The 56,124-nt window shown below is 65.7% G+C and carries 52 protein-coding genes (1 of these 52 only partly in view); 16 read left to right on the plus strand and 36 right to left on the minus strand.

The window, feature by feature from the left end; genetic code table 11:
- Positions 1–122 precede the first annotated feature (122 nt).
- From ACIQ1T_RS15895 to ACIQ1T_RS15915, 5 genes are all read right to left on the minus strand, one after another.
- A complete protein-coding gene (locus tag ACIQ1T_RS15895; RefSeq protein WP_395945527.1) occupies positions 123–737 on the minus strand; it encodes a type IV toxin-antitoxin system AbiEi family antitoxin domain-containing protein in 615 nt (204 codons plus the stop codon).
- 121 nt (positions 738–858) lie between these two features.
- Positions 859–1,140, minus strand: coding sequence for a helix-turn-helix domain-containing protein (locus tag ACIQ1T_RS15900; RefSeq protein ID WP_395945528.1), 282 nt, complete (start codon positions 1,138–1,140; stop codon positions 859–861).
- Positions 1,141–1,295: 155 nt separating this feature from the next.
- Positions 1,296–3,404 carry a TonB-dependent receptor gene (locus ACIQ1T_RS15905; RefSeq protein WP_395945529.1) on the minus strand — a complete coding sequence of 703 codons (2,109 nt, stop codon included), beginning with the start codon at positions 3,402–3,404 and terminating at the stop codon, positions 1,296–1,298.
- 97 nt (positions 3,405–3,501) lie between these two features.
- On the minus strand, positions 3,502–3,981 hold the full coding sequence (locus ACIQ1T_RS15910; RefSeq protein WP_395945530.1) for a hypothetical protein: 480 nt from the start codon (positions 3,979–3,981) through the stop codon (positions 3,502–3,504).
- Between the two features lie 219 nt (positions 3,982–4,200).
- Positions 4,201–7,176, minus strand: coding sequence for a TonB-dependent receptor (locus ACIQ1T_RS15915; protein ID WP_395945531.1), 2,976 nt, complete (start codon positions 7,174–7,176; stop codon positions 4,201–4,203).
- A 217-nt stretch (positions 7,177–7,393) separates the two neighbouring features.
- Between ACIQ1T_RS15915 and ACIQ1T_RS15920 the strand changes: the two genes are divergently transcribed.
- On the plus strand, positions 7,394–9,076 hold the full coding sequence (locus ACIQ1T_RS15920; protein WP_395945532.1) for an FAD-binding dehydrogenase: 1,683 nt from the start codon (positions 7,394–7,396) through the stop codon (positions 9,074–9,076).
- A 13-nt stretch (positions 9,077–9,089) separates the two neighbouring features.
- Here ACIQ1T_RS15920 and ACIQ1T_RS15925 read toward each other — a convergent pair whose 3' ends face one another.
- The gene (locus tag ACIQ1T_RS15925; RefSeq protein ID WP_395945533.1) at positions 9,090–9,788 is read right to left on the minus strand and encodes a Coq4 family protein; all 699 of its coding nucleotides are present in this window, start codon (positions 9,786–9,788) and stop codon (positions 9,090–9,092) included.
- A 231-nt stretch (positions 9,789–10,019) separates the two neighbouring features.
- Between ACIQ1T_RS15925 and ACIQ1T_RS15930 the strand changes: the two genes are divergently transcribed.
- A complete protein-coding gene (locus ACIQ1T_RS15930) occupies positions 10,020–10,544 on the plus strand; it encodes a TetR/AcrR family transcriptional regulator (protein WP_395945591.1) in 525 nt (174 codons plus the stop codon).
- A gap of 384 nt (positions 10,545–10,928) precedes the next feature.
- Here ACIQ1T_RS15930 and ACIQ1T_RS15935 read toward each other — a convergent pair whose 3' ends face one another.
- From ACIQ1T_RS15935 to ACIQ1T_RS15990, 12 genes are all read right to left on the minus strand, one after another.
- On the minus strand, positions 10,929–11,321 hold the full coding sequence (locus ACIQ1T_RS15935) for a helix-turn-helix transcriptional regulator (protein WP_395945534.1): 393 nt from the start codon (positions 11,319–11,321) through the stop codon (positions 10,929–10,931).
- On the minus strand, positions 11,314–11,589 hold the full coding sequence (locus ACIQ1T_RS15940) for a hypothetical protein (RefSeq protein WP_395945535.1): 276 nt from the start codon (positions 11,587–11,589) through the stop codon (positions 11,314–11,316). Before ACIQ1T_RS15940 ends, ACIQ1T_RS15935 begins: the two co-directional genes overlap by 8 nt.
- Positions 11,586–12,176: a lytic transglycosylase domain-containing protein gene (locus ACIQ1T_RS15945; protein ID WP_395945536.1), complete on the minus strand. Its 591-nt coding sequence runs from the start codon at positions 12,174–12,176 to the stop codon at positions 11,586–11,588. Before ACIQ1T_RS15945 ends, ACIQ1T_RS15940 begins: the two co-directional genes overlap by 4 nt.
- Positions 12,170–13,357: a TrbI/VirB10 family protein gene (locus tag ACIQ1T_RS15950; protein WP_395945537.1), complete on the minus strand. Its 1,188-nt coding sequence runs from the start codon at positions 13,355–13,357 to the stop codon at positions 12,170–12,172. Before ACIQ1T_RS15950 ends, ACIQ1T_RS15945 begins: the two co-directional genes overlap by 7 nt.
- The gene (gene trbG, locus ACIQ1T_RS15955; protein ID WP_395945538.1) at positions 13,354–14,277 is read right to left on the minus strand and encodes a P-type conjugative transfer protein TrbG; all 924 of its coding nucleotides are present in this window, start codon (positions 14,275–14,277) and stop codon (positions 13,354–13,356) included. The genes ACIQ1T_RS15950 and trbG overlap by 4 nt, the downstream gene beginning before the upstream one ends.
- Positions 14,256–14,939, minus strand: a complete 684-nt coding sequence (trbF, locus tag ACIQ1T_RS15960; RefSeq protein ID WP_395945539.1) for a conjugal transfer protein TrbF — start codon at positions 14,937–14,939, stop codon at positions 14,256–14,258. The genes trbG and trbF overlap by 22 nt, the downstream gene beginning before the upstream one ends.
- A gap of 2 nt (positions 14,940–14,941) precedes the next feature.
- A complete protein-coding gene (locus ACIQ1T_RS15965; RefSeq protein WP_395945540.1) occupies positions 14,942–16,321 on the minus strand; it encodes a type IV secretion system protein in 1,380 nt (459 codons plus the stop codon).
- 5 nt (positions 16,322–16,326) lie between these two features.
- Positions 16,327–17,064: a conjugal transfer protein TrbJ gene (locus tag ACIQ1T_RS15970; protein WP_395945541.1), complete on the minus strand. Its 738-nt coding sequence runs from the start codon at positions 17,062–17,064 to the stop codon at positions 16,327–16,329.
- Complete coding sequence (gene trbE / locus ACIQ1T_RS15975) at positions 17,015–19,438, minus strand: conjugal transfer protein TrbE (protein ID WP_395945542.1); 2,424 nt, start codon at positions 19,436–19,438, stop codon at positions 17,015–17,017. Before trbE ends, ACIQ1T_RS15970 begins: the two co-directional genes overlap by 50 nt.
- A gap of 7 nt (positions 19,439–19,445) precedes the next feature.
- Positions 19,446–19,718, minus strand: a complete 273-nt coding sequence (locus ACIQ1T_RS15980) for a VirB3 family type IV secretion system protein (RefSeq protein WP_395945543.1) — start codon at positions 19,716–19,718, stop codon at positions 19,446–19,448.
- The gene (locus tag ACIQ1T_RS15985; protein ID WP_395945544.1) at positions 19,718–20,038 is read right to left on the minus strand and encodes a TrbC/VirB2 family protein; all 321 of its coding nucleotides are present in this window, start codon (positions 20,036–20,038) and stop codon (positions 19,718–19,720) included. The genes ACIQ1T_RS15980 and ACIQ1T_RS15985 overlap by 1 nt, the downstream gene beginning before the upstream one ends.
- A gap of 425 nt (positions 20,039–20,463) precedes the next feature.
- A complete protein-coding gene (locus tag ACIQ1T_RS15990; protein WP_395945545.1) occupies positions 20,464–21,675 on the minus strand; it encodes a hypothetical protein in 1,212 nt (403 codons plus the stop codon).
- 574 nt (positions 21,676–22,249) lie between these two features.
- On the opposite strand from ACIQ1T_RS15990, the gene ACIQ1T_RS15995 reads away from it, so the two are divergent.
- Both ACIQ1T_RS15995 and ACIQ1T_RS16000 read left to right on the plus strand, forming a co-directional pair.
- Positions 22,250–22,858 carry a helix-turn-helix domain-containing protein gene (locus ACIQ1T_RS15995; RefSeq protein ID WP_395945592.1) on the plus strand — a complete coding sequence of 203 codons (609 nt, stop codon included), beginning with the start codon at positions 22,250–22,252 and terminating at the stop codon, positions 22,856–22,858.
- Entirely contained in the window at positions 22,858–24,093 is a 1,236-nt protein-coding gene (locus ACIQ1T_RS16000; RefSeq protein WP_395945546.1) for a type II toxin-antitoxin system HipA family toxin, read from the plus strand. Before ACIQ1T_RS15995 ends, ACIQ1T_RS16000 begins: the two co-directional genes overlap by 1 nt.
- Before the next feature lie 67 nt (positions 24,094–24,160).
- On the opposite strand, the gene trbB is transcribed toward ACIQ1T_RS16000, so the two are convergent.
- The 5 genes from trbB to ACIQ1T_RS16025 are packed head-to-tail and all read right to left on the minus strand — an operon-like array spanning position 24,161 to position 28,360.
- Positions 24,161–25,117, minus strand: a complete 957-nt coding sequence (gene trbB, locus ACIQ1T_RS16005) for a P-type conjugative transfer ATPase TrbB (protein WP_395945547.1) — start codon at positions 25,115–25,117, stop codon at positions 24,161–24,163.
- Positions 25,110–25,559 carry a hypothetical protein gene (locus ACIQ1T_RS16010; RefSeq protein ID WP_395945548.1) on the minus strand — a complete coding sequence of 150 codons (450 nt, stop codon included), beginning with the start codon at positions 25,557–25,559 and terminating at the stop codon, positions 25,110–25,112. The genes trbB and ACIQ1T_RS16010 overlap by 8 nt, the downstream gene beginning before the upstream one ends.
- Complete coding sequence (locus tag ACIQ1T_RS16015; RefSeq protein ID WP_395945549.1) at positions 25,546–26,829, minus strand: TonB-dependent receptor plug domain-containing protein; 1,284 nt, start codon at positions 26,827–26,829, stop codon at positions 25,546–25,548. Before ACIQ1T_RS16015 ends, ACIQ1T_RS16010 begins: the two co-directional genes overlap by 14 nt.
- Before the next feature lie 57 nt (positions 26,830–26,886).
- A complete protein-coding gene (locus tag ACIQ1T_RS16020) occupies positions 26,887–27,882 on the minus strand; it encodes a FecR family protein (RefSeq protein ID WP_395945550.1) in 996 nt (331 codons plus the stop codon).
- A gap of 1 nt (position 27,883) precedes the next feature.
- On the minus strand, positions 27,884–28,360 hold the full coding sequence (locus ACIQ1T_RS16025) for an RNA polymerase sigma factor (RefSeq protein WP_395945551.1): 477 nt from the start codon (positions 28,358–28,360) through the stop codon (positions 27,884–27,886).
- 78 nt (positions 28,361–28,438) lie between these two features.
- Here ACIQ1T_RS16025 and ACIQ1T_RS16030 point away from each other — a divergent pair, with 78 nt between their 5' ends.
- Positions 28,439–28,663 (plus strand): helix-turn-helix domain-containing protein, encoded by a 225-nt coding sequence (locus tag ACIQ1T_RS16030; RefSeq protein WP_395945552.1) that lies wholly within the window; start codon positions 28,439–28,441, stop codon positions 28,661–28,663.
- Between the two features lie 55 nt (positions 28,664–28,718).
- The gene (locus ACIQ1T_RS16035; RefSeq protein ID WP_395945553.1) at positions 28,719–28,943 is read left to right on the plus strand and encodes a helix-turn-helix domain-containing protein; all 225 of its coding nucleotides are present in this window, start codon (positions 28,719–28,721) and stop codon (positions 28,941–28,943) included.
- Between the two features lie 627 nt (positions 28,944–29,570).
- On the opposite strand, the gene ACIQ1T_RS16040 is transcribed toward ACIQ1T_RS16035, so the two are convergent.
- The 4 genes from ACIQ1T_RS16040 to ACIQ1T_RS16055 all read right to left on the minus strand — a co-directional run bounded on the left by ACIQ1T_RS16040 (position 29,571) and on the right by ACIQ1T_RS16055 (position 36,052).
- A complete protein-coding gene (locus ACIQ1T_RS16040) occupies positions 29,571–31,058 on the minus strand; it encodes a serine hydrolase (protein WP_395945554.1) in 1,488 nt (495 codons plus the stop codon).
- Between the two features lie 428 nt (positions 31,059–31,486).
- Complete coding sequence (locus tag ACIQ1T_RS16045; protein WP_395945555.1) at positions 31,487–34,486, minus strand: TonB-dependent receptor; 3,000 nt, start codon at positions 34,484–34,486, stop codon at positions 31,487–31,489.
- 115 nt (positions 34,487–34,601) lie between these two features.
- A complete protein-coding gene (locus ACIQ1T_RS16050; protein WP_395945556.1) occupies positions 34,602–35,504 on the minus strand; it encodes a FecR family protein in 903 nt (300 codons plus the stop codon).
- Between the two features lie 20 nt (positions 35,505–35,524).
- Complete coding sequence (locus ACIQ1T_RS16055; protein WP_395945557.1) at positions 35,525–36,052, minus strand: RNA polymerase sigma factor; 528 nt, start codon at positions 36,050–36,052, stop codon at positions 35,525–35,527.
- 387 nt (positions 36,053–36,439) lie between these two features.
- On the opposite strand from ACIQ1T_RS16055, the gene ACIQ1T_RS16060 reads away from it, so the two are divergent.
- The 4 genes from ACIQ1T_RS16060 to ACIQ1T_RS16075 are packed head-to-tail and all read left to right on the plus strand — an operon-like array spanning position 36,440 to position 37,811.
- Complete coding sequence (locus tag ACIQ1T_RS16060; RefSeq protein ID WP_395945558.1) at positions 36,440–36,760, plus strand: ArsR/SmtB family transcription factor; 321 nt, start codon at positions 36,440–36,442, stop codon at positions 36,758–36,760.
- Positions 36,757–37,185: an SRPBCC domain-containing protein gene (locus ACIQ1T_RS16065; RefSeq protein ID WP_395945559.1), complete on the plus strand. Its 429-nt coding sequence runs from the start codon at positions 36,757–36,759 to the stop codon at positions 37,183–37,185. The genes ACIQ1T_RS16060 and ACIQ1T_RS16065 overlap by 4 nt, the downstream gene beginning before the upstream one ends.
- A 20-nt stretch (positions 37,186–37,205) precedes the next feature.
- Positions 37,206–37,400: a hypothetical protein gene (locus tag ACIQ1T_RS16070; protein WP_395945560.1), complete on the plus strand. Its 195-nt coding sequence runs from the start codon at positions 37,206–37,208 to the stop codon at positions 37,398–37,400.
- 3 nt (positions 37,401–37,403) lie between these two features.
- Positions 37,404–37,811, plus strand: a complete 408-nt coding sequence (locus tag ACIQ1T_RS16075) for a DUF1801 domain-containing protein (protein ID WP_395945561.1) — start codon at positions 37,404–37,406, stop codon at positions 37,809–37,811.
- Between the two features lie 200 nt (positions 37,812–38,011).
- Here ACIQ1T_RS16075 and ACIQ1T_RS16080 read toward each other — a convergent pair whose 3' ends face one another.
- From ACIQ1T_RS16080 to ACIQ1T_RS16110, 7 genes are all read right to left on the minus strand, one after another.
- Positions 38,012–39,031: an MBL fold metallo-hydrolase gene (locus ACIQ1T_RS16080; protein ID WP_395945562.1), complete on the minus strand. Its 1,020-nt coding sequence runs from the start codon at positions 39,029–39,031 to the stop codon at positions 38,012–38,014.
- A gap of 609 nt (positions 39,032–39,640) precedes the next feature.
- Positions 39,641–39,841, minus strand: a complete 201-nt coding sequence (locus ACIQ1T_RS16085; RefSeq protein ID WP_395945563.1) for a hypothetical protein — start codon at positions 39,839–39,841, stop codon at positions 39,641–39,643.
- Positions 39,819–40,766 (minus strand): hypothetical protein, encoded by a 948-nt coding sequence (locus ACIQ1T_RS16090; RefSeq protein WP_395945564.1) that lies wholly within the window; start codon positions 40,764–40,766, stop codon positions 39,819–39,821. The genes ACIQ1T_RS16085 and ACIQ1T_RS16090 overlap by 23 nt, the downstream gene beginning before the upstream one ends.
- A gap of 1 nt (position 40,767) precedes the next feature.
- Complete coding sequence (locus tag ACIQ1T_RS16095) at positions 40,768–41,400, minus strand: hypothetical protein (protein WP_395945565.1); 633 nt, start codon at positions 41,398–41,400, stop codon at positions 40,768–40,770.
- 579 nt (positions 41,401–41,979) lie between these two features.
- Positions 41,980–45,201, minus strand: a complete 3,222-nt coding sequence (locus ACIQ1T_RS16100) for a hypothetical protein (RefSeq protein WP_395945566.1) — start codon at positions 45,199–45,201, stop codon at positions 41,980–41,982.
- Positions 45,202–45,637: 436 nt separating this feature from the next.
- Positions 45,638–48,937 carry a DEAD/DEAH box helicase gene (locus ACIQ1T_RS16105; RefSeq protein ID WP_395945567.1) on the minus strand — a complete coding sequence of 1,100 codons (3,300 nt, stop codon included), beginning with the start codon at positions 48,935–48,937 and terminating at the stop codon, positions 45,638–45,640.
- 197 nt (positions 48,938–49,134) lie between these two features.
- Positions 49,135–49,668, minus strand: a complete 534-nt coding sequence (locus tag ACIQ1T_RS16110; protein WP_395945568.1) for a TetR/AcrR family transcriptional regulator — start codon at positions 49,666–49,668, stop codon at positions 49,135–49,137.
- A gap of 163 nt (positions 49,669–49,831) precedes the next feature.
- Between ACIQ1T_RS16110 and ACIQ1T_RS16115 the strand changes: the two genes are divergently transcribed.
- Positions 49,832–50,476 carry a hypothetical protein gene (locus tag ACIQ1T_RS16115; RefSeq protein WP_395945569.1) on the plus strand — a complete coding sequence of 215 codons (645 nt, stop codon included), beginning with the start codon at positions 49,832–49,834 and terminating at the stop codon, positions 50,474–50,476.
- Complete coding sequence (locus ACIQ1T_RS16120) at positions 50,473–50,826, plus strand: VOC family protein (RefSeq protein ID WP_395945570.1); 354 nt, start codon at positions 50,473–50,475, stop codon at positions 50,824–50,826. The genes ACIQ1T_RS16115 and ACIQ1T_RS16120 overlap by 4 nt, the downstream gene beginning before the upstream one ends.
- A gap of 348 nt (positions 50,827–51,174) precedes the next feature.
- On the opposite strand, the gene ACIQ1T_RS16125 is transcribed toward ACIQ1T_RS16120, so the two are convergent.
- Both ACIQ1T_RS16125 and ACIQ1T_RS16130 read right to left on the minus strand, forming a co-directional pair.
- Positions 51,175–51,675 carry a hypothetical protein gene (locus ACIQ1T_RS16125; protein WP_395945571.1) on the minus strand — a complete coding sequence of 167 codons (501 nt, stop codon included), beginning with the start codon at positions 51,673–51,675 and terminating at the stop codon, positions 51,175–51,177.
- A gap of 504 nt (positions 51,676–52,179) precedes the next feature.
- Positions 52,180–52,539, minus strand: coding sequence for a nuclear transport factor 2 family protein (locus ACIQ1T_RS16130; RefSeq protein ID WP_395945572.1), 360 nt, complete (start codon positions 52,537–52,539; stop codon positions 52,180–52,182).
- A 477-nt stretch (positions 52,540–53,016) separates the two neighbouring features.
- Between ACIQ1T_RS16130 and ACIQ1T_RS16135 the strand changes: the two genes are divergently transcribed.
- From ACIQ1T_RS16135 to ACIQ1T_RS16150, 4 genes are all read left to right on the plus strand, one after another.
- Positions 53,017–53,592: a hypothetical protein gene (locus ACIQ1T_RS16135; RefSeq protein ID WP_395945573.1), complete on the plus strand. Its 576-nt coding sequence runs from the start codon at positions 53,017–53,019 to the stop codon at positions 53,590–53,592.
- Positions 53,585–53,977: a hypothetical protein gene (locus ACIQ1T_RS16140; protein ID WP_395945574.1), complete on the plus strand. Its 393-nt coding sequence runs from the start codon at positions 53,585–53,587 to the stop codon at positions 53,975–53,977. Before ACIQ1T_RS16135 ends, ACIQ1T_RS16140 begins: the two co-directional genes overlap by 8 nt.
- Positions 53,974–54,936 (plus strand): hypothetical protein, encoded by a 963-nt coding sequence (locus tag ACIQ1T_RS16145; protein WP_395945575.1) that lies wholly within the window; start codon positions 53,974–53,976, stop codon positions 54,934–54,936. Before ACIQ1T_RS16140 ends, ACIQ1T_RS16145 begins: the two co-directional genes overlap by 4 nt.
- A gap of 106 nt (positions 54,937–55,042) precedes the next feature.
- Positions 55,043–56,124, plus strand: partial view of a hypothetical protein gene (locus tag ACIQ1T_RS16150; RefSeq protein ID WP_395945576.1) — the 5' portion only. Its footprint extends 517 nt past the window's final position; only the first 1,082 of its 1,599 coding nucleotides appear in the window; it begins with the start codon at positions 55,043–55,045; its stop codon lies off the right edge, out of view.

The raw sequence follows: 56,124 nt of genomic DNA on the forward strand, positions 1-56,124 counted from the left end.
TTGGGGAAATAGGGCTCCAGCCGAGCCATCTGCTCGTCCGTCAGCCAATACAGGTCGCTCATAATCCAGACTCCTCAGGAGCCTGAATCAGATCGCGCGCCTCCCATCAATGGGTCCTGAGCCTAGCCATGGGCGGACAGCGCCTCGAGATAGGGACGAGCCACGGTTGCGACCCGGCCCTCGGCAAAAGCTTTGGCGAGCTTTGCAGGCGTCGTCTTGCGATCCCGCAGTGCTGTTTCCATGCCCTCCAGGGCTAGGTTCAGGCCGACCGCACTACGATGACGGAAGCAGTCTGCGATCGTCTTGGCGACGTCGAAGACACGCACGCGCACGCCCTCGATCGTATGGCTTTCGACGCCCTGCATCAGGAGACGCTCGTTGAACCGAACGATCTTCAGCCTGTATTGAGGCGGGGGCGCATGGTCCTTTGCACCAATGGCGATCCAAACCTTGGAGGGCAGTCGGTCCGTGAGCCCATGGAAGGCTAGGGCGGAAACCAGACAAATCACCCCCGTTGGCGCCCTTAGCGCCGCCTCCGCCAGATCGTGTTCGGCCGTGATCTGTGCGCCGCTCGCTTGATAAAGCCCCCGGCCAAGACGAAGGATTTCACCATCCGCCTCCATACGCGCCAGCGTAGCGGGATGAACGCCGGCCTCACGGAGTTCAAACGTTCGTTTGATAGCGCCGCGGCTGAGGAGCCTACGCGCCAGGATGCGATTGGTCGCCGGTCTAGCCACTAAAGTAACAAATCCTCTGACGTTAGACCCTAATGTCCGAGGATTTGTATCATATCGCTTGGCTGCGCGAAACTGGGGCTATGGCTCGGGCTGGATGCATTGCGGGTGAGCACACGGCCGGTCATCGACGGCGCGCCGCATCGATGAGCGCGTTAAGGTCAGTGCGTGACGCCGACGAGGCGGTGCGGCTCGATTGACCAGGCGAGATGGATAGAGGCATGTCCAGAGCCCTTAGCGTCTGTAGGACGAGACCAAGCTCCAGGGTGGACTTGCCGTTCTCCAGAGCGCTGATCCAGCTGCCGCGACACACCGAACGAGACGCCAGAGCAGCCTGATCCTCGCCTAAAGCTTTGCGACGCGCCTTAACGGCGGCGCCCAGTTCCCTAGCCGAACGAATGATCATGGCAGCCTCCCGCCTGCATAGGCCACTATCATGTCAGCGTACGGCGACACCGACAGATGTCCCCGTACGCTGACACGGCCGCCAGAACTTCTGGGCTGAGCATTGTTAGGTCACCCGCGCGGGATTGGTTTCACGAACGAGCCGCCGACCTCCGATCAGAACCTGTGGCTGATCTGGACGCGAACGATCCTTCCCAATGGATCTTGTGCGCTCCGGCCGTAACCCGGCGCTGGCCGCCCATCGCCCAACCGCACGGTCGGGCGGGCGTCGAACAGATTTTCGACTTCGAGCGCGACGCGCAGGGGGGTGGATCGGCCTCGGCCCTCGGCCTGCGGGACCGTTTCTTTCAGCCTCCCCAAGGCGGTGCTGACCTTGAGGTTGAGTGCGGCGAAGGAGGAGAGGCGCAGATCATCATCGTCGTTCCGCCCCAGGATCTTTCGGATGCGCGCCCCGCTTCGCCATCCGAAATCCAGGTTCGCACCCCACCGGCCGTATCGTCCGTCCAGTCTGAGCATCAGTTGGCGCCGCGCCACCCCGCCGCCATCCCCCTTGAGTTGATCCAAGGCGCCCAGGTCGGGACGGATGACGACGGCGTCTTCGATCCGCCAAACATGGTTCAGCGCCAACTGCAGCGAACCGCGCCGCCGCGAGCCTTCCGGGCCGCCGCCGAACGGAAGACTCGCCGTTAAACTGGTGGACAGGGTGCGGCTGGCGAGCGCCTCAAAATTGATGGGCCGCTCATCGATACCGACGAGCCGTCCAGCGGCGTCCCTCAAGAAGCGGTCAGGAAAAGCGGCTTCGATCTCAGGGCTCAACGGCGGCAGAGCGCCGACCGCATCAGTGGTGTTCGCGCTCTGGTAATCCAGGCCGGCCTGAAGCGCCCAGCGGCCGAATGGCCCGACGGAGGTGGTAACGGAAAAGGTCTGGGTCTGCTGGGATCTGAGGTCCGGATCGCCCCCCGAGAGCGGCAAGATCTCGACGGCTTCGCCGAGGCGAAAATCATAGACCGTCCGGGGCGCCCCATAGAGGAGCGGATCAAATCTCTGTTCGCGCGAGGGCGGTTCGGTCCCGCGGGCCCATTGTCCCGCAAGCTGCAGCCAGGCCGCAGGCGTCCAGCTCAGCCCGGCGTTCATCCCCTGGCCGTCTGCGCCGCCGCCATCGAGCACATCCAGTCGGACGCCGAGATTCGCGGACAGCGCGCCGAGCCCGCCCCGCTCCGTCACAAGGGGGGACCAGAGCGGGACCGCCACGCCAGATCTCAGGGCCAGCCCCTGGGATGATCGTCTCTCCGTCAGATCGGGGGTTCTGGTCCCGAACCAGGCGCGGGAATAGAGGGCGTCCGCCGTCACCACCAGCGGCCCTGCGGGAAGGTCGGTCAGTCGTCGGTCGACAGAGACAGTGGCGGACAGCGCCCGGCTGTCCGCCAAGGACGCTGTCTGTTCCTCCTGGCGGTTCTCGGCGGCCAGGCCGTCCAGACCGAACCTGACGGACCAGCCGAAGGCCTGCCCCGTCAGGCCGGCGGCGACCGTTAGAGTGTCGGTGTTCTGACGGATGTCTTGGGGAGCGCCTGAAGTCCCGGACGTCAGACGGACGCCCTGGCTCTGGAGAGCGGCGCTGAACGAACCGGCCCATGCGCCGAGTGCGCCCGTGGCGGACATGTTGGCGGTGAAGGTCTCGACGGCGGGGCGAAGCGTGCGTGGGTCGCCGGGGCCGTCCTCACGTTCGTCCGCCCGTAATGCGGTGGTTCGTCCGCCCTGGAGTCCGAACTGGAGGGTCTGGGTGTCCTTCAACGCAGAACGTCGGGCGTCCAGGGCGAGCGTGGAGGCCCCGCCCGCGGTGGGTCGCGACGCCTTCGCCAAGGCGTCTCGGCTATGGAATTCGGGGGCCAGAACGATGTTGAGCACGCGCCGGGAAGGATCGCCGCCATAAAGGGCGCCCGCCTGCGCCGGAAGCGCTTCGATGCGGACGAGGGCGTCGGCCGGAAAGGCCAGGAAGGCGCCGGCGTCGAAGACCCGTCGGCCGTTGACGATGACCACGGGCGGTTGGGTCAGGCTCAGGGTCTGGCCGAATCGGGCGACGACTTCGCCGATATCATAGGCGCCGAGCGTGTCGATCGCGTCCGCATCAAGCTCGCGCTCGGGCGCCACGCGGGCGGCGCCGCGGCGTCCGACCACGGCCACGTCTTCGAGGACCGTCGGGGCGGGCGCCGTCTCGACCTGCACAATCAGAGGGACGGGAAAATCCATCAGGAAGGGGGCGATCATGGCGATCTAGGCGCCCTCGTCATCCACGGCGAAAAAGGCCGGACGTCTGAGACGTCCGGCCAGGCTGTTCAGGTCACAGGTTCCGGGAACCGCCGCATCAGACGATCGTCAGGCCCGGAATCCGGATCGAGCCGCTGCGGATGACGCAGGCGCGGCCATTGGGATTCACCGCCGGCAGGGTGTTGTTGTTGAAGGTGGCGGTCATGGTCGCATTATTCCAGGCCACCCGCACCGTGCCGTAGCAGGGGTCGTTGGCGACGGTGTTGGCACCGATGGTCAGGTCGATCAGGGTGGTCGAGCCGGGCACGACGGCCGCGCTCCAAGCGCCGTAAGGCACGACCGCGATGCACAGCGCGCTGCCGGGCGAGATCGACCGGGTGGGGATGGGCACGGAGGCGGCGGTGAACGGCGTCGCGGTCAGGCTGACGTTGCAGGTGACCACGGTGGTCTGCGACAGGGTGACGGCGCCGGATCCCGTCTTCGTGCCGGTCGGGGGCGTGAAGGATTGAGCGAAGGCGGGCGCCGCCATGGCGACGGTGGCGATGGCCGCAAGGGCCAGGGACAGCTTCTTCATCATGATAGTCCTCCCTAAAATACGAGCCTCTCAAGGGGGCTCTTGTTTGGTGGTTCCTGCCTCGGTGGAGGCTCCTATTAACAGCGCTAGAAATAGGAATGAGTCAACCACAAGTTTCTTTTAAAACAATGCGTTATGCCGACACTTTCCAGCCAGGCGGGATCGCCCGCCCAGGCGCGCGGTTGGGTCGTTCGTCTGGCGGCGTGGTCCTTGGGGACGTCGTCAGAAGGTCTTGGTCAGCCGCACCGCGACGAGCCTTGGATCGAGGGTGAAGACATTTGTGGTCAGGCCGGTGTCGTCGCTGTTGGTGAAGGCGTCGACGATCGGCGCGTCGTCGAAGAGGTTCTTGACGTAGGCCTGCAGGGAGAGGCCGCGCTGCGCGTCTTCCAACCGCACGGACAGATTGACGGTGTCCCAGCCTTCCAGGCGGTCGTAGGCGGTGTTGTAGATCCGGAAATAACTCTCGCCCTGGCGATAGTAGTCGCCGCGCGCGGTGAGGTCCCAGTCGCCGAAGGACCAGGTGTACTGGGCGCCGATATTGGCGGTCCAGTTCGGGGAATTGGGCAGTTCGTTGCCGCTGAGGTCCGCCTCGAAACCGCGGCCGCCGTTCGGCGCGTCCGTGAGAGGATCATAGGTGAAGCCGTAGAAGCTGTAGAACGGCAGGCTCGACGCAAAGTCAGGATTGAACGTGCCGAACCGCGACGAACCGGCGCACAGGGCGCTGAGCGCGAAGGTGGCGAACTCATTGCCGAAGTCGCCGTTGAGGATGGTCTCCGCCAGTTCGCGTGGCGCCACGCAGTTGGATGGAACCTGAATCCACGGCCGCAAGGTGATCCAATCCGGGTCGCCCTGGGTGCGGTTCATCACGTCGATCGAGCCTTCGCCGTCGGCGACGCGGGTCTTCAGATAGCCGAGATTGCCGTCAATCTGGACGGCCGGGGCGGGCTTGTAGACGACCTCCAGTTCCACGCCCCAGAGGGTGGCGTCGAAATTCTCGTTCAGCGAAATCCGGTCGACGATCTGGGAGACCTGATAGTCCTTGTAGTCATAGTAGAAGCCGGTGGCGTTGAGCCGGAGCTTGCCGTCCAGCGCCGTATTCTTGGTCCCGATCTCGAAGGCGGTGACGTATTCGGGCTCGAAGGTGCTGGCCAGGGGCAGATACTGGACCACGGCCGGATTCAGATCGAGGCGCGGCGGATTGGTCCCGCCCCCCTTGTAGCCCCGCGACAGCGAGCCGTAGACGAGGGTGTCCTCGGTGAAGGACAGGTCCGGCTTCCAGTCCAGCACCAGGCGACCGGTCAGGGCTTCCCACTTCTGCTTGATGTCGGCCAGGGCGTAATAGCCCTCGCGTACATAGCCGCCGGTGCCCGCGCCCGGCGTGCCGTCCAGCGCGGCGCCGAGCAAGAGCTGACTGGGATAGGGGGTGGTGACCTTGCGGTCCTCGGTGTAGCGGAACCCGGTCGTTAGGCGCAGGTCTGGCGACAGATCCCAGTAGCCTTCCCCGAACACCGCCCAGGAACGGGTGTGGATGACGTTCTTGCTGCGGAAATAATTGTGCCCGTTCTCGTTGATCGCATTCAGGGGATTGGGATCGACGTAGACGCATTCGTCCGGGGCGGTCGCGTCGCAGGGCCGTGTGCCGATACTGCCGTCGGGCCGGAACTCGAAATTGTAGAAATATTCTGCGATCAGCGAGAAGGTGTTGTTGAAGACGAAATAGTCGTCCTGGGATTTGAAATCGAGATAGTTGGCGCCCAGGCTGAAGTTGAAGCGCCCGCCCCTATCCGACTGCAGCCGGAACTCCTGGTACCATTGGCGATTGTCCGATCGGCTGATGTCGACGGACAGGATTCGATCCGACGGCCCCAGTTGCGGGTCGGTGTAGACGCCGCCCGGCGTCGCCGGCGACGGCAAGGGATCGCCGAAGAAGTCATAGACCTGATTGCTGTCTGAGAAGGCCGGATTGGAGACGTACCGGGCGTAGTCCTGCGAGGCGTAATAGTCGTCCTTGGCGTAGGCGGTCTGGGAATGAAGGGTCAGGGTGTCGCTGAGGTCGAAGGCCAGATTGATCTGGAGGACGTCGTTCTTGGCCCTGAAGACGGGGTCGAAGCTGGTGGCGATCTCGCGCAGGTCTCGCGACTGGACCACCCCCTCGTAAGGATCACTGCCGAGGGGAACAGGGCTGATCAGATTGAAGTCGAGATCGAACCCGAGGGTGGGGGCGAGAGACAACAGCCGGATCGGCCCGAAAGAGCCGCCGTTGGGCGCGCCGAAGGCGGCGTCAGCATAGAGCGACCCGGGCAGGCAACCCTGGCTCAGCTGGTCCTGGAGGAAGCCGGTGGGGACGACGGCCGACCCGACCTGGGCGGGGCCGGGATCTCGGGTGCACAACTGCTTGCCGGTGCGCGAACGCCGGTCGTCTTCTTCGAAATGCTCCCATATCAGGTTGGCGCGGAACCGGTCGGCGGGCTCCCAGCGCGCAGACAGACGGGTGGTGAACAGATCACGGTCGTTCACCCGGGTGTCGTTGAAACTGTTGTAGTCGAACCCGTCACGCTGGGTGAAGGCGAAGGCCCCGCGCACGGCGAACGCGTCGCCCAGCGGAATATTGATCATGGCCTGGCCCCGGCGAGTGTCGTAATCGCCCAGTTCGCCGGTGGCGAAGGCTTCGGTGTCGAACTGCGGCAGTTCAGGGAACATGTTGACCACGCCGCCGGTGGCGTTGCGGCCATAGAGGGTCCCCTGCGGGCCGCGCAGGACCTCCACCCGGGCGACGTCGAGATACTCCTGTTCGAACAACCGGTTTCGGATCAGAGGGGTGTTGTTGAAACTCACCGCGACCGCCGGGTCGCTGGAGGCGGACACGGCCTTGGTCCCGACGCCCCGGATCGAGAAATTATACATGCTGAAGTTGGACTTGGAGAAGCTGACGTTCGGCACGGCGCGCAACAGTTCCGAGCCGCCCTCGATACGCAGGGTCTCGAGGGTTTCCGACGAGAGGGCCGTGACTGCGATGGGCACATCCTGGATCGACTGCTCGCGCTTCTGGGCGGTGACGATGATGTCGCCCACCACCGTGGGTGAGTGCTCGGTCTGTGAGCCGAGGGTCTGGGCGAAGGCCGGCGCGGAGAGCGTCAGCAAGGCCGTCGCGGATACGGAAATCGCCAGGCGCGCGCGTATACAGGCCGTAGAAGCCATGAAGTCCTCCCGAAACACGTCGGCGTGGTCGCGACGCGTGATGTGCGTTTCCTCCCGCCTGATGTTTTCCGTCAGGCGGGGCGGGGCCACCGACGGTTGTCGGCAACTTCGCACTACTCACTGACATGTCAATACCTATTGACAGCGATGTTGGTTGATGGCGCGGTGAGGAGGCCCGCCTGTGCGGCGCCCCGTGCGGATCAGGACGGAGAAGAGGATGGAGTTTGACGCCGTGATCGTGGGGGCCGGCCTGGCCGGCCTGGTCGCCGCCGACGAACTGGTGCGAGCGGGGCGGCGCGTGGCCCTGGTGGATCAGGAAAACGCATCGAACCTGGGCGGCCAGGCCTATTGGTCGTTCGGCGGCCTGTTCCTCGTCGACAGTCCTGAGCAACGCCGTCTCGGCGTACGCGACAGCCTCGACCTCGCCTGGTCGGACTGGCGCGGCAGTGCGGGCTGGGATCGGACCGAGGGGATCCTGCCGCAGGACGAATGGGCGGCGCGCTGGGGCCGGGCCTATGTCGAGTTCGCCGCCGGAGAGAAGCGCGCCTGGCTGCGTCAGAACGGCGTGCGGCTGACCCCCATGGTCGGTTGGGCCGAACGGGGCGACGGCCGCGCCGGCGGTCACGGCAACTCCGTGCCGCGGTTCCATGTGGCCTGGGGGACGGGGACCGGCGTGAGCGGACCGTTCGCCGCCCGCGCCCTGGAGGCGGAGCGTGCTGGACGATTGAGCCGCCATACGCGCTGCCGGGTGGACGATCTGATCGTGGAAGCCGGCCGCGTGACCGGGGTCTCCGGGACGCGTCTGGCGCCCGACGCGGCGCCGCGCGGCGTCGCCTCCAGCCGGGACGCGGTCGGGACCTTCACGCTGCGCGCTCCGGCCGTCCTGATGGCGACGGGAGGACTAGGCGGCGATCATGAGCGGGTGCGGCGGGCCTGGCCGGCGCGCCTGGGGACGCCGCCCCGCGAGATGATCACCGGGGTCCCGGCCTATGTCGACGGCCGGGGCCTGGACATCGCCGAGGCGGCCGGGGCGCGGATCGTGAACCGTGACCGGATGTGGCACTATGTCGAGGGCGTGCGGAACTGGCGGCCCATCTGGCCGGGGCATGGGATCAGGATCCTGCCGGGCCCGTCTTCGCTCTGGCTCGACGCCCTCGGGCGCCGTCTGCCGTTTCCGGCTGCGCCCGGCTACGACACCCTGGCGACGCTGCGCCATCTGCGCACCACGCCGGACCTGGTTGCGCACGACCATTCCTGGTTCATCCTCACCCAGGCGATCCTCGAAAAGGAGTTCGCCCTGTCCGGATCGGAGCAGAACGGCGACATCACCTCAGGGAACTGGATCGAGGTGTTGAAGACCCGGCTGGGCAAGGGCGCGTCGCCGGAAGTGGAGGCCTTCAAGCGGCAGGGCGAGGACTTCGTGGTCGCCGACGATCTGGAGACGCTGGTCGAGCGGATGAACGCCTTGACGCCGACCCCGCTCCTGGTCCCGCAGGCGGTGCGCGACGCGGTCGAGGCCCGAGACCGGCAGATCGCCAATCCCTACGCCAAGGATCTCCAGGTCCAGGGCATCCATAATGCGCGGCGCTATCTGGGAGATCGCCTGGCGAGGGTGGCGCGGCCTCACCGTATCCTCGATCCCTCGGCCGGCCCGCTGATCGCCGTCAAACTCCATGTCGTGACCCGCAAGAGCCTGGGCGGCGTGCAGACCGATCTCGAGAGCCGGGCGCTCAGGTCCGACGGGTCTGTCCTGGAGGGCCTTTACGCCGCCGGTGAGGCCGCCGGGTTCGGCGGCGGCGGGGCGCACGGCTACAACGCCCTGGAGGGGACGTTCCTGGGCGGCTGCCTGTTCACCGGGCGGGCGGCGGGCCGGGCCATGGCGGGTCTTTCGCGCGCCTAGCCCCCCGCTCAGGTCAGGCGGGCGTCAGCAAGGCGTTGCGCAGTTCGACCGGAATCCGATCGTACAGGGTCGGACCGGCCAGGCCGAGGCGCGCGCGCGCCTGGTCCAGCGGCTCCGACATCAGGGCTTCGTAGTCGAGGCCGGGCAGCCAGGCCGCGCGTCGGCCGCGGCGCCAGGCTTGCAGGATCGCGCGGGCGCAAGGGTGCCCCGTCCGCGCCCGGGCCGCCTCCAGAGCAACCCCGGCGGCGATCAGGCCGAAGCCTGGGCTGCGGGTCTGGGGCAGCGAGAAGGCGACCACGCAGGCCTCGCCCAGGGCGTCGGTGCGATAGCCGGTGAGAATGTGCCAGAGGTCGTGGATGTCGCGCAGGCGACGGGCATACCAGGCGTAGGGGTGGGCGGCCTCGATCTCGGTGTCGGCGACCTTGCGGCTCTCGTCGGCGAGGCCGTAGGCCGACAGGTTGCGCTCGTCGATGAAGGTCAGATAGGCGCGACCGACGCTGCCGGAAGGCAGGGCGTCCAGCCAGGCCCGATCCTGCAGGCGGTCGGCGAGTTCGATCATCAGGAACGCCTGCCGCGAGCCTTCGACCTGCTCAAGCATCCTGAGATAGCCGCGCCGCACCGAGTCGCCGGCCAGAGCGTTCATGATCTCGAACACCTGGGTCGTGTCTTCCTTGTTCGCGATCAACCGTCGCAAGGCGCGCAAGGCCCTCATGGGCTCGACCTTTCGAGGCTGAAGCCGGCTCGCTGACCGTGGCGGCGCCGCCTGAAAACCGCCGTGTACGACCATAGTTTCGGCTGTCACTTGCTCTCTCCCGCCTGTGCGCTTAACCCTCTACTATCTACATGGATGTAACTAACAGCGATGTCAATAGAGCGTGTTCGTCGACGCCGACGCACCCCGGACGAAGCCCGTGCGGAGGCGCTGACCTGTGCACGCGCTCGGCTGCTCGCCGGAGGACCGGACTCGGTCACCCTCAAGGCGGTGGCCGAAGACCTCGGCATGACCCACGCCAACCTCATCCATCATTTCGGCTCTGCAGAGGGGCTTCAGTCGGCGCTGATGGGTTCGATGGTGGCGGATCTGGCGAAGGCCCTCGACGAGGCCATTGCGCGGCTGCGCACGGATGAGGGCGCGCCGTTGGAACTGGTCAACGCCGTTTTCGACGCCTTCGCGGAGGGCGGCGCAGGCAAGCTCGCCGCCTGGATCGTCCTAAAGGGCGACCTGTCTCATCTGGAGCCGGTCAGGGACGCGGTCACCGACCTGGTCCGCGCCATCCAGGAAAAGCTCGGCGAGCCCACGGACGAAAGCCGCAGCCGACTGTCCTCTGCGGTCTTGTTCATCGCCCTCAGCGCTTTCGGCGAAGCCCTGATCGGTCCGCCCCTGAAGAACATGCTGGAGCAGGACGAGACCGCCAGCCGGCGGGTCGTGGCCGGCCTGCTGCCCTATTTCGTCGCGCATTCTCACTAGGCCTGGCGATCCGTATTGCGACTTGGCGCCAGCGTCGCACGTGACCGGCTGGGCGCGGTCCTCCACGATCTGAAGAGATCGACACCGCCATGCGCAAAGCCCTGTGGCGGCGCTTAAGAAGGCCCGCGCCGATGTGCGACCTCTACCGTCAGCGCTCAGGCCCCAGGCCATTCTGGACGTCGCCGCCGATCCTGGGCGCCGGCGCCACGCGCTGTTTATTGGCGAGCCGCCTGGAAGCCTCTTATATGGGTCCTTGATGACCCTCCTGGCCAACATCATGATCGGGCTGGACAGCCTTCTGAAGCGGCTGACCCGCCGTCGGCGTTTTCTGTAGCCGACGCCGCGTCGACTCCCTTCGACGGAGGCCCGCCGTGCGCCCCTCTGCTAGAAGCCGAAGTCGATCTGATTAGCTGCGGCGGTGTGTTTTCGCGGCTTTCGGCGCCGGCCTGCGTCGCGCATCTCGGGCGCCGGGTCTGGGCGGGGCTCGGGGACCTGGGCCGGCATGGGCGCGGGCCGCGGGCGTCGCGGCACGCCCTTCAGACGCGGCGCCTTCGGCGGTTTGATGAGGCCTGGGCCGCGTGTCCGCCCCCAGGCCATGATCTGGCTTTCCCACCAGCAGATTCGCCCCGGCGAGCGCGCCACCGGACGCGGGAAGGCGTCAAACTTCCGCATTCGCCAGGCCGTCGTGCGACTGACGCCGGTGATGGCCCGCACCTGCGCCCAGCTCAGCATGCGGTCACCCGGTCCGCCGACGTCCTGGTCGACCGCCTCAGCCACGACGCCGCGCCCTCGCCGCCGCAGGCGCGGCCGAGCGCACCTCTGATATTTGCGACAGGGCCCAGTCGCGCAACAGCGCACGCGGATAATAGGGTTTCGACCGCACATGCCGGCAGGGCGGCCCGTCCCCGCCTGTCGACCAGAGGCGCGCCAGGGTCGCCGGCTTCAGGCGGACGCCGAGCCCGGCGAGGAAGGCCGAGGCCTCCTTTCGAGTGAGCAGGTCGCCGTCGCCCGCCCCCTGGGCCGGGTCCGCCGTCGGGGGGATCATGGCGCCGCCTCGACGCGGCAGGCGCCCGGCGACCGGACGTCGCGGCCCGCCGTCAGCGCCAGATAGCATTCGATCACCGTGGCGACATACTGTTGCGTCTCCGCGATCCGCGGCACGCGCCCCAGCCTCTGCACGCGCGCCGGCCCGGCGTTGTACGCCGCCAGGGCCAGGCGGACGTCGCCGAATTTGACGAGCTGTCGCGCCAGATAGTCCGCGCCGCCCAGAAGATTCTCGGCGGGATCGAACCGGTCCCGGACGCCCAGCTCCCGCGCGGTGGCGGGCATCAACTGGGTCAGACCGGCCGCGCCCGCCGGCGACACCGCATCCGGCCGGAAACCGCTTTCGGTCAGCACGAGCGCCTGAAGCAGCTTCACATCGAGATTGTGCCGTTCGGCGGCCGCGTTCAGCGCCAGCCTGAACGGCGGATCAAGCTCGGGCAGGCGCTGGGCCTCCGGGCCGGACGTCGCATCGCGCGTGTCCCGGGACGGCGCGCCGAACAGGTCTCCGCCCGCCCGCCGCCAGTCGACGACCTGGGCATGGGCCGGTCCCGAGACCCCGATCAGGACGAGGAGCGCCAACCTCACCATGTCATCACCGCCCGATAGGGCTCCAGGATCAGGTCTCGGGTGACGAGCACCCGCACCAGACCGCCGGCCTGGATGCGGATCGCCGGCCGCACCTCGAGCTCGCGATCGATCAACCGCCCCCCGACCCGGGCCCCTTCGATGGCGGCGGCGTCTCCGGCGTCGCCGAGGAAGGATCCGCCGCCGCGCCCGCCCTCGTCACGCGCCATCTGCCCCAGGGTGGTGATCGCGCCGGCGAACAGGGTTCCGGTCACCAGGGCGCCGATGCGCCGATCGACCCGGCCCTGCACCCCGGTCGCGCCCTGGGCGTCGACGCCGGGTTCGGCGTCCAGCACCAGGCTCTTGCCGTTCGGCAGGATCAGCCGCTCCCAGGCGAGAAAGGCCTTGCGGTCGCCATAGCGGCTGTCGCCCTCATGACGGCCGAGAAGCCGGCTTCCCTGGGGCGCCAGCAGGCGCCGGCCGGTGACGGTGTCGTAGATATTCTGGGTGACGGTTGCGATCACGGGCCCCGGCCGCGAGGTGTCGACGCCGGTCAGCAGGACGGCCGACACGATCGATCCCGCCTTGAGCTCATAGGGCGACCTAGGCGCGCTCAACCGATGGGGATTGTAGACGCCGTCGTCGTCGCGCGCCGCACCGGATCCTTCGGCCGTCGGGGGCGCGGTCGTCCGGGGGAGCGGCGCCGGCGCCGCGGTTCGGACGGGCGCGCCGTCGTCGAAGAACAGGCTGGAGCGGGCCGCAAGCTGTGACGGCGACGGCCCCTCGGCGCGACCGCCGTGCGCGGCCGCGTCAGACGGCCGGCGGGTCCCGCCCGACGCCCCGTTCAGGGCCGCTGCGGTGTCGACGGGTTCCGGGGCGGCGGTCCGGGGTTCAGGCAGCCGGTCATAGGAGGCGGGCTGGTCCGTGACGACCTCGGCCGGACGCACCGGTCCGCGGTTGACGGTCTCTCGACCGTCGACGGCCCGGGTCCGCGCCGCCGCGCGCAGCTCCGGCTGGACCACGAAGGCCCAGGCCAGAGATCCGGCGACCAGCACCGCCGCCGCGATCACCATCAGCTGGACGACGGCGCGTCGCAGCCGCACCACGGGCGGTCGCGGCGCGCGTCCGCTGAGGTCCGGCGCCGGCGATTTCGCGGGGGCGGGCGACGGGGCCGCCGCATCGCCCCTGTTGGGCGAACCGGTCATGACCCGCCTCCTGCGAGGCGCCGGATCCGAACGACCTGGGGCCGGCGATCCCCGAGCCGGAGTTCGGCCTGGTCGAAGACCCTGTCGACGATGAACAGGCTGTCGGCCTGTCTGTAGTTGGCGAACTGCGGCTCCCCGTCGGGGCCGATCACGAACAGGGCCGGCGCCTCGACGACCTGCAGTTCCGGCGGAAAGGCGATGAAGGTCCGTCTTCCGTCGTCGAACACCGCTGTCGGCGTCCAGGGCGCGCGGCGGCCGCGCGGTTCGATGCGGTAGCCCAGGTTCAGAGGCCTCTCGGGCGCGGCGGGGCGGATCGACGCAGAGGCGAGCGGCTCCGCCGTCGCGGCGGCGCTCGGCGTCCTCGTCGCCGGCGGCTCGGGGATCGCCCATCGAACGGCGGGATTATAGCCGTCCGACGGGCCGCTCTTCAAATGGATCAGATAGATGCGGCGGTTCGTGGTGAGGACCAGATTGGTCTCCAGTCCGCGTTGCAGGGGTTTGAGGAGCACGAGGGTCTGCGCCGTCGCCGCCTCCCCGGCCCCCGCCTCTCCGATCTGCCAGCGGACGGTGTCGCCCGCCGCCTTGGCCATCAGGATTTCGCCCTGGGGCAGAGACAGGGTGGTCACCCTCAGCGGGGCCGCCCAGACCTCGTAAAGCCGCCCCGGCGCCCAGGCGAAGACCAGATCCCCGCCCTCGAACCGATCGGCCGGCGAGCCGGCCCGGGCCTGACGGTTGGCGGCGGCGATCGCGCGTCGACCGGTCTGGACCGGCGCGGATTCTGCGGCCTCCAGATAGGGGCGCGCCGTGTCCGCGCCCTGCGGCGTCGTCGGATCCGAAGGCGGGGCGGCGAGAAGAGCGCCGGGGGCGCTGCAGAGGCCGGCGACGACGCCGGCCAGGATCACGAGGCGTCGGGGGTCCATGACACATCCTCTATCTTCAGTCCCAGGGGGTTCTTCATCAGCTCGGCTTCGGTGCGGGGCGGCTCCACCCTGGTCGTGATCAGGGCGCGCCAGCGTTCGGTCCCCGCCGACTGTCCGTTGACGAACCGGGTCTCGCGCCACTGCAGATCGAAGGTGCGGCCCGAACGCCGCACGACGTTCAGGACCTCGACATTGACGGCCTCGCGTCCGACGTCGGCGAACGGGTCATGGGCCTGGGCCCAGTCGTTCAGGAAGGCCGCCGCCCTGGGCGTCATCAGATCATAGGCCCGCAGCCAGTTCTGGCGCAGCACGATGGGATCGATGCTCTTGGCGCGTACGTCGCGAATCCAGCCGGCCAGGGCATGTCCGATCTGGGCGTCGTTGGGCTGGTAGCGACCGCCCAGGGCGGTGATCCTCTGGGTCTCGCCCCATTCGGACACCTCCACCACGAAAGGCGTCACCACGGCCCTGTCGGCCTGGACCCACCAGCCGGCCCCCAGAAAGGCGGCCAGGCAGAGATTGGCCAGCGCCAGGCGGCGCCAGTTGCGGGCGTGGGCCAGGGACAGGCCCATGCGATCGTCCCAGATCTGGCCGGCGCGTTGATAGGGCGTGCTCTCCGGCGCGGATCCCAGGGCGCGACGCGGTCTGAAGAAGGGATGCATGGTCAGGACTCCTCGGACTTGAGACTGGGAGACAGGACGCCGCTGGTCTCGCTGGACGGCATCAGGCCGCGCCCGGCGTTGGCGACGAAGAAGGCCTGGAGGGCGCGCGACCGCCCGGTCGACCGGGCTGGAAGCCGGGCCCCGCCTCTCTGATGCGTCACGGCCCGGTGAAAGTCCGCTGCGGCGGCGGCGCTCTCGCGCGCCCTGCGGCGGGACGCGCCCGGCTCGCCGTCGGCCCCCGAGGGAGCGGTTTTGTCGGACGGCGCGGCCGATTCAGTCCCCACCCTCCCCGAGGCGGACGCCCCGGACGCGCGGGGGGACGCGCCTGCGGAGAACGATGAACGACCTCCGGACCCGCCGCGCGGGGCCGAGCCCGCCGGGCCGGGACCTCCCGACGCCCCGCCCGAGGACGGCGACCCGGGGGCCGGGCGGCCGGCGCCCGCGCCGGCCGCCGCCCGAGACGATCCGGCGATCCGCGCCGCGCCCCCTCCGACTGCGGCGCCCGCCCCCATGACGCCGGCGGCGGCGACCAGGCCGGCGCCGCCGACCGCCAAGCCTCCGGTCAGGGCGGCTCCCGCCCCAAGCGCGGGCCCCCCGGTCACCAGGGCCGAGGCGAGGTTGGGAATGAAGATGGCCAGCATGGCCAGGAGGATGGCGGCCACCAGTATGCTGAGCGCCTCGTAGATGTCGGGCTGGGTCGAGGGCTGCAGCTGGTCGAACACCGTGCGCGCGCCCGACACCACAATGGCCAGGGCGAGCACCTTGAGCCCCGACGAGACCACATAGCCGAGGGGACGTTCGGCCAGGAAGGCGGTGCGCGACCAGATGCCGAACGGCAGGAGGACGAACCCGCCCAGGGTGACGATCTTGAACTCCAGCAGGGCGACGATGATCTGCAGCGCCAGGACGGCGAAGGCCAGCATGATCCCGATCATGGCCACGCCGAGGATCAGGGCGTCGGCGAGGTTGCCGATCACGTCGAGCGGATTGTCGACCGCCCGCGGCGTTTCGCCGATCGCCTTGACGATCGACCAGCCCTGGCCGAGCACGGCGCCCGGATTGAGGAAGTCGGCGCGGGACAGGGCTCCGCCCCCCGCGGTCAGGCCGAGTTCGATGAAGCCGGCGTAGAGGGTCTCGGCCAGGCGCTGCCAGTCGTTGATCAGCCAGGCGAAGAAGCCGACCAGCAGCACCTTGCCGAAGCCGGCGGCCAGTACCTCGCGATTGGGCGACAGGGCCCACTGGATCCCGGTCAGGGCCACGACCAGGGCGATCATCAGGCCGAACACCCCGTTGACCGAGGCTTCCAGCGCCGCGAACCCGGCCGTGACGGTGTTGGAGAACACCACCATGAGCGCGTTCGGGGTCTCCATGCCGACGGCCATGAGGGTCAGTCCCGGGCTTTGGGCAGGGGATCGAAGACCGGCGCAGGCGGCGGCGGCGCCTCGCGGGCCCAGGCGCGCCGGCGCGCCGCATCCCCGGCCGCCTGGTCGGCCTCGGCCCGCGCGGCCTGTTCGGCCATGAGCCGCGACTGGGCCAGCATGATCTGGCGCATCGCCGCCAGGTCCTCGGCCAGCACCGCCAGGATCTGGTTGGTCGACTGGGTCGCCGCCGTCTGGCCCTGCGCCGCCTGGCTGGCGCCCAGCGCGCCGCTCAGCCGTCCGCTCCGCCCCGCACCGAGCCGTTCAAGTTCCGCCGCATGCCGCGCGAGATCGCTCGCCGTGCGCCGGGCGGTCCGCCGGCGCGCCTCGCCCTGGGCGATCAGGTCGACCAGGCCGGCGCTGGACAGATCGTCGGGGTAGAGGCTGTCGAACTGACGCTCCAGGCCCGCGACCGTGGTGGCGAGCCCCTGGGCGGTGCGGGCCAGGGCCGCCATGTCCTGAAGCGACTGGTTGCTGGCGGTCAGATGGCTGTAGGGCGACGCCGCCAGACTGCGGGCCTCATTGGCCAGGCTCTCGAGCTGACGCGCGGCCTGAAGCGCGTTTTCAAGATGGTTGCGCGGATCGAACACCACATACTGGGCGGCGGCCGGCGACGCGACGAGCGCGACGGCGACGACGACACCGGCGAGACGGCGGCTATTCGGCCGCGAGCGGACGCGCGAAGGCGTCGAGGACGGACTCCACATTCTTCACTCCCTTGGCTTTGAGGAATTCGCGGGCGAAGCCGGACGGCCCGGCCTGCGCCAGCACGGTGTCGATCAGGCTCTGATCCTCGGGCGAGCCGGCCCCGCACAGGGCGAGGGCCACGCCCGTCAGGCGCAGATCGAACAGGCGGCGACCGTGGGGCTGTCGCCAGTAATAGGCGCGCTTCGCCGGCGCGAAGGCGATCAGTTCGAGTTGGCGCCGGCTCAGCCCGAACGCCCGGTAGAGTTCGGCCGATGACGGCTCCAGGGCGCGCGGATTGGGCAGGAAGACCTGGGTGGGGCAGCTTTCGACCAGGGTGGCGGCGATCGGCGAGGCCGCGACGTCGTCCAGGCTCTGGGTGGCGAAAACCACGCAGACCCGTTTCTTGCGCAGGGTCTTCAGCCATTCCCGGATCTTGGCCGCGAACGCCCCCTCTCCCAGAAAGAGCCAGGCCTCGTCCAGGACCATCAGGGTCGGTCGGCCGTCGAAACCGGCTTCCAGCTCATGAAACAGGGCCGACAGGACCGGGGCGGTCGCCGACGGCGTCGCCATCAGGGTTTCGAGTTCGAAGGTGTCGAACCGGCCCGGCGACAGCCGGCTGTCGGCGCCGTCGAGCAGACTGCCGTGGGCCCCCTTCAGCGTCAGCGGCTCCAGCGCGGCGGCGATCGCCCGATCCTGCACCAGGGCGCAGAAGACGGTCAGGGTGCGGTGTTCGATCGGCGCGGCGGCCAGGGCGTCGAGGGCGGACCAGATCGCCTGCCTCAGCCCCGGCGTGGGTTCGAGGCCGGCGAAGCGGATCGTCTCGGCCAGCCACTCCGACGCCCAGGCGCGGTCCCCCGCCTCGTCGATCCGGGCCAGGGGCTGCAAGGACATCGAGCCCCCGGGCTCCAGCGCGCGCCAACATCCCTGGGCCGCCAGGGTGGCGGCCCGCGCCGATCGGCCCTTGTCGAAAAACACCACCCGCCCGCCGGGATAACGGAACCATTGCAGGGCCAGGAAGGACAGGAGGGCGCTCTTGCCCGCCCCGGTCGGGCCGATCACCATGGCGTGGCCGACGTCGCCGACATGAAGCACCAGACGAAACGGCGTCGAGCCGGTCGTCCGCGCGGTCGCCAGCGGCGGCCCCTCCAGAGCGGCGTCCCGGGTCGGTCCCGCCCAGACCGCCGACACCGGCAGGAGGTCGGCCAGGTTCAGGGTCGAGACCAGCGGCCGCCGGACATCGGCGTAGGGTTCGCCCGGCATGGATCCCAGCCAAGCCTCGACCGCGTTCAGATCCTCGATCCGGGCGATCAGACCCTGGGCGTTCAGCGCCGCTTCGACGGCCCGGGCCTTGGCCGCTGCGCCCGCCTCCGAGCCGTCCAGCACGGTCACGGTCAGGGTCAGATAGCCGAAGGCGCAGGCGTCCGAGCCCAGGGCCGCCAGGGCGCCGTCGCACTCCTCGGTCTTGGACACGGAATCCGTGTCCACCAGGGGCGTCTCCTCCCTGGTGATGGCCTCGCGCATCAGGACGCCGACGCCCTTGCGCTTGGCGAACCAGCGTTTGCGCAGTTTGACGATCTCGAGTTCGGCGGCCGCCTTGTCCAGGGCGATCCAGCGCGCCGTCCAGCGATACTCGAAGGCCAGGGCGCCCAGGGCGTCAAGCAGGCCGGGCCGGGTCGACGACGGCAGACCGCGTACGGAGACCACGCGCAGCCACTGGTCCCCCAACCGGGGGGACACTCCGCCGGTCAGGGCCGCATCGGCCAGCCAGGCGTCCAGAAACATGGGCGGGTCCGGCGGCTCCACCGTCATGGCGCGCGGCGAGATCCCATCGTGCAGCCAGGTCAGAAGGCCCGCATCGTCGAGACGGGCGATCTCCGGCAGGGCGTCCGACAGGAGATCGAAGGTCGTTTCGGTCTCGCGGCGGAACTGCTCGAGGGCCAGCCGCCAGTCGCCCGCCCGGGCGGCGAGGCCGTCGAAGAGCCAGCGCTCCACGCGCCGTCCGTCCTCGACCGGCGGCAGCCAGGTCATGGCCAGCCGGTAGTCGGTCTCATAGGCGGGGTCGGCGTCGTCGAACCGGTCTCGACGTTCGGCGTCGACCAGCCAGGCCACATCCAGGTCGAAGTCCGATTCGGGATAGGCGGATGCGGTGCGCCGCCGCGCCTCCACATGCAGGCACCAGCCTGTGCCGAGCCGTTTGAGGGCGTTGTTCAGCCGCGCCCGGACCGCCATCAGTTCCTCCTCCGTGGAGGAGTCGAGGTCGGGTCCCCGGAACCGGAAGCCGGCGGTGAAGGAGCCGTCCTTGTTCAGCACCACCCCGGGCGCGATCATGGCCGCCCAGGGCAGGTGGTCCGCGAGCGCGGCGGGCCGGCGCCGATGTTCGTCGAGAAACCGCATCCCGCCCTCACGCGTCCAGATGGCCCGGCAGGGCCAGATGCCGGCGCAGGACATCGAAGAAGCGGACGTCCGATCGCGCCGCCCACAGGCCGAGCGCATGGGCGACCGCCCACCACAGCAGGCCGAGCCACCAGATGCGCAAGGCCAGGCCCAGCACCAGGGCGATGGTCCCCATGGCGATGGCGTAGTCGCGCGGCATGCCGGCCATGAGCACGGGCGCCGCGAGCGCCTGCGCCACCGGCAGGTCCCAGCCCTCGGGTCGATCGCCGACGGCGGCCATCACGCGATCTCCATCCCGCCGGCGAAGCCGAAGAAGTCGAGGAAGAAGGTGGAGGCGGCGAAGGCGATGCAGAGGCCGAACATGATGCCCAGCCCCCGTCGCATGGAGGAGCCGTTCTCGCTCATGGCCACCCCCGCCCCGAACACCACCACGGCGACCACGGCGGCGGCCTGGACCACGGGCCCCGTGATCGACTGCACCACCTGCTGGAGCGGCCCTTCCCAGGGCATGCCCGAGCCGCCGGCGAAGGCCGGGCCGGCGGCCAGCAAGGCACAGGTTATCGCTGCGCCGCCGAGGCGGCGTGAAATCTGTCCACGCATTGTCTGTTTCCTGAAATGTCAGGGCTTTTCGCCCCGTCGCACCTCATTGCAAACAGACTTATCCACATGCTGTCAAACGATTTTTACGCGATTTTTCAATGACTTGAATCCAAGTCAAAACAGGGTCGGATGGTGTCGAAGCCCCCTCGGCGGAAGTGATTGGCGTCCCTGCCGAAATCCGCCCCGGCGAGTTCATGCAAGTCGCGGCGATCCCGGCCCCGGCGCGTCCACGCAAGACCGCGCCGTCACGCGGCCAGGCCTCGGGCGACGACCGCATCCCCTGCCACGCGCCCGCGCCGGCGGTCGCCGGTCACGATCCGATGGAGGCTGATCGGCTTCGCCGCCCCTCTCCACGGACGCGGTCGCCGCAGTCGCGACCCTTTTGGCGAACCAGGGTCGCGACCGCGCCATCCGCCGGACGTCGCTTACCGGACGCCGGTCAGGACGAATTTCTGGACCCGGCGGCCGGTCCCGACCTCGGTGACGTAGAGGTTGCCCTGGCTGTCGGTGTCGAGGGAATGCATCCAGGTGAACTGGCCCGCCTGGCGGCCGATGCGGCCGATCGAGCCCAGGGTCTCATGGGTGGCGCGCAGGAGAATCCAGACCCGCCCGTTCATCATATCGCCAACGTAGAGGTATTTCTTGTCGGGCGACAGGGCGACGTCCGTCACCGTGCCCAGGCCGCCGGTCGCGCCGGCGATCTCGAGATCGCGGACGAAGGTCAGGGTTCCGTCTTCGGCGATGTCGAACAGCTGGGCGCGGTTGTTCTGGCGATCGCAGACATAGACCTGACCGTCGCCGGTCGGAACGACGCAGTGGATGATGCCGCCAAACTCTTCGGCATGGGGATTGGGTCCTGAGGCGCCGGTGCTGGTGGCCTGGCTCGTGTCAAAGGCGCCCTGGCGCGTCTGTTGGGCCGGCGCACGGCCATAGGCGCCCCAGATCCCGAAGGCCTCCCCGGTCACGCGATTGAAGCCCAGGAAGCGACGGTTGATGTAGCCGTCGGCGACAAGGACCTGATCGCCGTCACGATAGACGTCCGACGGATTGCCCAGGGTCGCCCCGTCGGCGTTGCCGTTCGTCTGGTCGCGGCGACCGATCTGGCGGATGAACTGACCGTCGCGGCTGTAGTTGACCACGACATGGTCGCCCCGGCCGATCCCGGCGAACCAAAGGGTCCGGTCGGCGTCGACAAAAATGCCGTGCAGGCTGATCGGCCATTGGTTGACGCCGTCGATCGTCGGCGCCGTTTCGGGTCCGCCGAAGCCGCCCAGGAATTCCCCGTCCGCGCTGAAGTGGGCGACTGCAGGCGCTGGTTCGCAGCACAGGGCGATCGGCGGCGTCTGGGCCGAACCGCTGTCGGTCGGGGTCAGCGAGTCCGGACGATGCACCAGCCAGACACTGTCGTCTGCGTCCACGGCGACGCCGCTGACCTCGCCCCACAGCATCGTCTGCGGCATTCGCGGCCAGGTCGGATCGACCGCGAAACGCGGAACGGGCGTGCCGGCCGCAGCGGTGATCTGCTCCAGCACGGGGATGAGCGGGGGATTTGGTTCCGCCTGAGCGGCGAGCGCCTGGGGGGCGGCCGCGCCGAGCAAAAGGGACAGGCTGACGGACCAGGCGAGTACGGATCGCATGTCGAGGCTCCAGATTATTGTGAAGCTGTCCAGATATGGTCCCGCCGGCCGCAACGATAGGATTCTTTTCATGAGCCAATCTCAACGCTGTCATGAACAGACGAGATATCTGGGCGGCGTCGGAGCGAGGGATCCGGCGAGCCGTCCTCTATCGGATCACGCGTCATCTACGCCGCATCGGCGGGCGGCTGGGGCGCGGCTGGGCGGACGGCCGGGCTCCTGGGCGGCATGTTCAACTTCGCGGTCGAGTGCGGTTTCATTGAGCCGCGCCCCCGTTCGCGGCGTGAAGCGCCGCCGGGACGATTCCGGGGATCGCGTCCAGTCGCCGGCCGAGCCCCGGCGCTTGGGCGATGTCCTCTCCGATCCCGGAAAAGAATGGCGGCGCCCCTCGTCACATCTCGAGCGGCCTGTGGACGCGCCTGGAATGAGACGACGCGATAAGGGGGCTTGGGGACAGGCAGGTCAGCCTGATATAGATTTCTATATCTGATAGACCATTTGATGCCTGATTATATATCAACCTCGACCAAAGTCAGATATATGATATATAACGCCATATCAGACAGGCCTCGTGATGCCGAAAAAGACATCAAAACGATACAGTTTGGACCCGCTAACGGGAGCGATCCGTCAAGCACGCCTGGCCAGGGGCTGGAGCCAGCGCGACCTCAGCGCCCGAGCGCATCTGACCCAGGCGCAAATCTCTCGGATCGAAAACGGCGAGGTGGATCTGCAGGTGTCGACCCTGATCGAGCTCGCGCGTTCGCTCGATCTGGATCTCCAGCTCGTCCCGAGGACCGCGCTTGTCGCCGTTGAGGCGGCGGTTCGCTCGGCAGAGGAGCGGTTGGACGAGCGATCGGCCAGAAAGCTCTTGGCGGGCTTGCGTCTCTTGGCCGAACGGGCCCGGCAGGCCGCCCCCGGGCGTGAAGACATCGCCTCCATCGCGTCCAGCCTTCACGACCTGGAGCCGCTCGCGCCGGCCTTGCGCGGGGCCGTCCGCACGGCCGACCTGGAACGGCTGAGGATCAATCTGGAAGGCTTCCTGCGCTATCCTCCGGCCGAACGTCCCAGCCACGCGCAGACCTACAGGGATGCTGCGACATGGCTGAAGCAACTCAGAAACACCCTTATGCACGCGCCTCATACGGAGCGCCCCGCCTACAGTCTTGATGACGAGGACTAATGATGGCCGCCGACGCGCTTGAAGTCCTGCTCAATGACCGCAAGGTCGGCGTGATCTCCGCTCTGGGGGGCGACCAGTCCATCTTCTCGTTCGACGACGCCTATGCGGACGACCCGGATCGACCGACCCTCAGCCTGTCGTTCAAGGGCGAACAAGGCGGCCTTTTGCGCGCTCACAGGCCGACCCAGACACGGCTGACGCCCTTCTTTTCGAACCTGCTGCCGGAGGGCGCGCTTCGCGATTATCTGGCCCGGCGCGCGGGCATCAAGGCGATACGGGAGTATCCGCTGCTTGAGGTGTTGGGGCCGGATTTGCCCGGCGCCGTGACCGTGCGGCCGCTGGGGGAAGACGTCTTCGATGAAGAGGACGAAGACCAGCGCGCGAATGGAAGGCGTGAGGGCGCGGCGGGTCAAGGCGCCCTGAGGTTCTCCCTTGCGGGGGTGCAGCTGAAATTCTCAGCCGTCGAGAAGGCCCAGGGCGGCCTGACGATTCCGGCGAGCGGGCGCGGCGGGGACTGGATCATCAAGCTGCCGTCGATGCGATTTCACGGCGTGGCGGCCAATGAGTTTTCAATGATGCGGCTGGCCCGCGCCATGGGCATGGACATCCCCGATGTCGACCTCATGCCCCTCGATCGGATCGAGGGGCTGCCGGACGGTATCGGCAAGATCGAGGAAGAGGCCTTCGCCATCCGGCGGTTCGACCGTCGGGAAGACGGCGGACGCATCCATATCGAGGACTTCGCCCAGGTCTTCGGCGTCTATCCGGGCGAAAAATACGACAAGGGGTCTTATCGCTCTCTTGCCAAGGTCCTCTGGCTCGAGACCGGCGAAGCCGGGGTGCGCGAGTTCATCCGGAGGCTGGTGTTCAACACCCTGATCGGCAATGCCGACATGCACCTGAAGAACTGGTCGCTGATCTATCGCGACGGCCGCACGCCCGAACTGTCTCCGGGCTACGACTTCCTGTCGACGACCGTCTACATCCCCGATGACGGCATGGCGCTGAAGTTCGCGCGAACGAAGCGGATGGACGAGCTCACGCTCGACGAGGTGGTCTATATGGCCGCCAAGGCCGGGTTTCCCGAAGCGCTGGCGCGAGACGCGGCGGCCCAGGCCGTCGATCGATTCCACGAGGTTTGGGGCGCCGAACGCCGACATCTGCCGATTTCTGACGACCTCGCGGCCGAGATCGATCGGCTCCTCGCAATCGTGCCCCTGGCGCGAAACCGGTAGGAGACGAGGGTCCGCGAAATTTTGCGGCGCGGGGCCGGATTCGCACCTACGCGCTTCAGGTCATGCCTCAGGCGAGCGCCGTCGTCCGATACCCTTGCGTCTCATCCGCCTCGACACCCAACACGGTCTCCACCGATCGCCCCGCAGACGTCCGCCGGACATGAACGATCCGGTCGATGGTCTGACCGATCATCCGCAGCGAGGGTCGGAGCGAGACTTCGCCGATCAGATCCTCCAGCCGTCGCAGCCCGTCGGCCGCCGAATTGGCGTGCAGGGTGCACAGTCCGCCGGGGTGTCCCGTATTCCAGCTTTTCAAGGTCTCGAGGGCTGCGGCGCCGTCTCTCATTTCCCCGACGATGATGCGGTCCGGCCGCATCCGGAGCGCATCCCTGACAAGGTCTCCGACCCCGACCACAGGGGCGGTCCGGCGTGTCACGACCTGCACGCAGTCCCATGCGGAGCAGAGGAGCTCGGGCGTGTCCTCGATCAGGAACACCCGGTCGTTGGCGAAGCCCGGTTCCCGCAACACCGCATTGGCCAGGGTCGTCTTGCCCGCTCCCGTGCCGCCGGAGATCAGGATGTTGCGCCTTTGATCGACCGCCTGCCTCAACACCCGCGCCTGGGCGACGGTCATGACGCCGTCGCGGACATAGTCGTCGAGCGACCAGACCCGCGACGGTCGCTTGCGGATCGACCAGGTCGGCGCCTGCGCCAGCGGAGGCAGGACCGCCTGGAAGCGTTCGCCGGTTTCGGGCAGGACGCCAGACAGACGCGGATTGTCGCGATTGGCCACCTCGCCGACGTGATCGGCGATCAGCCGGATCGTTCGTTCGCGCGCCTCGACCGTAAGGACCAGACCGCTGTCCGATCGTCCCTCTCCGGCGCGATCCAGGACCAGCCGGCCGTCGGGATTGGCCATGACCTCGACCACCCCCGGGTCCGAGAGCGCCTCAAGAATCCGGTCGCCCAGGGCGTGGCGCAAGGCGTCCAGGCGTCGCGCGCGCCCGAGGCTTCGCTCATTCATCCGCGCCGCTCCCCTCCGCCTTCCCGCCGCCACGCTCGACCGGCGCCTTCGGCTTCCGGCCGGCGACGATCCGGGCGGCGGTGGCGTCGAGCAGCTGATCGATCCGCCGCTCGACCGCAGCCTGCACCGTCGGATCTTCGTCCATCACCGCGTCGGGAAGCCGCAGGAAGAAGGCGCGCGCCACCTCGACCAGCAGTTCCTGGACGATCTGCATGTCGCGCGCCGTCGCCCGCATATGATCCCTGAGCGATCGTTCGAGCGTCTCCAGGCGGTCCTCCGGATCGGCGCGGGGGTTGTGCTGCAGGCCGCGCGCAATCATCCGCCCTGCGGCCTGGCTCAAGGGCATCCGCCCCGCGCGCGCCTCCCGGTTCAGCCCCGTCACCACCTTGGGGTCGTTGAGATAGACCTGCACCCGGCAGGTCGATGAGCTAGTCCTCGCCATTGGCGCGTCCCTGCAAATGATTGAGCACCGCCTCGCTGGCGGCCATCTCCTGCGTGACCCTCCCCATCACCTCGGCCACCCGGGCGGCGGTCTTCTTGTCCTCCATCGCGGCGGCCACCTCCTTGAACAGGGGCAGGCTCGCCGCTTCGTCCCGTCCGACCGATCGCCGCCCTGCCCACGGGTGAAAAGGCGCGGGCGGCGTGTCGAGCCGCAAGGCCTGATCGGGCGCGGCGACCCGGGCCCGCGTCCGGAACGGCTCGCGACGGTCGTACTTGAGCTTGGTTGCGCGCAACGGCTTCTGACCGGCGACGAACACCAGTTGTCGGTCATCCGGGAGCGCGCGGATCTCGCCGGGTTCGAGCAGGGGCCGCTCCAGGGTCGAACGGGATACGACGCTATTGCCCTTGCCCATCAGCGCCGGGGCGCTGCGACTGATCCGCGGCTCCGATATGGTCCCCGTCAGCCTGGACACCTTGTCCTGCGTCAACGGATCCAGCGCGGAAAAGGCGGTGTAGACATGACAATTGTCGAGGATCCCGTTGTTCGGGCCGTAAATCGCGGAGGCGCCGTCGAGGAGGATGTCGACCCGCTCGACCGCGCCGGACGGCAGCGCGGACAGATCACTCAGCTCCCCCCGAAACCCGGACCCCGCCAGACGTCGGCCGTCGACGAGCAGCAAGGTCGATTGCGGCCCGAGACCTCTCAGGTTCACGCCGGAGGCATAGGCGCCGTTCGAGCCGCCCCGGTCCGCCCCCGTGGTCGTGGCGACCGGGGTCCCCGCGCCCGCATAGTTCTGAGGCAGCTCCGCCAGGACCTCGGCGACGGTCCCCAAACCCCGGCGATCCAGCGCATCGCGATCCAGGGCCGCCACGGGCGAAGACGGCGGCCCCGACGACCGCAGCAGGGTGCCGGTGACCACGATCTCCGAGAGTTCCGTCGTCGCGGGCCGGCGGATCGTCTCGCTCTCCACCCGCCGCAGATAGATGAGGCCCGGCCGCGTCGCGGACCAGGTCAGGCCCGAGCCGGCCAGGATCCGGTTCAGTGCGTCGTCCGGCGCGAACCGCCCCTGCAGGCCGTCCGAGGTCCGTCCTTCGACCAGGGGCGTCGCAAAGAATATCTGGCGGTCCGACTGGGTCGCATAGAGGTTCAGCGCCTCGGCCAGCGTCCCGGCGGGAATGGCGTACACCCGCGCCTCCTCCGCCCGGGCCGCGTCGGTCGCGACCACCGACGACGCCAGGGCGCAGCCGCATAACAAATTCACTCGATTCATAACTTCTCTCCCCTCGACGCGAATGACGTCGATGAGAAAGACCGTCCGAACCCCGCCCTACCCCGGAGCCCGTCCCGAATTATTTTCAGGCGTCAGCCGAACCCGCCCGTCCGCGTCCCGGGACGCCTTCAGATCAAAGGTGACGGCGACGACCTCGACGAAGGCCGCCCTGTCGCCCGTACGGATCACCCCGTTGACCGAGGCCTTGGACAGGGCCGGGGCATCCAGCACGATCGGCGCGTCCAGATACCGGTTCACCTCCGCCACCGCCTCGTCCAGCGGCCTGTCCCGAAAGACGATGCGGCCCTCGCTCCAGGCTGTGACGCTCCCGGCGTCCACGGTTCGCACGACCGGGCCGGCGCGTGAAAGGACCGCCTGCTCGCCTGCAGCCAGTCGTTTCTGCGGCCCGCCGGCCGAGCCCTGGACGCTCACAGCGCCGGACACCAGGGTGATCCGTGCAGCGTCGCCGGTGCGCCGGACGTCGAACACCGTGCCCACGGCCGTGACCGCGGCGTCGCCCGCCGTCACGACAAAGGGCCGCGTGGAATCATGCGCTACGGTGAAGAGGGCCTGACCACGCACGAGGTCGAGCCCGCGCCGGCCCCGCTCGAAGCGCACCCGCACCACCGAATCCGTGTCCAGGCGCACCGTCGAGCCGTCCGCAAGCTCGACGACCCGCTGTTCGCCGACATCCGTGCGATAGACCTGCCGGCCGGAGCCCCAGAGCGCGGCGCACGTCACCGCCACGACCACGACCAGAGCCCCGGCCAGGCCGGCGCCTCCGGTCGTCATCAGCCAGCGCCGCCGGGGGCGTCCCATGGCCTCGGCGACGGCCCGATTGACCGCCGGCGATCCGGAGGCGGCGCGCGCGCCCTTCCACACGGTCTCGACGCGACCATAGGCGGCCGCATTCTCGGGGTCCTGGCGCCACTCGAAGAAGTCCTGAACAGTCTGGGTGCTCACGCGCGGCTCGCCGAGGCGAAGATGCCACTCCGCCGCTTCACGCTCTGCTCTGCTAACCCGTTTCATCGGGCCTTTCATGTTCCGCCCCATGCTAGCGGAGTTGGGCTGCGCAATGCGCCAAGGCCTTCGTCATCCGCCACTCAACGGTCTTCTGGGCGATGCCCAGGCGATCGGCGATCTCGGCGTTGCTGAGACCGACAAAACGCGACATCACAAAGACATCCCTCTGAGGTTGTGGCAAGCTCAGGATGAGCTGCTGGAGCAGGAGCTCCTCGTCCTGACCACCGGCACCGTCCCCCTCCTCCACGGCAAACACCCGCAGCGCAGAGACACCCTGGTCGTACCGCATCTCACGCCGCGCCCGGTCCCGCGCCACGTTTTCGGCGATGCGCAGCAACAGAGCGCGAGGATGACGCACCTCGTGCACCTCCTCATACGGCAGTAGGCGCGCCCATGCTTCCTGCGCAACGTCCTCCGCGTCTGGCCCGATGCGATACGCTAAGCGCCGGGAAAGCCACTTTGCGTGCCGTTCATAGAGCGCAACAACGGATGTCAGACCAACAATCACAAGGATACCTCCAGACCAACCCAAAATGACACGATTGGGGGACAGCAGGAAGGGGCATCTTCGGGTGACAAGCTGTCGATGGACACGGTCACCCTGTTTGGCGACAACCTCCGACGGGCTCGAAACGCCGCAGATCTTTCTCAGGAAGAGTTGGCATTTCGAGCGGGGATGAAGCGCTCCTACGTTAGCGATATGGAACGTGGGACGAGAAATCCCACCGTGCGAGCCCTCGGGCGGATCGCAAACGCACTGGAAATCCCGCCGCACACGCTACTATTGCCCCTCACCAAATCTAACCGCTGAAATGACACGTCCGGGGGACAGCCAAGAGTTGTGACAGCAAGGCAGTTGGGAGGCGATGGATGCCGTCGCTCTCTTAGCAAGAAATGTTCGCGCGCTCCGCAAGCATGCGGCGCTGTCCCAGGAGGAACTCGCATTTCGCGCCGGAATGAAGAGGTCTTACCTAAGTGACCTTGAACGCGGCGCGCGAAATCCGACCGTTAGAGCGCTGGGGCGGCTGGCGGACGCGCTTGGTGTCGCGCCTTCCCAGTTGCTGGACGATCGAGACCTGCCGTCGCCTTGAGGGCGTTCATCCAGTGCGGGCTGCTTGGACAAGCGCGAACTCGCCTTCCGGCTCCAATTGGCGACATTGTAATCCGCGTTCGGCTGGGCCCACCCCATATCTCTCGCCGAACTGGCGGTAAGCAACGCGCTTGGCCTGCCTATATCGACAACACGACGGTGCCGACGCCATCCTTAATCGCATCGCCAGCACTTCGCACCGCATCGAGTTCAAGGGCGAGTCGATGCGGCGGGTGATCAAGGCCCAGACTGACCGCGGAAGATGTCTTTCACCGGTGATCAGTTCGCTGGCGCGGGGGGCCAATTTGATTGGCCGTAGCCGCCAGTTGGAGTGGCCGAAGACGATAGGGCGCGTGGCTACATGCACTTCAGATAGCGAAGTTGCAGCCAGCAGGTATGGGGCGAGCGCGAACGGGGTATTTATCTATGATCGGATTTCGACCCGACCGCTGCACAGGCGACGCCGCGTAGGCTCAGCGATCATGATGCTGCTGTCGGACGCGCACGACGGGTCGAAGACCGTGCAGGCCCTGGTCGCGACTGACGAAGGCCGGCTCCTTTTAGAGAAACTGGGCTGGGTGGCGAGGTCCCCTTGGGCCACGGCTTTGATCATTGGGCCCGACGCCCGCTAACCACCCCTATCGGACTTTGGGAGCGCCCGCCCCTCAAGACGGGCCAGTTGCTCGACAGCGTTGAGATTTGCGGGGTCGAGGACAAGCGAGCGCTGGTAGTTCTCAATGGCCTGTGTCTGGTCCCCGCCGCGGGCGTAGACCTCGGCTAGGCTGTCATAGGCGTTGGCGCTATCCGGATAGAGGCGGACGACGAGTTGCATCACCGTCAGGGCGTCGGCGGTCTTGCCGCCGGCCAGCAGACGGTAGCCCCAGTTGTTGAGCTCGCTTTCCGGCAGAGAGGCGGCGCCGTCTCGCTCGATCAAGTCCGCCACGACCTGATCTGCCCGGTCGAAGCCTTCCGCCTCCAGGCGCTCGCGCAGGGCCGTCACGCCGGTCAACTTCAGACCGGGAATGAATCGAGCGGCGACGGGGTCGATCAACTCCTCCGGATAGGCGCCGGCGAGATTGGTCAGGACGATCACGGCCACCCCGTCGTTCGGATAAACGGAGAAGGCCGACCGCCCCCCGCCGCTCATGCCGATAGAGCGGTGTTCGGGGCGGTCGACGACCACCCACCCGTTGGCCCATTCGCCGGGCTTGCCGTCATTGAAGCGGCCCGGAGTCCACAGGGCGTTCAGCGTCTCCGGGCGGAGGATTTCGCCTGCCTGCAAGGCGATCAGCCAGCGGGACAGATCCAGGCCTGAACTGTTGACGCCGGCGGCGGCGCGGGTGAACGACGGGAAGAGTTCGTGCACGTTCTGGAGACGCGGCGCTTCGCCGCCGACGGGACGGCCGTAGCGATAGCTGCCGGCCTTGCCGGGAACCAGGTCGAGGGAGTCGCCGAACCCGGAGTGAGTCATGCCGAACGCCGTGAAGGCGTCCTCGCCCACCACCGTCTCGAAACCGCGACCACGCGCCTGCTCGACGATCCATTGCAGCAAAAGATAGTTGGTTTGGTTGTAGGCGAACCGCTCGCCCGGGACGGATCGCAAGGGCAAGTCCGCCAGCGCGGCGATGGCCGACGCCCGATCCTGGCCGACATAGCCGCCGTCGCGCGTGATGATATCCGGCAGACCCGACATGTGGGTCAGCAGCTGGCGCACGGTGATCGGCCGCCACGTCTGAGGCAGATCCGAGAGATAGGTCGACACCGGCGCGTCCAGTTTCACCTCGCCGCGCTCGACAAGCCGCAGGATCTCGACGCCCGCGAATGTCTTCGTCGCCGAGTTGATCGAGAAGACGGTGTCTGGCGTGACCGGAACAGGGGTCTGGAGATTGGCCAGGCCGTAGGCGCCGGAGAAGACGACGCGCCCATCCTTGGCCACCACGATCTGCATGCCCGGGATTGATCGCAGACGCATCTGACGCGCGGCCCAGGCATCGAGATCGGCGCGGATCGACGACGACGCCGGCGGCGAGGACGCGGTCTGGGCTGAAGCCGCGAGGGGCGCGCCGGTCAGAACGGCAAGCATCGCCATGGCGAAGGGCGTGTGTCGAAATGGCATGGCGGATCCAATCCGTGAGCCGACAAGCGACCACGTCAAATCCACGCCCGCCAGTGAAGCTTTGGTAATCTGCAGGTTAGGTTCGTTGGTCAAAAGCGCTGAACGCGCCGCGACGGATCGGGCGATCAACAGTCTTTATGGCGCTGCTGCAATGGCCTGGAGCGCCCTACAGGATGACGCCTTTCGAGCTCCCCTGAACAAATAGGGAGGGCGAACAATCTGTAGGACACCGATGGTTCACGATCGGCGGTCGGCGACGAAGGCCTAAAGAGGACCACGGGCCATGCGAGCCGCACCGAGCATGCACATCGTCACAGTTGCGGCTGCGGTCAGAAGGCCTCCAAACCGTCGCACGTCTTCCAGTCATCGGAAGCCTTCCCGGTTTCGGTTGGACCGCCGCAGTGCGGCGGCCCAACACGTGACCTTGCTCAGAAGACGTAGGTCAGACCGACCGTGAAGGTGCGGCCGCTCTTGGTGTAGGAGGTCGACCGCTGCTCGACGATGTCGGCGTACTGGTCGGTCGCCTCGTCGGTCAGGTTGATGCCCTCGACCACCAGCTTCAGCGACGGAGTCATGTTCCAGAAGGCTGTGGCGTCGATATTGGTCGTGGCGTGATAGCCCGAACCGATGTTGCCGTTGCCGCCGATCCCGTCGAGATAGCCGTCGCGATAGGCGCTGGAGACGCGCGCGCCCCAGACATCGGTTTCATAATAGACCGTCGCATTCGACGACCATTTCGACAGATTGGCCAGCGACAGGGTGCGGACCACGCCGTCGACGGTCGAGTCCGTTTCACCCTCCGCATAGGTGGCGTTGAAGCTGACCCCCAGATTGCTGAACAGACCCGGCAGGAAGTCGAAGTCGCGCTGGAGCGCGAACTCGGCCCCCTTGATCGAGGCTCCGTCCCCGTTCACCGGCCGGCTGTAGGAGTAGATGGTGTCGGCCGTCTGGTCCGGCCCGAGCAGCGACAGCGGATAGCCGATGTCGCCGTAACGCACCGAGGCGGTCTCGGCGGTGATGAAGGAGTCCATCTTCTTGTAGAAGACGCCCAGGGCCACATAGCCGCTGCGGCCCATGTAATACTCCCACGACGCCTCGACGGAGTCGGCCAGGAAGGGTTCCAGGTTCGGATTGCCCGCGCTGACGCTGCCGCCGAACGGGGTGAAGCTGACCGAGCCGGCCGCCCGCAGGTCGTCCAGGCTGGGACGGCTGATGTTACGGCTGGCGCCCAGGCGCAGGATCATGTCCGGCATGACTTCCAGCGAGACGTTGGCCGCCGGCAGATAGCCGTCATAGCTGCTCTCGATCGTGGTCGGCACCAGGCCGGCGTTGGTCGCCACCGTCCCGGCCGAAGTCAGGTCGGTCGAATAGTAGCGCACCCCCGCATTGGCTTTCAGCGGCATCGAGCCCAGTTGCGTGTCCAGTTCGTACTGGACGAAGGCGGCCGTGGTCTTTTCGGTCAGGGCGTAGTTGGTGCCCGCCCGGTCATTGGCGGCGGTCAGGTCGCGCAACTGCCCCGTCCGGTCGAAGGTCGCCACCGCGTTCGGTACAATATAGGGCAGCAGGCTGTCGTAGCCGATCACCTCCACCACAGGCGCCGGGCGCGCAGGATTGTTGTACCAGTCCACGCGGTTGAAGCGTTGCCAGCCGTCGTTCTGGAAATCCCTGTGCGAGACGCCGAACTTCAGGCTGGAAGACGGCGTGAAGTCCCAGGCGCCGTTCAGTTCCGCGGTCTTGTATTCGCTGGTGATGAAGTCCTCGCGGGCGTCGGCGCGCATCAGGCCCCACAGGCTCGGATCCGTGGTGTCGAAACCATAGGTCACGGCCACCGGACTGCCGCCGCGATAGTCGTAGGTCAGGCTCTGGTTCGTCGCCTGGATGAAGACCTTGTCGAAAACCGGTCCCTCGAACTCGGACTTGGCGTAGCCGACCAGGGCGTTGAACCGCAGGGTGTCGCTCGCCTGATAGGCGCCGTTCCAGACCGCCTGGGTGAAGGTGGTCTTGTCTTGCGAGTGCTTGTGCTCGTTGCGCATGTCGACGCCCGACCAGTCGGCGTAGACGATGCTGTCGCCGCGGATCTCGACGGCGTTCAGTCTCTGGGTTCCCGTGACGTTGCCGGTCAGGGCGTTCACCCCGGCCGGGGCCTGGGCGTATTCGTCACGCGTGTTCTCCAACGTGCCGTACATCAGGTCCAGACTCATGTCGGTGCGGGCGTTCGGCCGCCATTGCAGCGATCCGGTCAGACCGACCCGCTCGCGCTCCGCATACCAGGTCGAGGGGCTGACGGCCTGGGGCGCCGAAATGCGGTTCAGCCCGGTGGCGTTCACCAGTCGGTCGCGGTCGGCGGCCGAGACGTTCGGTCCGATATTGGCGGCGTTGACGTTGATCTTGGTCCAGGTCCAGCTCCGCATGCCGTATTCATTGACGTCGTTGCGGGTGTAGGCCGCCGACAGCAGGGCGCCGAACTCGCCCACGCCGGTCTGCCAGCGGTTCGAGGCCAGGGCGATGACGCGTGGCGTGACGCTGTCGGTGTTGGAATTGGTCTGGGCCTTGGCGCCCAGCACCAGGCGCGAACCGGCGTAGTCGAACGGACGCGCCGTGGTCAGGCCGACGGTGCCGCCGATGCCGCCCTCGTCCTGTTCCGCCGCATAGGATTTCTCGACCGTCACCCGGTTGAACAGTTCCGAGGCGAACAGGCTGTAGTCGAAACTGCGCGTCCGGCTGACCGAGCCGCGGTTGTCGAAGCCCGAGGCCGTATTGCCCAACACCTCCATGCCGTTCAGCTGGGTGCGGGTGAAGTCCGGGCCCAGGCCGCGCAGCGAGATCTGGCGACCTTCGCCGGCGTCACGGGTGATGGCCACGCCCGGCACCCGCTGCAGGGATTCCGCCAGATTCAGATCGGGAAAGGCGGCGATGTCGTCGGCGACGATGACATCCTGGGCGCCGACGGCGTCGCGCTTGAGGTCACGGGCGGCGTTCAGGCTGGCGCGAAAGCCGGTGACGACGATTTCCTCGACCTCTGTAGCCTGTGACGGAGCCGAAATGATCGGCGGGGCCGCCGCAACGCGCGCCGCCGCCGTGCGCTCGACGCGAGGCGAGGCGGCGGCCGAAGCGGTCGCCTCCACCAGAACCGCACGCCCGACGATCCGGGCCTGAACGCCGCTGGAGGCGGTCAGACGCGACAGGGCCTCGGCCGGGGTGAACCGCCCCTCGACGGCGCGGCTGCGACGGCCGCGCACCACCTCGGGCTGGGCGGCGACCTGCAGGCCGGTGGCGCGCGAGAAGTCGTTCAGGGCCAGGGACAGGTCCTGGGCCGGGATGGCGAAGGTCTGCTGCGCCGCCTGGGCGACAGCGATGGCGGGCGTGGCGACGGCCAGGGCGGCCGCCAGGGCGAAGGCGGACGCGCGCAGCGTCAGATCGGTTTTCATGTCTTGGTCCCCCGGGAAAGAAGTCGGCGTCGATCGCCTGCGGGAGAGATGTCCGGTCGGGTCGGAACCCTACCTTTTCAGCGGTGAAATATTGGCGACGGTTTCGCTACGGTTCTCACCGTTCGATCCGTATACGGTCGCTTTCCTCGACGACCCGGACCCCATAGGCGACCTCGATCAGGGCCAGGACGGCGCGGGGCTCGGCCACCTGAAAACGGCCGCTGATCCGCATCCGGCGAACCTCAGGATCAACCTCGACCGGCTTGTCGGAGAACCGATCGACCTCTTCGGCCAACTGGCTCAAACTGGCGTCCTGGGCGTCGAACCAGCCGTCGAGCCAGTCCGGTCGGGCAGCACGCAACGGCGCACCCCGGCTCAGACGCCCGCGATCGACGATAACCCTTTCGCCGGGCGCCAGGTCCACGGTGTCGCGTGAACGGCCACGCACCCGCACCGCTCCGCGATACAGGGCGACCTCGGTGCGCCCCGAGGACAACCGATCGATATTGAAGGCCGTACCCATGACCTGGACCTGGCCTTCACCGGCCGCCACCGTGAAAGGCCGGCCGTCATGACGAACATCGAAAAAGGCTTCGCCGCGATCCAGGGTCGCGCTGCGTCCCATCGGACTTTGTCGCACGACCAGTCGGGCTCCGCCGCTCAGCCGCACCGTCGAACCGTCGGCCAGGACAGTCTCGCCCGACTGTGCGCGTCCGGTCTCCAGAGTCCTGTAGTCCATCCAGGGCGCGTATAGCACGACCAGGGCCGCCGCCGCCGCGGTCACAGCCGCCGGAATGATGTACCGCCACGGGAGGACCCGTTCGCCCCGGCGGGAACTGGCGACCGCCAGGTCGGCTGCGGCTTCGCCAAGGGCGTCAGACCGCCACAGGGCCGCGAGGTCGGCGAAAGCCCTGCGATGGGCCTCGCTCTCGCCCATCCAACGCTCGAAGGCGGCCGCCTCGGCCTTGCTCGCATCGGGTCTGGCGGACCAGTCCACCCAGGCGGCGGCCTCGGCCATGAGGCGTTTCTGATCCGTCTTCAATTCGGCTCCCCCCGACCGCGTCCGTTCTGGCCGAACGCCTGATTGAGGTCCAGCAATCCCCGCGTCATATGTTTCTCCACCGCCTTGACGCTCAGTCCCAGATCGGCGGCGATGGCGGCGCAACTCTGGTGGCGGACCCGCCGCCGGATGATGATGTCCCGCCGCAGCGCCGGCATCTGCGCCAGCGCCTGTTTCAGTGTAGCGACGGCTTCCTTGCCTTCGATCACCCGGTCGGGCGCGGGTTCGGAGCTGGCCAGGGTATCGCTCAGTTCGACCTGCCCCCATCGACGCTCGCGCCGAAACTGCTCGTTCACGAGGTTCTCCGCGATACGCAAGGCCAGCCCGTAGAGGTTGTCGATCGCCACCCCGCCGCGCCCGTATTCCACCAGACGCAACACCGTCTCTTGGGCGACATCTTCAGCCAAATCCGCTCGGCGCAGCCGTCGCCGCGCCAAACGGCGCACGAAGTCGAGGACCGGAGACCAGTCCCTCGCCGCCTGACTGTCGTCGCCATCATATGCCACGGACGATCCCCACCCGGATCGCCCTCTAACGCGTCAGCGTGAAGGTTCGATGGCGTAGAGCGGACCGCCGAGCATTCACTGGGCGAGAGGAGTTCGCGGGAAACCCCTTTAGGGACAGCCGAGAGAAACAAGCGCCGCCATGAACCGAACCCGGCTGCGCGCCAGGAGCAGCCTTTGGCGGCAAATGTCTGAGAACGCCAGCAACGGACATTGCCTGCACGCTTGAATGCAGACCTTGAAACGGCCGCCAGCCTGAGCACTGCTTTCGACCTCCTGCGTACGCTGGCGAGCCATCGACGGCGAAAAGTTCGCCAAGGCAGCATGGCGCCGTTTGACAAGGCATAACCTGCCAGTCATGGAATAACCATAGCTGATTGGTTATGAAATATGTCGCCTGCGCCCGATCTGTTTCGTTGTCTCGCGGATCCCACGCGCAGAGCGATCTTCGAGCGCCTCTGTCGGGACGGCGAACAGCCGGTGACCCTGATCACCGCCGCAGCCGGCGTATCCCAACCCGCCGTCTCGAAACATCTCGGCCAGCTCAAAGCCGTTGGGCTGGTCGCCGACCGTCAGACCGGTCGCCAGACCTATTACAGCCCCCGCCCCGCAGCCCTGGCCTCGATAACGGACTGGACTCACGAGATGGCCGGCTTCTGGGCGGCGCGCATGGACCGGCTGGACGATCTGCTAAGCCGGATGGACCAATGACACAGACCGAAACCCGATCCGTCGTCGTCGAACGCGACTTCGCCCACCCGCCCGCAAAGGTGTGGCGCGCCCTGACCCAGCCGCATCTCATTGAGGAGTGGCTGATGAAGATCGACGCCGCGCCTGACACGATGGGCCGCCAGTTTCACCTGACGGGCGAATGGGGCGGCGTGCTGGATTGTGAAGTCGTGGCGATCGAGCCTGAGCGGGTGCTGGCTTACCGGTGGGATTTCGAAAACAAAGATCCGAACTTCGCTTTGAAAAGCGTTGTGACCTTCACTCTGACGCCAACCGGATCGGGGACCCGGCTGAAGATGGAACAGGCGGGCTTCCGCCCGAACCAGAAGCAGGCGCTGGGTGGAGCCACACATGGCTGGGCCGCCTTCCTGCTGAAACTGGACGACGTGTTGACACACGCCGACTGACGTCTCGAAAGGAACTTTGAATGACCGCCTTCGCCCGCCAGAGCCATCGCTCGCTCGCCATCGTCTTCACCGTTGCGGTCCTACTCAACATCGGCGCGCTTGTTGTCCGGATCGAAGCCGCCTGGCTTGCTTTCCTGCCGTTGGCGCCGCTGTTCTTGATGATGATCTCGGGCCTGTGGCTGTTCGCTGCGCCGTATCTGAACCGACGGAGCTGAGTCATGGCCGACAAGCCCGTGATCCTATCAGGCGACAATCCGCAGATCGCCAAGGGCGACGGCGACGCGCCCGTCGCCGCATGGATCGACGCAGTTCCTGGATGGAAACAGGATATCTGCCGTCGCCTCGACGCCTTGATCGTCGCAACCGTCCCAAGCGTACGTAAAGCGGTCAAGTGGAACACGCCGATGTACGGCGTCGAAGAGGGCAAATGGTTCACCTCGATGCACTGTTACACAAAGTATGTGCGCGTGACGTTCTTCGAAGGCGCCAAGATGGAGCCCGTTCCGGCCGGCGCATCAAAAGTGGGCAATGTTCGCTATAACGACATCCGAGAAGACTGTTTCGACGACAGTCAGCTGATCTCGTGGATCCGGCAGGCGATTGTCCTCCCGCAGACGAAGGTCTGATACCCGGACATCGGTGGCCTGTGACGGAAGGCGAAAGAGCCGGCATAGTCCGTCATCCCCGTCACCTAGGACTTCCTGAGCGATACAGACCTATGTCGACAGAGCGCCAGATCCGAACATTGCACCTCCGCCGGAGAGGCGACATTTGAAGCCTACGAAAGCGCTTATTCGTCTTGGTCCGGATGCCGTTGCGATGAGACCTACGTCAGAGCGATCTTGCTGCCGACGACTGTGCGGAACACCTGCTCGGGCATCTGGGCAACGGCAGGGGCTATAAACGCTTCGCCTGTGCAGTGGCCCGGCAGAATGTACGTCGGATTCATCTGTCTCATGAGCGCCAGGGTTTCCAACGCTTGGGCGGATGTTTGGGGCGGCACCAGATGAAAGCCACCCATGATGACATGTACCCGTTCAATGCCAGAAACCTCCTGCGCTCTACGAACGGTGTTGATGATACCGCGGTGACTGCAGGAGCCGATAACGACCAGTCCCTTGCCACGCAGGTTGAAGGCAGTGCCGAGTTCATGGACGGCGTCATCGACGAAGAAGTCCGCGTCGCGCCGATCGGGGTCCAACTGGGCACGCTCGCATCCTTGACCCGGCAACATCGAGGTCGGGACCTTGGGGCGCTCTGGGGACACTAACGGGATGTGGCCAGTCGTAAAGGCGGTGCTGGCCACGATTTGAGGCTCCGACGCAACACGCAAGTCGACCCCCGCAGCGCGGATGTCTGCCCTATCGATCTGCCCAAAACCCGGCCCATCCGGCGTCGTGCCCCGCAGCCGGGCACAGAAAGCTTCCTCCCCGCCGACATAGAGGGGCGTGCCGCGTTTGATGCGCCCGAGGAGGGCGGCCATTCCGCCGAAATGATCGTAGTGACCGTGGCTCAGCACCATAGCGTCGAACGTCGAAGGATCGACGCCAAGGATGGCCATGTTCGAGGCCAATGCTTCGGGTGTGTATCCAAAGTCGATGAGGAGCCGATGACGGGCGTCGGCCATGAAGGCATCGGCCATCACCGAATATCCCCATTCGGCGCGGAGCGTGTTGCGATAGGACCCGGCAGCGCGAGGCGCCGGCGTAATGATCAGCCCGGACTGTTCGACCGGAGTGGCGAAGCTCGATACCGTACCATCGGCGATAATCGTGAGCTCAAGCCGTTCAACGGTCGGAACTTCAAATGCGGTCGCCCGCGCTGACCGGGCCACGGCCAGCGCCATGCCCGTCCCCAATAGCAAGCGCCGCGTCAGCATGTGCGTACCTCTCATATCGTTGATCCATTAGAGGCCGCGCGGGTCTGGTTGCCAACTCGCCCTTCGCGTCGTCCGTAAATACTGGGAGCCGTTTCCGAGTTTGTTTTGTCTCGGAACTGACGCTCGTGAGCCGATTCCGACAAGCGCCAGTAGCTGACATTCGCTCGATGTCAGAAACCAGACAGCCATTCAGTGCATCTTGCGGCGACCCGATAGTCTCGGGGCACCGCAACGTCGCTTAGGGCTTCGCTTGGACAGGCAACCGGAACGGTGCGCCCAACCGGTTAAACGCGTTCATGCTGGAGACCGATAATCTCAAGAACGGCCTAGGCGTCCTCAGTCATCAACGATCTCTCCGGACAGCACCATATGGAGAGCGGCCGGTCAGGCCGGCAAACGCTGCTCCTGTAGTTCACCGCCCCTACTTCGTGTCGCCGCGTCCGGGCTTCGGCATGCGCTCGACTTGGTGGTTCTTCGGGCTTGCCTGCGCCTTGGCGACAGAAGTCAGGCGGCCGGTTTCACTGTTGCGACCGATCGGAAAGGTCTTCGGGGATTTTGCCACTGTGATGTCTCCTTCTAAGCGGCTTCGGCGATGTACACGCGGGACAGCGCCTCGCGGCATTGTTCCAGAGTGTCGAGGGTGGCGTACGGGGCCTGTTCTTTGGCGACGGCGCGCAGCAGCGCGTCGAACTCGTTCGACAGCAGCAGCAAGGCTCCGACCTTGCGCTCCGTGTCCAGGATCGACCGCGTCCCGTCAGGGGTCAGCAGCGTCCGCATAGTCCTGGTTACGGTAGAGGTAATCGAGCCACCGCTGCGTCTCGGCCAAGATCGCCAGCTCGTAGGTGTAGCCGGCGAGCAGCGCCTGCATGTTCGCGTGATACATGAGACCGGCGATGTCGAAGCTCGGCAGCGCGATTTCCGCGTCCGCGTCGTTCTTCACGCTCTTGGCCAGGCGGATCGACTTCCGCAGCCCGCCGAGCGTGGTGGCGCATTTCGCGCTGACTCGGTCGATGTGCAGGAACGGCCAATTCGAGATCGTCGTCGGCACTGACTTGTCGAGAATTTTAACGGCCCGGTCTACCTCCTTGCCGGACACCTGCCAGACGATCGTGTCGTACCAGCACGACGGCACCACATCGACGCTCCGGGGCAGCGAGCCGCCCGAAATGTTGATCGCCTTGTTGCCCTTCTTGTCGACCGTCGCCTGCGGGAAGGCGTTGATCAGGATGTTCTCGGCCTGGGCGCGCAGCAGCGACAGCCGGCCAACTGTCGTCTCGTTCGACGGGGTGTAGTATCCCAGCCGAGCGCGCGCGCCGTTCTGGTCGTAGTTCAGAAAGCCGAGATCGAGCGTCAGGAGGTCAACGTCGCTGTATTGCCGGATGTGGACATTCAGCGGCACCGATCCCTGCAGGCGGAACTCGACGCTCCGGCCCTGCGCCTCGAACCCCTTGTTGAGCTGGTTGCCGACGCGCTCGGCCGTCTCAATGCTGATACGCGTCGAGTCGGCACCAACTTCCTGCATCGCACCGAGCGCGTAGCGGGTGTGCGGCTTGTCGGCCGTCGCCCGCTTCTGCCAGCTTTCTTCCAAGATGCTCTTGGTGATCGCCTCGACCTGCTGGTCGACGGTCAGGGTGCCGAAGCGGTCGATGCCGCTGCGACGGTTCTTCAGTCGGGTCAGTCGATCGTCGATAGGGCGCGCCATATCAGGACTCCTTCGTCAGTTTCATGGTGCCGAAGGTGAAGCGTCCTTGGCCGTTGAAGTACTCGCCCTCCCCCGTTGTCAGGTCGTGGTCGAACGTAATCTCCGCATAGCCGCGATGGCTCTGCAGTTCGGATTGCCCGATCTTCGGATCATTGCGGTAGCTGTAGAAAAGGCGGAAGCCGTCGGCCTCGTCGCGGATCAGCGCGGCCGTGACGCTGTTGGAGCCGGACTGCGCGGTCGTCAGACGGACCCGCAGCTTGTCCCAGTTCTGCGTGATAACAATCTTGCCCGACCAGACGAAGCCCGGAGACCGCGCCTCGTCGGCGTTTATGGTTTGCCCGTCAACGCGCCAGGTGCCGCGCAGGTCCGGCACGCCCAGCGCCGTCCTCGCCCAGGGCCAGCCCCACACGTATCGGCTGAACAGCCAGTAGAGCGCGGTGAAGACCAGACCCGCGCCGATCGGCGGTAGGGCCAGCGTCGGCAGCAGATGTCCGAGGCCGAGATATTGTGCCAAATCGACCAGCGCCAGCAGCAGTGCGACAAGTCCGGACGCAACTGCAGCCGCCACGGTAGCGATTACCTGGCCGACGCGTGCGCGGTTGATTCCACCCAGAACCGAATATTCGTGATCCATAGTCAAGGCCTGGCGTTTCTTGCCACGCTCCTGTTGTCGATATGGCAGAGGTGGGAACTGATCTGACTAACCGCAAGACCGTTACTTGTTAGTCGAAATTAATTCGCATTTCCGTCACGGGCGCGGCCCGAACTATGGCGTGCGTCAGAGGTGCGGTAGCGGTCACCGAATGACCCAATGTGCCGAGACCGCGCATGACGATATGCCTCGCCGGGTTGGCGACCTGCCTTAACGATCTCCAGGGTTCGACCGCGCGCTACGCCCCTTAGACGACTAGGGCCAGAACAGACGTTGCGAACAGCTGTTTCGAGTCACGAACGGCGATGGCCGCTTAGTGTCTCAGAAGCGCCAACAGCGGACATGCGCAGCCCGCCAACAACTCGACATTCAGCTGGTCGATTAAAGTCGGCTTCTAGCTAAATGAAACCTCCACGCGATCCATCCGGGGCCAACCCCTCACGGAACCAATTCCCGTCGCCGGTCAAAACAGAACAGCGGACAGATTTCGTTCGCCGTTAATGGGTAGCAACACGATCATCGTACGCATCCGAGAAGGTGTTCGCCGGTTACGGTGACAGCTCAGTTCACTACTCTCGGAAATAGCGGACTCCAGGTCGTACCCGTCCCGATGCGCGAGTGAGAGTGGAGGATGGGTAGACTATTGTTCGGCGTGGTCGTCGGGAATACGACCAGCAAGCCTTGCCCTCCAAACCCCAGGGGGCTCTGCTTATATATCTTGCTTCCAAGTTGGTTGCACATCGCCAGCGCCCGCTCGCGCTCGTCGTCATCGTCCCAACCAGAGCCGTCCTCCGGGAACGCGTACGATGATGGTGGGAGTATCTCGCAAGCGCGGAAATCGACGTCGACGTGCTCGATTTTCGAGATACCGCGGAGAATCCGCTTCTGAGCGTCGTCTGTGGCGACAAGGCAGACGGCACGCACCTTAACGTCGGCGAGTTCACCGGAGTGATCGGCTACGAAGTTTGCGACGTTGTCTCTCAAGGAACGGCCGGTAGCGGCTATGTCGTCTATTATGACGAGTGCCGAGATGACTTCGACGTCCTTCTTCAGCTTTGCGAATCTCTTCTTGAACTCAGCGGGAGGAATGATGTTGTTCACCGCGATGCCGTTTTCCTCGGCGTATAGGCTTGCGTAACTGACGCCGCTCTTCCCCTCACCATCCACGTAGGTGATGGCGATGTCGGTCCGTCGCTCGTTCCTTTTGCGCGTGATCGGTACGGGGATCACCGACCGAATGATGGCATGGGCCGATCGGAGACGCTCACGAACGAGCGTTTCGCTGAATACAGTCGTGCGTTTCAACAGCTTGAAGAGAAGCCGCTGCTCACGCGGGCTGGCGACTTGTTGATACCAAGCCCGGACATCGTCCGTTCCGATTTGACGTCCTCGATACGTCGGCCAGCTTTTGACCAGATCAACAACTTCCTCCGCTCGGACGATGACCGCGTTCTCTTGTTGAATGGCAGATTGGGATAGCTCGTCGGATAGCCTGTCGGCCACGAGCTGATTGGCACCAACGTCGGCGAGCCATCTACCGAAGATCGGCAACACGAACTCGTAGACGCCAGATTTCTCTCTCAAAACTTCGCGCCTGACAAAGTCGTTGAGGACCGGGGAAATCTCCGACTCCGTCAATTCTGAAGACGCTTTGCGCTCAGCGATGTTCGAGGCCGTCAGAGCGATTGGCTCGCGCAGACATCTCGCGGCGGCGACAAGCACCCGGCTCCGTCGCAGGATGTCTGGCTCTCTTTCCTCGGCTGATCGGGGCACGCCGTCCTGCCAAAGGTGAGCGAAGGAATTGGTGCCAAGCGCCGACACCTCGGCTTCCGCCGCTGACCTGACTTCCGTGACGGTGATGTCGGCATCCCGCTCGGCGATTGCCCGCCGCAGGACCCCAGCGCAGACAATCTTGGCATAGTATGGATTGCCGTTCGTGGCGTTGAAGACCTCGGCGATGCCGTCGTCATGCCAGTTGAGTACGCCCGCGCTAGGCTCGCGGATCATCTTTTGGAAATCGCCCCATTCGCTTTCACGAGAGAAATAGCTGAGGTTGATCCTAGAGAAGTTGTTCACGCGTTGGCCTTGTCGGTCGAACACGAACGGCATGTTCTCGCCGCCCACCAGACATAGGCAAATATTCTCTCGGCGGGAGATGGCTCGAAGGTTTCCGAAGAAGGTGTCCGCTAGGTTGCCGTGCAGGAATAGCTCCTGAGGAATCTCGTCGAACTCGTCGATGATTACAACGAACTTCGCGTTCGGGAGAACTGTCGAAGCGATCGATGAAAGTTCCACTATCGGAGCGAGTGATCCGTCGTAGTCGCCAGGTTCGAAAGCAAATCCGATGGGGAACTTCGATTTTATGAAACGCTCGATGCTTTGACCGAGCTGCTTGATGCAGTCCTTTGGCTCGAAGTGCGCGACGTCTCCCCAGAGGATGTAGTGATAGAATATGTTTTGACCCGCTTCGTGTTGGGTCGCGAAAGCTGCCGCGGCCAAGGCCAACGAGGTCTTCCCGACCCGTTTTTGACCTGTGACGTAAAACGGCTCCATTGGATTCCTAAGCAGCTTGCTGGCTAACGGCCGGACCTTTTCATCACGACCGATGAACGCGTCTCCCTTGGCGACGTCTGTGCTGTACGGCGTCCAGAATTGAATGGAGTTCCAATCGACGTCGCTCGCCTGCGACATCACCGTGAACTCGAAGACGTCGCTACTGCGCGCGGGGCTGCCGATCTCTCCCCATTCGACATGGAGGATGCCCTCGAAGCTATCGGTGCGCTGGACGACCATCGCTTCAAGCACGACCGAGAAGTCGCCGGGTAAGACGTTTCCGAGCGAAAGCGTCTGGCTTGGGATGTAGACGTCGTCGCCGCTGATCGTCGTTGAGATACGGACCTCGGTAGCGAGTCCGGGCCCGTCATTCCTTAACGGAATAAGGACGGGAAAGGCGCGGCCTTCCTCGTGCAACGGATACCGTTTCTGCAGCTCCTTTGTTGCTCTCGGCCGGCGGACGGTCGTCTGGAACCTCGCCCGCACTGAGGCGAGGTAATCCTCGATCACGACAGCGACGTTCGTCAGAAAAGGATCTAGGTAGTCCACGGCTAGAAACGACCCATTTTCTAGACCTGCGAGACGGGCGTCAGAGATGCTCCGAACGCACTCCTCGTAGTCGGTCAGGAAGCTAGCTTCAGGTGTGGCTATCCGTTTCAGACGACTGAAGACGGCCTCAATCGCGTTGCGGATGTCGTTCAAACGAAAGGGCTCGCAGTAGCCGCGAACAACACTGTGGTTGAGCGCCCCGATGATCTCTTTCCGCGCGGCCAGAAGCGCTTCGAGATCGCCGAACCTGTCAGCGACAGGGTTCAGTAGCTGCTCCACCTTCTTCTGCGTCGACGAGATCTGGCCGTATTTCTCGTAGTTCTGACTTTTGGAGTCGAGCTTTAAAAAGGCCACTAGGTCCGGGAGGGCCGCCTCAACGATGGCGACAACAGACCTCACGATATGATTCGCTGAGTTCGGCTCCGGGATGAGGCCTTGGACCGCTAGCAACCTCACAATGACGAGCGCAGTCGTCCGGTCGGGGTGCGCGTCTCGAGCGATTAGCGCTAACGCATCTCCGATCGACCCTGTGCTGGCGAGGTCGCCGGCCTTCTCAAACAGCCAGTGGCGAACGCTGTTCCTCGCTTCGACCATCCCGTCACCGGGTGACAACGCCAGCTGCTCAAAGCGCGCCACCGGATTGCTGGAAGCGATGTCCTCGTGAAGCGAATCTTTGGTCATGAAGCCCCCTTTGACACTGCCCAATACAACCGATCATATCCAAGCGCGATCCGAAAGGTTGCATCGGAAAACTGGAGCGTCGAAGGGGTAAAAGCGCCAGAAGGAGACATCAACTTCTGACCAAGAAGCAGTCATTCAGCGGCTATGGTTGGGATGCCGAGAACGAACTTTCACTAGCGCGCCGCCGCCAGTTCATAGGTTCGCGCCGGCCGTCGCTGTCGCGGGCAGGGCCGCGCCATTTCCTGGCTCCCACTTCAAACATCAATCACGACTATGAACGCTCGCTGTCGGCGGCAGCACGCCCCGGCCTGCCGCCGAATGCATCGAGTGGCTGAACGCATTCGAAGCACAGCGGAAAGGGTGACGGCGTCGGTGCGGCTTGCCGACAACGGGGGGTCTAACTCGAACCGACACTCCTTTCGGAAGTGGCTTTGATCTAGGGCGAGATGACCGCCCTGAACTTCGCCTTTGTCGTCTTGTAGAGGTAGAGCTCTGTCGTCGCGAGCAGTCGCAACGCATCGTCGGTGATCGAGGCGATTGATCCGCCCGGCTGAACGAGGATCATTTCAAAGTCTAGCTTCGAGCGGCGCGCCTTCTCCTTGAAGTAGGACAGCTTCTTCATGTCGCCCTTGACGAAGCGTGTCGCCCCGTCTCGCGCCCATGTTTCATGCCTGCGTTTGAGGTCTCGGTAGAGGTTGGGCAGACCGATGTGTTTCGCCGTGATGCTCTTCTGGGCTTGGCCGCAAACGACGTAGAAGTTTCGGATATCTTGAGAGACGCGCGCTTCATGAGCGCCCTTGCAGTGGACGAGGCAGAGCTTGATGGTCTCGTCGTCTACATCCTTGAGGCACACGAGGTCCGCAGCTTCGCCGCTGCCGTCGTCATTGAAGACTAGATCATACTCCGGCTTCAGCTTTTCAGCGGTGCGATACTGGATCGTGTCCTGCGCGACGGCTTTACCCATCGACTCCTTGTTTAGCGGTATTCCGGTCCAGTCCCAGCTCTCCAGCTTATCCTTGTCGAACACGCCAGCGGCGCTGAGGTCGGCGGGGATGTGGTAGCAGTTATAGGAATACGTTCCGTCCGCGTAGTGGACGACGAACGGATCCTTCTGGAGGAACTCCGGTAGTGCGACAGGCTCTGCATTCCCGTTTTTGAATCGCACGAGAGGGCCCGAGACATGATCGTGTCGGTAGCCGCCAGGTAGGGCGTCGTCGATCAGGAGACTGTACTCCGCAGCGTGGTGGTCGCTCACGATCCGGATGTTGATTTCGCGATTTGGCCCCTCGGCTCCGAGTAGCAAATCGATTTCATACAACGGCACTTCTACGTCGCCGAACAACACCGATTGGCGCTCGTTCGACCGGAACTGTGCTTGCTCGCCCCACTGAACCGCTATCGGGACTGACTCATATGGTCCGGTCAGCTTGATTGGTTTCAGGAAGCCGCTGATGACGTTGGCGATGTCGCCTCCGTCAGTGGTGACTTTGGCCCAAGTCGCTTTCGTCCATGCGATCCAGTCGGAGATCGTGCCAGCCCTTTGCTGCCACACCTTACCCCGACGTTGGGTCGCTCCCCACAGGACGCGATCGCCGTTTTCATAGCCAAGACAGGCGACGTTATTCAGCTCTGATTGAGAGCGTTCGATCGACCCGATTCCTTCAGTGACATTCGGGCCGAAATAGGAAGTGAAGCTGATCGCTCCGAGGCGTGACGAGCCGAGGCTCTTTACGAGCGGCAGCTCGACGTTGTTCAGAATATTGAAGATGGGAGACCCGGATACGTGAAGCGTGTGGTCGTCGGTAACGATCTGCGCGAGACGTTCGGACTTCATGCCTTTGTAGTCGCTGGAATAGAGGCAGAGCGCTCCGGATTCCTTGTCCCATCGAATGATCAGCAGGTCATAGAGGGTGTTCAGGACATTCTGGTAGTTGCCCCAACCCACCACATCCGTCCGACAGACGACGGCGACCAGAACCTCGTCCTCTTCGCTGTAGGAGAACCAGCTTTCCGCGCCCTTGGGTAAGACCTCCTTGTAGGCGGAGGGGTTCCACGCCTCGCACTCCGTCCGGAAGAACTGCGCCGAAAGCGCCGGCCTCAGATTCCAGAGTGACAACTGGTCATGCAGGGTGCCGGAGGCTTTCAGCCCTTCAACCACGTCTTGAAGGCGCAGTTCCTGAGCGACCCGTTCTTCGCTCAGGCGCTTTATGATCCGATCCCAATCTGCTCCTTCGGCGTAAAGATCGGCGAGCTTCTGCTCGGCTTCGGGATCGGCGATGTTCACGATGACGGTTGCTTCGCCGATTTTCGTGGGATCACCCTTGCGGGTGAAGCGGCCGATAAACTGGAGCGTGACAGCCAGAGACTTGTGATTGTCGTGCAGCGCCGCGACCTTCAGGTTCGGCAGGTCGAAGCCTTCGCCGAGCATGTCCACGCAAACGACAATCCGCGAGCCGCCATCTCCCCGATCGAACAGCTTATCGAGCGCTTGCTTGTTGGCTGTCGTTCGACCTGGGCCGGAGTACACAAACACCGGCCTCATTTCGGGAGCGAGCTCCGCGTAGAGCGCGCAAACCTCTTCCGCACGCTCCTTCGTTTTGGTCCGAGCCATCAAAAGGTGGTCGAGTCCAAGCTCGTTTCGATCGCGACGTAGGGCAGCGATTGCTTCGATCGCAATCGCGCGATCCCGTTTCGCTTCCTCGCCATATTCCTCGACCGTGCCGAGGTTGATGGGGCGGTAGTAGCCAGCAGCCTGCGCATCCCCCAGCTTGAAGTTGAAGATAATCTTCCCGTCGATGCGCTTGCCATCGCGACGAAATGGCGTGGCGGTGAACTGAAGAACCCGCTTCCCCTGAAACCGCTCCCGAACCTTGAGCCACGTCGCGGCGGTGACGTGATGTGCCTCGTCGACGATCAGGTCAGTGGCTCCATCGATCAGCGCCTCAAGCGCTTCCGCGCTCGACGCTTCGAGAGCATTCGGGAGAGCGACGATGACGTTGGATTGCGCCAGTATCTCTCTCGCATCGTCGGCCGTCCTGATGCCGCCGGCGATCACGGCAACGCGTGGACAAGCGATCTCCTGCGGGACGACGGTCGCGGCAGGGAGCACACCAAGACTGACGAATTTGTTGGAAATCTGAGAGCGAAGCGCGTCGCTCGGTACGAGAACGAGAGTCTTCTCAAGGCGCCGGTAAACTTGGGTCGCCAGCATGGTCTCCGTTTTGCCGGTCCCAGTCGGCAGCACGACGGTGGCGGCATCGAAATCTGCGCCAACTGCGAAGTGTGCTGAGATTGCATGAAGGGCCGCGATCTGCGGGAGCCGCAGGCCAGGTCGTCCCGCGCCTTCGTCCTCCGTGAGAAAGTTGAACTGGTTCACCCATGCTTCGCGGACTTTCTCCGGCGTGTCGGCATAGGTTTCGAGCCTGCCCAGACTGTCCCACCGCAGCTCGAATGTTTCGGGCTGATCCTCGTAAGTTACGGGCTCGGATGAGGTGAGGACGGGTAGATCGGTCTCGATCTTTCGCGCGCCTTTATGACGAAGCAAAAAATCCCGATAGGGCGGCTGCAAGCTCGTCGTGACGAGGTCGTGACCTTTGATATCGGAGGGTGCGATCTGGGCTTTCGTGGTCGCGCCTTGAAAGACGTGCTGCACGATCCAGTTGCTGCCAGCCTTATGCTTCCGCTCAGGAAGCGGGGGCAGAACAATGGAACCAAGGGGTTTTGGGAATAGGCTCACAAATCCTCCAATACGAACCGGGAGGAATCGATTTGTCTGGATTGGCCCGGCGCGCGCCAACAGCACAGCTTAAAGCGGCGAGGTTGTCTAGACTGCAATTTTGGGGTGGTGCACCAGCTTCCGACCTCTCAGCCCGAGCAGCCTCAAATACCTCTTTGAGCTAGCACCGAGCTGACGTTCCCAAGGTCTGCAATGAGTCAGGATCTGACACACATGCATGTCGTAAGCAGATGCTCCGCGAAAACCTCCGCCGAACAGGACGCTTCGCCCACCAGCCACATCCTCAGCATGGCCAGTTGGCCGGCGGCCGCGCCCATGGCGATCAGCGCCGTCGGTGGGCCGTCAACGCTCTCGGGCAGCCGCGCCTCAATCATGCCCGCCAGCTTGCGCTGAAGCTTGGTCAGCACCGGGGGCTCGAAAAGCACCCGCGCCAGCGCCCGCTGGGGCCAGATATGGTCCAGCATGGCCTTGAGCGCCGCCCGGGCGCCCCGGCCCGCAGCAGCGGCGGCGAGCGGCGTGAAGACCGGGTCGATGACCGCGACCAAGACGTCGTCCTTGTTGCGGAAATGCTCATAAAAGGTCGATCGCCCCACCCCCGCCGCCTCGATTACGTCCGCCGTGCGGATGGCGTCATAGCGCTGGCTGAAGATCAGCCGGATCAGGGCGTCGAAGATCGCCGCGCGGGTGCGCTGGCTTCGTCGGTCCAGATCGCGGACGGCGTCATAGGTCATTCGGCGATAATAGCGCAGGCTTCGGCTCCCAGTCAGCCGCCGTCCTCCCGGCGATGGCGGACGATTCAGGCCTGCTGTCCGGAAGCGGACTTTCTGAGGATTTGTCCCTCGGCCCGCCGCCGCCCGCGCCCCAACCTGTTTTCGACAGATCAAGGGGTCAACCATGAACCACGATACCGAAGACCGCCTGTCCGGCGGCTTGATCCTTGCCGCCGTTCTAGCGGCGCTGGTGCTGATGCTGCACCACCCGACCTCGTTCAAGGGACCGGACGACGGCCTGCTTCTGGCCGACTGGAGCAACACCGTCGTGCACGGCGCCATGATGGCCTGCCTGTTCCTGTTGCGCTTCGCCTTTGGAAGCTGGGCGCGGCGGCTGGGCATGGAGCACGCCTCGGTCCGGGCCGGCTCGCTCGCCTTCGACTGCGGCATGGCCGCCTTCATCGCCGCAGCCCTGGTCAGCGGCTTCGCGGCGGGAGGCCTGTTGGCCCAGGCCGGCTATTCAGACGAGGTGCGCTCGGCGCTCGCGGCCCTGGGCGCGCTGAACCGGGCCCTCGCCAATCTGGGCATGGCGCTGACGGTCGCCGCCATGGCGTTGTGGGCGATCCGGATGATGCGGATGAGCGGGCTGCCCCGGATCGCGGGCGCGCTGGGACTGGCGATCGCAGCGGCCGCCTTGGGCTGGCTGGTCGTCAGGCAGGGCGCCTTCGGCCTCTATCCGGCGATGACCTCGACAGTGCTGTTCGGCGCATGGTCAATCCTCGTCGCCTCGCGGATGATGGGCGGTCAACCTAAGGAGACCGATCAATGAGCGAAACGCACCGGGCCACGACCATCGTGCCCTGCCGCGACCTAAAGGTCAGCGAGGCCTTCTACGGCCGGCTCGGCCTCAAGGTCGTCAGCGACTACGGCCACTATCTGATCCTCGCCGACGGCAAGGGCTGGCACCTGCACCTGACGGCCGCCGACTGGCCGGGACGTGTGGAGGATAACCCTTTTGGCCTCTATCTGTACGCCGAGGACGTGGACGCCCTCGCCGATCGATTACGCGGCTTGATCCTCGCGCCCGGCGCCCCCGAGCGTAAGCCATGGGGAACATATGAGTTCGCAATCAGTGACCCCGACGGAGCCCTTATCCGGATAGGACGGGCGGTGGAGTAGCTCCATTGCGTCAGAGACAGCCATTGGCGCGAGCCCGAAAGCCGGACCTTCGAGCGCTCCGCCTCATCTGCTTGGCCTTCCGAGTCAGGGAACGAACTGTGCAGATTCGCCTGTCTTACTGAACTCGTGTCCATTTGCATCAGGCCGCAAAAGGCGGGCTGGGAAAAAGCCTGCGACTTACAGACCTGTCGAGACAGGGGGCGCAAGGGCCGGACGAAGCCGGTCCGCGGATCGTCCCCCCTCCCCCGCCGGATCACCGATCATCATCGCGCCCTGTCGAGACGGCAATGACAGCTGGCGCTTCAAACCCGCTTTAAGCCCCCCGATCAGCAGCTTTGCGCAATAGGCTCAGCCCGATATCCCAAGAATGCCGACCGCAAGGAGATACAGGCCGAGCGGAATATTGAACAGTTGTACATACCGAAGCCGGAACGCCGCCTTCGGCGTCGCCAGGGCCATTCTGAGGCGAGCGGGATCGGCGAGAATGCCGCCGCCTTCGACCAACCAAATAAGTGCGACCAAGTTTATAGCGATCTCCGACGGCGTTCCCCAATGTCGATGAAGGGAGAGAACGGCCGCACCGGCGAAAAAGGCCACGCCACCGACCGCATGCATTGCGGCAGGATGGGCGCAAAGATTGGCCAGAAACGAGCCAGCTTCGCCCTTTCGGAGCAGCCCTATTCCCGACACGCAAAGATAACCGCCGACGATCGGCGCGAGTAGAAGGCTCGTGGGGTTCGCCATAATAAGTCGTCCTGGCTCCATCATTGATAGAAAAGGCTCGCGGACAGCGACAATCGATCGATGCGCCGGCAAGAGCAGCACGGCGGCGTTCACCAGCCTGAACACAGCTGTTCGGCGCCGCCATGAAGTCAGTTCCGTCGATCAAATCGCCGATCGCGATGGCTCAACACCCCCCCGCTTTTGACGACATCACGACGACGTGGCTGCCGGGTCCCGCGAGGCCTCACAATCCCGAATATGATCCGGGCCGGGACGACGGCGACCAAAGCATATGCCGGGAGCCAGGGCCGATCGGGCCTCCCAAACGCCATCAACGCAGCAATGACGATGTGCATTTCATAACTCGAACGAGCCCACGCCAGCCGTCAGCCCCGGCTTCGGCCGCCACTCAATCTTCGTGCGATCCATAAAGACCTGGTTTGCTCTGACGCTACGAATGCGCCTCCAAGGTCAGATATGCCGCCGCCGCACTACATACGCCGAGGGCGAATATTGCACCCGTGATGGCCGCGCGCCTGAGCCTATTTCGACCACGACGTCCTCGATCTGACACAACCACGCCTCCGCAATCGCCGCGACATCATGCTTCCGCGATTCAAATACTTCGCTTCAATCCGCCCCGGGCGGGATGGCCGTGTACTGGGTGGAGATCAGTCGCCATCCGCCGCCGACGCGGTGTGCGACATAACGAACCCGGATCCAGCGGCGAGCCGCGACGCCCGGAACCGCGAAAGAGGTGCGAGACGTCAGAGTCGCGACGTCATCGAACGATCGAACGACAACCTCCTCGCGGATCATCGGCGGCGCGGATCGCCTCAGTCCAGGCGCGTAGAAACCAAGCACTTCTTCGCGGGAGTCCACCGCCCCCACCGGCGAGATTTCTTCATACCCCGGAGCAAGGGTCGCGGCGAGGGCGACCGGGTCGAATGCACGGCGTGCGGCATCGAACCGGTCGACCAGCGCACGCACATCGGCGTCTTGGGCCCTGGCCGGCGAAACGGCTAGAACCGCAATGGGGGCAAGCACCCAAATCCCATGCCGCATCAGATTTACCCCCCTGGCTATGGCCGGTGGATCAGCGTCGTTGCGGCGCGGTCATCGTCTCGTTCCAGACGCAGGCGTGTCCGACGCCTTGGGCGGCGCTTTACCTTTGCGCAAAGGCACACGACACGGTTTCGCTGTCAATTATTTTAGGTTGTGTTAACGTCGCCATCGGCAAGCAAGGCGAGGCCGAATATGTTCGTAGCCGACGTCCAGCGTATCCGACCGACCCCATGTACGCCGAAGAGGCGGACGTCCAAGCCGGCGTGCTGCGTTCACCCCACCGTCCCCATCGACCGGCCCGACCCTGCCCTGTACAGCCAGCGGCAAGTCCTGGCGTCCGGCGGGAGCCCTTCCTGGGACAGCCCAGACATCCTGACGAACTGGTGGTCGCCCTGGCGCTTGATGCCTGAGAGCCGCGTCACGGTTCGCAATCGGTCGGCGACGGCCTCGGCCGCCAATGTTCGGGTCGATATCGGGTTCAGCGCTTTCGGCATCGGCATGCCGGTCACCACGGTCGGGGCGCAGTTCGTCTCCTTGGCGGCGTCGGCGGCGGCGGACCTGCTGTTCCCCCTGCCCCAGGCGCTGCTGGCGGGCGATCCCTTGGTCAGCGTTTTCGTTCAGATCACGCATGGCGCCGACGCCGAGACCGGCAACAACCACGGCGAACAAGCCGTCATTGGCGCCCACACCAGCGAGGCCGGGCGAGACATCGTCTTCAAGATTCCCGTGCGCAACCCCGACGCCTATCCGCGCATCCTGTCCTTCGTCACCTTCGCCAACACCCTGGGTTTTACGGTCACGCCGACAGGACACGCCTTCGCCCCTTTGGAGCAGATCATCGTCGAGGGCCGTATCAAGGTCGCGCCGGGTCTGCACGCCTCACCCGACACGATCGAGCAAACGGCGACCATGGCCGCTCTCGATGCATCGGGCGCCCTTGTCGGCGGCGTCTCCTGTCTGGTGCGGATCGATGATTAGAGCCTCCTGCGCCCTGGCCGGCCTCGCCGTCGGAGGCATGATCGCGATCTTCCTGATCCTCTGGATGACCGCGATGACGGATCACCCCATGCCGGCCCCGACGCTTGGAGAGGGCCTGCTCGCGGGACTGGCCTTCGGGGCGGCCTCCGCCTTCCTCATCGCCCTGCTTGCCGCCCTGCAGGCCCGCGTCGCGTTCGCGCCTCTGTTCGCCGCAGTTCTGTTGACCGCCCTGATCACAGGCGTGTTCGCCGGCCTTCTCGCCCTCGTCATCAAGCCGCTGCTCGCCCTCGCCGTCCTGACGCCGTTGATCGGCTATCTGGTGGGGCTTGTGTTCTGCATCCTGTGCCGTCGGTTCGGACTGCGACCGCTGGAGTTTCGTCGATGACCGATCAACGGCCCGTCTGCGCGGACCAGCCCGGCGATCCCGTCAAGGATCCGATCTCGGAGATCCTCGCGTTAATCGGTCTCGGCAGCACCGCCGTGGGCGTCATAGTCGGGGTGATCGACGTGATGAAAGGCGCCGCAGCCTTCACCCTGCTGGGCGTCGGCGCTATTCCCCTCGCCGGCGTCGCTGCGGCGGCGGCGGTGTTCGCGGTGACCATCTATATGTTTTACAGCCGATGCGCGTCGCGCGACGGGGGTGCGCGGTGCTGGGCCGGCGTGGTCAACGGCGTGACCGACAGCTTCGACTCGGGATGGGACTTCGTCTTTCCGTCCGGGGCGATGCACCCCCGGGTCGACGTCGTGGTCAAGGCGCGGTTCTGGCCGCTTGTGACGCAGAACGCGGCCTTTGTCGCCTGTTCGGCCGCCCCGCCCGAGTTCGGATCCCCCATGATCGGAACCTACTACAAGTCGGAAAAGGTTTGCGCCGCCGGCGTCGGCGCCATGGTCGGGGCCGGCGTCGGCCTTGCGGCCGCCATCGCCACAGCCCTGGCGATCGGCGCCATAGGCTGCGCCTTCCCGCCCCTCTGCCTTCTCTTCCTGCTGATCGCCGTCCTGATCGGTGCGGCCATCGCGCTCGCCGGCGCCGCGGTCGGCGGCCAGATCGGCCGCGCCCTGGCGGACGACGACGATCCGACCGCCAATGGCGGGGCTTCGATCGCCGTGGGAGACCTGGTCAGCGTAACCGGAAAACTGCTGACCATGGAGGAGTTTGAAGGCGCCAACGTCGGCTGGTGGGCCGAGGCCACCACCCTGCACGGTCGCGTGGAGGGGCAACCCGCCTTCGCGGACACGCACGCGGCGCAACTGATCGACGACGCCTGCCCGCTGCGGGACAGCCCCGTCAAACCCGAACCAAACCCGGAACCCAAATCCGAGCCGGAGCCCCCCGACATCCATTAGTCGAAATCCATGACTTCGTCCGGAGAATAACAACCCTGGGTGTTTTTACCCATTGACTGGAGTTGTATTTTCTCGCCTTGATGGGCGACAACCTGGGGAGGCGACAATGAAAACAATCCTGAGAATCTGCGCGGTTTGGCTGGCGCCGATCATAGGCGCTCTCGCCTTCACGGCTCCCGCCACCGCCGGCCAGCTCAAACTGCAGAATACGTCCGGCCAGCCGATCACCTGCACGGTTGACGGCTGGACCGTGGCGACCGGCTACGCCTTTGATTGGCAGATCGCCGTCCAGCCCGGCGAAACCTTCTACGTGGGTCAGAACACCTTGCGCGTCCTTCCGGATGGCCAGCTTCCGACGATCGACTGGGCGAGCTGCGGGGGGCTGACGACGCGTCTGATGAACATCACCGCCGCCGGCCCTGACGGGCTTCTGGTGCTCACGGGGGCGCAGACGCGCGTCCTGAACGCGGCCCTGTATCCTTATCTCCCCACCCTGCCCGGCGATCAGTTCGAAGCCCTGGTGGCCCATGTGATCGACACCTATCAGGCGGCCAATCCACAGGTGTTGCTCAGCGCCCAGCTGAACATGGCGACCGACATCTACAGTTTCACCAATCTGCCTGTGCTGCTTGGCGCCGGCGGCCTGGACGTGGTCGAGCTCGACACCCTCTATCTGGCCTTTCTCGCCCAGTCCGGCCTGATCAATCCGGCCCAGATCGTCGGCGAACAACCCTTGCCGGTCGCCCTCGCGGCCGCCACGGTCGATCAGCAGCTTTGGGGCGTGCCCAGTTGGCTGTGCATGGACTTCCTCTATGCGACCGATCCCGGCGTGCAGCAGATTACGAGCCTGGCGGGCCTCCTGCCCTATCTGAACAGCCTTGCTCCGGTCGGCGGGCCGAAATTGATCGCCGACTACAACGGCAGCTGGCGCCTGCCCTCAATCTACATCAACGGCTATGTGCAGAACCACGGCTATGGCCAGATCGCCCAGGCGCTGCAGATGCCGCCTGATCCTGAAGTGATCGCCAATCTGGTCGCCCTGACCGACACCTGCGCCTACGGCGGCGGCAACAACTGCACCAATGGGGCCAACCACTCGGCTGAAAACGCTCAGAACGGCGCGATCGAGACGATCTTCGCCAATGGAGACGCCAGTACGGAGCTCGCCTTTTCCGAACAGTCCTTCTT

The sequence above is a fragment of the Brevundimonas sp. genome, assembly GCF_044336875.1.
Lineage (GTDB): Bacteria > Pseudomonadota > Alphaproteobacteria > Caulobacterales > Caulobacteraceae > Brevundimonas.

Excerpts from the sequence above, each read along its gene's own strand:
- ACIQ1T_RS16070 (WP_395945560.1), top strand. The coding sequence starts at position 37,206 with ATGACCGCCTTCGCCCGCCAGAGCCATCGCTCGCTCGCCATCGTCTTC.
- trbF (WP_395945539.1), bottom strand. The coding sequence starts at position 14,939 with ATGCATCCCTTCTTCAGACCGCGTCGCGCCCTGGGATCCGCGCCGGAG.
- trbB (WP_395945547.1), bottom strand. The coding sequence starts at position 25,117 with ATGAATGAGCGAAGCCTCGGGCGCGCGCGACGCCTGGACGCCTTGCGC.
- ACIQ1T_RS16080 (WP_395945562.1), bottom strand. The coding sequence starts at position 39,031 with ATGGCGCTGGCCGTGGCCCGGTCAGCGCGGGCGACCGCATTTGAAGTT.
- ACIQ1T_RS15925 (WP_395945533.1), bottom strand. The coding sequence starts at position 9,788 with ATGAGGGCCTTGCGCGCCTTGCGACGGTTGATCGCGAACAAGGAAGAC.
- ACIQ1T_RS16090 (WP_395945564.1), bottom strand. The coding sequence starts at position 40,766 with ATGGCGCGCCCTATCGACGATCGACTGACCCGACTGAAGAACCGTCGC.
- ACIQ1T_RS15970 (WP_395945541.1), bottom strand. The coding sequence starts at position 17,064 with ATGTGGAGTCCGTCCTCGACGCCTTCGCGCGTCCGCTCGCGGCCGAAT.
- ACIQ1T_RS15990 (WP_395945545.1), bottom strand. The coding sequence starts at position 21,675 with ATGCGATCCGTACTCGCCTGGTCCGTCAGCCTGTCCCTTTTGCTCGGC.
- ACIQ1T_RS15905 (WP_395945529.1), bottom strand. The coding sequence starts at position 3,404 with ATGATCGCCCCCTTCCTGATGGATTTTCCCGTCCCTCTGATTGTGCAG.
- ACIQ1T_RS16045 (WP_395945555.1), bottom strand. The coding sequence starts at position 34,486 with ATGAAAACCGATCTGACGCTGCGCGCGTCCGCCTTCGCCCTGGCGGCC.
- trbG (WP_395945538.1), bottom strand. The coding sequence starts at position 14,277 with ATGGACCCCCGACGCCTCGTGATCCTGGCCGGCGTCGTCGCCGGCCTC.
- ACIQ1T_RS16135 (WP_395945573.1), top strand. The coding sequence starts at position 53,017 with ATGCCTGAGAGCCGCGTCACGGTTCGCAATCGGTCGGCGACGGCCTCG.
- ACIQ1T_RS16140 (WP_395945574.1), top strand. The coding sequence starts at position 53,585 with ATGATTAGAGCCTCCTGCGCCCTGGCCGGCCTCGCCGTCGGAGGCATG.
- ACIQ1T_RS16065 (WP_395945559.1), top strand. The coding sequence starts at position 36,757 with ATGACACAGACCGAAACCCGATCCGTCGTCGTCGAACGCGACTTCGCC.
- ACIQ1T_RS16000 (WP_395945546.1), top strand. The coding sequence starts at position 22,858 with ATGATGGCCGCCGACGCGCTTGAAGTCCTGCTCAATGACCGCAAGGTC.
- ACIQ1T_RS15995 (WP_395945592.1), top strand. The coding sequence starts at position 22,250 with ATGCCGAAAAAGACATCAAAACGATACAGTTTGGACCCGCTAACGGGA.
- ACIQ1T_RS15980 (WP_395945543.1), bottom strand. The coding sequence starts at position 19,718 with ATGGCCGCCGTCGGCGATCGACCCGAGGGCTGGGACCTGCCGGTGGCG.
- ACIQ1T_RS15915 (WP_395945531.1), bottom strand. The coding sequence starts at position 7,176 with ATGGCTTCTACGGCCTGTATACGCGCGCGCCTGGCGATTTCCGTATCC.
- ACIQ1T_RS16040 (WP_395945554.1), bottom strand. The coding sequence starts at position 31,058 with ATGCCATTTCGACACACGCCCTTCGCCATGGCGATGCTTGCCGTTCTG.
- ACIQ1T_RS16115 (WP_395945569.1), top strand. The coding sequence starts at position 49,832 with ATGAACCACGATACCGAAGACCGCCTGTCCGGCGGCTTGATCCTTGCC.
- ACIQ1T_RS15920 (WP_395945532.1), top strand. The coding sequence starts at position 7,394 with ATGGAGTTTGACGCCGTGATCGTGGGGGCCGGCCTGGCCGGCCTGGTC.
- ACIQ1T_RS15900 (WP_395945528.1), bottom strand. The coding sequence starts at position 1,140 with ATGATCATTCGTTCGGCTAGGGAACTGGGCGCCGCCGTTAAGGCGCGT.
- ACIQ1T_RS16145 (WP_395945575.1), top strand. The coding sequence starts at position 53,974 with ATGACCGATCAACGGCCCGTCTGCGCGGACCAGCCCGGCGATCCCGTC.
- trbE (WP_395945542.1), bottom strand. The coding sequence starts at position 19,438 with ATGCGGTTTCTCGACGAACATCGGCGCCGGCCCGCCGCGCTCGCGGAC.
- ACIQ1T_RS16010 (WP_395945548.1), bottom strand. The coding sequence starts at position 25,559 with ATGGCGAGGACTAGCTCATCGACCTGCCGGGTGCAGGTCTATCTCAAC.
- ACIQ1T_RS15910 (WP_395945530.1), bottom strand. The coding sequence starts at position 3,981 with ATGATGAAGAAGCTGTCCCTGGCCCTTGCGGCCATCGCCACCGTCGCC.
- ACIQ1T_RS16020 (WP_395945550.1), bottom strand. The coding sequence starts at position 27,882 with ATGGGGCGGAACATGAAAGGCCCGATGAAACGGGTTAGCAGAGCAGAG.
- ACIQ1T_RS16120 (WP_395945570.1), top strand. The coding sequence starts at position 50,473 with ATGAGCGAAACGCACCGGGCCACGACCATCGTGCCCTGCCGCGACCTA.
- ACIQ1T_RS16035 (WP_395945553.1), top strand. The coding sequence starts at position 28,719 with ATGGATGCCGTCGCTCTCTTAGCAAGAAATGTTCGCGCGCTCCGCAAG.
- ACIQ1T_RS16095 (WP_395945565.1), bottom strand. The coding sequence starts at position 41,400 with ATGGATCACGAATATTCGGTTCTGGGTGGAATCAACCGCGCACGCGTC.
- ACIQ1T_RS16030 (WP_395945552.1), top strand. The coding sequence starts at position 28,439 with ATGGACACGGTCACCCTGTTTGGCGACAACCTCCGACGGGCTCGAAAC.
- ACIQ1T_RS15965 (WP_395945540.1), bottom strand. The coding sequence starts at position 16,321 with ATGGCCGTCGGCATGGAGACCCCGAACGCGCTCATGGTGGTGTTCTCC.
- ACIQ1T_RS16085 (WP_395945563.1), bottom strand. The coding sequence starts at position 39,841 with ATGCGGACGCTGCTGACCCCTGACGGGACGCGGTCGATCCTGGACACG.
- ACIQ1T_RS15940 (WP_395945535.1), bottom strand. The coding sequence starts at position 11,589 with ATGATCCCCCCGACGGCGGACCCGGCCCAGGGGGCGGGCGACGGCGAC.
- ACIQ1T_RS16075 (WP_395945561.1), top strand. The coding sequence starts at position 37,404 with ATGGCCGACAAGCCCGTGATCCTATCAGGCGACAATCCGCAGATCGCC.
- ACIQ1T_RS15945 (WP_395945536.1), bottom strand. The coding sequence starts at position 12,176 with ATGGTGAGGTTGGCGCTCCTCGTCCTGATCGGGGTCTCGGGACCGGCC.
- ACIQ1T_RS16110 (WP_395945568.1), bottom strand. The coding sequence starts at position 49,668 with ATGACCTATGACGCCGTCCGCGATCTGGACCGACGAAGCCAGCGCACC.
- ACIQ1T_RS16015 (WP_395945549.1), bottom strand. The coding sequence starts at position 26,829 with ATGAATCGAGTGAATTTGTTATGCGGCTGCGCCCTGGCGTCGTCGGTG.
- ACIQ1T_RS16060 (WP_395945558.1), top strand. The coding sequence starts at position 36,440 with ATGTCGCCTGCGCCCGATCTGTTTCGTTGTCTCGCGGATCCCACGCGC.
- ACIQ1T_RS16100 (WP_395945566.1), bottom strand. The coding sequence starts at position 45,201 with ATGACCAAAGATTCGCTTCACGAGGACATCGCTTCCAGCAATCCGGTG.
- ACIQ1T_RS16050 (WP_395945556.1), bottom strand. The coding sequence starts at position 35,504 with ATGGCCGAGGCCGCCGCCTGGGTGGACTGGTCCGCCAGACCCGATGCG.
- ACIQ1T_RS15950 (WP_395945537.1), bottom strand. The coding sequence starts at position 13,357 with ATGACCGGTTCGCCCAACAGGGGCGATGCGGCGGCCCCGTCGCCCGCC.
- ACIQ1T_RS15985 (WP_395945544.1), bottom strand. The coding sequence starts at position 20,038 with ATGCGTGGACAGATTTCACGCCGCCTCGGCGGCGCAGCGATAACCTGT.